61 protein-coding genes and 1 riboswitch (2 of these 62 only partly in view) are annotated in these 54,362 nt (G+C 64.4%); of the genes, 41 read left to right on the forward strand and 20 right to left on the reverse strand.

Annotated features, from left to right (window positions below; genetic code table 11):
* From ubiB to coaBC, 4 genes are all read left to right on the forward strand, one after another.
* On the forward strand, window positions 1-607 hold the 3' portion of the coding sequence (ubiB, locus tag AC1RT2_RS14060) for a 2-polyprenylphenol 6-hydroxylase (RefSeq protein ID WP_493102706.1). The gene continues 968 nt to the left of window position 1, outside the view; 607 of the gene's 1,575 nt are visible here — the last part of the coding sequence; its start codon lies beyond the left edge, outside the window; its stop codon occupies window positions 605-607.
* 50 nt (window positions 608-657) lie between these two features.
* A complete protein-coding gene (locus AC1RT2_RS14065) occupies window positions 658-1,461 on the forward strand; it encodes an ion channel (RefSeq protein ID WP_493102708.1) in 804 nt (267 codons plus the stop codon).
* 134 nt (window positions 1,462-1,595) lie between these two features.
* Window positions 1,596-1,823, forward strand: coding sequence for a hypothetical protein (locus AC1RT2_RS14070; RefSeq protein WP_493102710.1), 228 nt, complete (start codon window positions 1,596-1,598; stop codon window positions 1,821-1,823).
* Window positions 1,824-1,930: 107 nt separating this feature from the next.
* Entirely contained in the window at window positions 1,931-3,136 is a 1,206-nt protein-coding gene (coaBC, locus tag AC1RT2_RS14075; protein ID WP_493102712.1) for a bifunctional phosphopantothenoylcysteine decarboxylase/phosphopantothenate--cysteine ligase CoaBC, read from the forward strand.
* On the opposite strand, the gene AC1RT2_RS14080 is transcribed toward coaBC, so the two are convergent.
* On the reverse strand, window positions 3,129-3,950 hold the full coding sequence (locus tag AC1RT2_RS14080; protein WP_069060226.1) for a class II glutamine amidotransferase: 822 nt from the start codon (window positions 3,948-3,950) through the stop codon (window positions 3,129-3,131). The two genes, coaBC and AC1RT2_RS14080, sit on opposite strands and share 8 nt — an antisense overlap.
* Window positions 3,951-4,196: 246 nt before the next feature.
* Here AC1RT2_RS14080 and AC1RT2_RS14085 point away from each other — a divergent pair, with 246 nt between their 5' ends.
* The 3 genes from AC1RT2_RS14085 (at window position 4,197) to AC1RT2_RS14095 (ending at window position 6,095) form a co-directional block, all read left to right on the forward strand.
* Entirely contained in the window at window positions 4,197-4,601 is a 405-nt protein-coding gene (locus AC1RT2_RS14085) for a GFA family protein (RefSeq protein WP_493102715.1), read from the forward strand.
* 3 nt (window positions 4,602-4,604) lie between these two features.
* Window positions 4,605-5,405: an AraC family transcriptional regulator gene (locus AC1RT2_RS14090; RefSeq protein ID WP_493102717.1), complete on the forward strand. Its 801-nt coding sequence runs from the start codon at window positions 4,605-4,607 to the stop codon at window positions 5,403-5,405.
* Window positions 5,406-5,480: 75 nt separating this feature from the next.
* A complete protein-coding gene (locus AC1RT2_RS14095; RefSeq protein ID WP_493102719.1) occupies window positions 5,481-6,095 on the forward strand; it encodes a LysE family translocator in 615 nt (204 codons plus the stop codon).
* Between the two features lie 3 nt (window positions 6,096-6,098).
* Here the strand turns inward: AC1RT2_RS14095 and thiD are convergent, their stop codons facing one another.
* Both thiD and AC1RT2_RS14105 read right to left on the reverse strand, forming a co-directional pair.
* Window positions 6,099-6,908, reverse strand: a complete 810-nt coding sequence (gene thiD, locus AC1RT2_RS14100) for a bifunctional hydroxymethylpyrimidine kinase/phosphomethylpyrimidine kinase (protein WP_286157137.1) — start codon at window positions 6,906-6,908, stop codon at window positions 6,099-6,101.
* Between the two features lie 30 nt (window positions 6,909-6,938).
* Window positions 6,939-7,035, reverse strand: a riboswitch (TPP riboswitch).
* 72 nt (window positions 7,036-7,107) lie between these two features.
* A complete protein-coding gene (locus tag AC1RT2_RS14105) occupies window positions 7,108-8,688 on the reverse strand; it encodes a peptide chain release factor 3 (protein ID WP_069060230.1) in 1,581 nt (526 codons plus the stop codon).
* Window positions 8,689-8,782: 94 nt separating this feature from the next.
* Between AC1RT2_RS14105 and dut the strand changes: the two genes are divergently transcribed.
* The gene (gene dut, locus AC1RT2_RS14110; RefSeq protein ID WP_493102936.1) at window positions 8,783-9,256 is read left to right on the forward strand and encodes a dUTP diphosphatase; all 474 of its coding nucleotides are present in this window, start codon (window positions 8,783-8,785) and stop codon (window positions 9,254-9,256) included.
* A gap of 4 nt (window positions 9,257-9,260) precedes the next feature.
* Window positions 9,261-10,151 carry a GNAT family N-acetyltransferase gene (locus AC1RT2_RS14115; protein ID WP_493102722.1) on the forward strand — a complete coding sequence of 297 codons (891 nt, stop codon included), beginning with the start codon at window positions 9,261-9,263 and terminating at the stop codon, window positions 10,149-10,151.
* An 89-nt stretch (window positions 10,152-10,240) separates the two neighbouring features.
* On the opposite strand, the gene AC1RT2_RS14120 is transcribed toward AC1RT2_RS14115, so the two are convergent.
* Complete coding sequence (locus AC1RT2_RS14120) at window positions 10,241-10,825, reverse strand: LysE family translocator (RefSeq protein ID WP_493102938.1); 585 nt, start codon at window positions 10,823-10,825, stop codon at window positions 10,241-10,243.
* Between the two features lie 662 nt (window positions 10,826-11,487).
* Between AC1RT2_RS14120 and AC1RT2_RS14125 the strand changes: the two genes are divergently transcribed.
* The 3 genes from AC1RT2_RS14125 (at window position 11,488) to AC1RT2_RS14135 (ending at window position 13,820) form a co-directional block, all read left to right on the forward strand.
* Window positions 11,488-12,105: a LysE family translocator gene (locus AC1RT2_RS14125; RefSeq protein WP_493102724.1), complete on the forward strand. Its 618-nt coding sequence runs from the start codon at window positions 11,488-11,490 to the stop codon at window positions 12,103-12,105.
* A 188-nt stretch (window positions 12,106-12,293) separates the two neighbouring features.
* Window positions 12,294-13,262: a cysteine synthase A gene (cysK, locus tag AC1RT2_RS14130; protein WP_493102726.1), complete on the forward strand. Its 969-nt coding sequence runs from the start codon at window positions 12,294-12,296 to the stop codon at window positions 13,260-13,262.
* 159 nt (window positions 13,263-13,421) lie between these two features.
* Entirely contained in the window at window positions 13,422-13,820 is a 399-nt protein-coding gene (locus tag AC1RT2_RS14135) for a VOC family protein (RefSeq protein ID WP_493102728.1), read from the forward strand.
* Window positions 13,821-13,965: 145 nt separating this feature from the next.
* Here the strand turns inward: AC1RT2_RS14135 and AC1RT2_RS14140 are convergent, their stop codons facing one another.
* The 10 genes from AC1RT2_RS14140 to rsmI all read right to left on the reverse strand — a co-directional run bounded on the left by AC1RT2_RS14140 (window position 13,966) and on the right by rsmI (window position 24,058).
* Complete coding sequence (locus AC1RT2_RS14140; protein ID WP_493102730.1) at window positions 13,966-15,498, reverse strand: YifB family Mg chelatase-like AAA ATPase; 1,533 nt, start codon at window positions 15,496-15,498, stop codon at window positions 13,966-13,968.
* Between the two features lie 302 nt (window positions 15,499-15,800).
* Window positions 15,801-16,745, reverse strand: a complete 945-nt coding sequence (gene gshB / locus AC1RT2_RS14145; protein WP_493102732.1) for a glutathione synthase — start codon at window positions 16,743-16,745, stop codon at window positions 15,801-15,803.
* A gap of 107 nt (window positions 16,746-16,852) precedes the next feature.
* On the reverse strand, window positions 16,853-17,356 hold the full coding sequence (locus AC1RT2_RS14150; protein ID WP_069060238.1) for a cupin domain-containing protein: 504 nt from the start codon (window positions 17,354-17,356) through the stop codon (window positions 16,853-16,855).
* A gap of 99 nt (window positions 17,357-17,455) precedes the next feature.
* Complete coding sequence (locus AC1RT2_RS14155; protein ID WP_493102734.1) at window positions 17,456-18,448, reverse strand: endonuclease/exonuclease/phosphatase family protein; 993 nt, start codon at window positions 18,446-18,448, stop codon at window positions 17,456-17,458.
* A complete protein-coding gene (locus AC1RT2_RS14160) occupies window positions 18,445-19,554 on the reverse strand; it encodes a sn-glycerol-3-phosphate import ATP-binding protein UgpC (RefSeq protein WP_493102736.1) in 1,110 nt (369 codons plus the stop codon). Before AC1RT2_RS14160 ends, AC1RT2_RS14155 begins: the two co-directional genes overlap by 4 nt.
* An 11-nt stretch (window positions 19,555-19,565) precedes the next feature.
* Window positions 19,566-20,408 carry a sn-glycerol-3-phosphate ABC transporter permease UgpE gene (gene ugpE, locus AC1RT2_RS14165; protein ID WP_069060241.1) on the reverse strand — a complete coding sequence of 281 codons (843 nt, stop codon included), beginning with the start codon at window positions 20,406-20,408 and terminating at the stop codon, window positions 19,566-19,568.
* Window positions 20,409-20,421: 13 nt separating this feature from the next.
* The gene (locus AC1RT2_RS14170) at window positions 20,422-21,354 is read right to left on the reverse strand and encodes an ABC transporter permease subunit (protein WP_493102941.1); all 933 of its coding nucleotides are present in this window, start codon (window positions 21,352-21,354) and stop codon (window positions 20,422-20,424) included.
* A 17-nt stretch (window positions 21,355-21,371) separates the two neighbouring features.
* Entirely contained in the window at window positions 21,372-22,670 is a 1,299-nt protein-coding gene (locus tag AC1RT2_RS14175; protein WP_493102738.1) for an extracellular solute-binding protein, read from the reverse strand.
* 103 nt (window positions 22,671-22,773) lie between these two features.
* Window positions 22,774-23,142, reverse strand: a complete 369-nt coding sequence (locus AC1RT2_RS14180) for a YraN family protein (RefSeq protein ID WP_493102740.1) — start codon at window positions 23,140-23,142, stop codon at window positions 22,774-22,776.
* Window positions 23,132-24,058 (reverse strand): 16S rRNA (cytidine(1402)-2'-O)-methyltransferase, encoded by a 927-nt coding sequence (rsmI, locus tag AC1RT2_RS14185; protein ID WP_493102742.1) that lies wholly within the window; start codon window positions 24,056-24,058, stop codon window positions 23,132-23,134. Before rsmI ends, AC1RT2_RS14180 begins: the two co-directional genes overlap by 11 nt.
* 232 nt (window positions 24,059-24,290) lie before the next feature.
* Between rsmI and dnaN the strand changes: the two genes are divergently transcribed.
* The 6 genes from dnaN (at window position 24,291) to AC1RT2_RS14215 (ending at window position 29,090) form a co-directional block, all read left to right on the forward strand.
* Window positions 24,291-25,409, forward strand: coding sequence for a DNA polymerase III subunit beta (gene dnaN, locus AC1RT2_RS14190; RefSeq protein WP_069060246.1), 1,119 nt, complete (start codon window positions 24,291-24,293; stop codon window positions 25,407-25,409).
* 218 nt (window positions 25,410-25,627) lie between these two features.
* Window positions 25,628-26,230 carry a phospholipid N-methyltransferase PmtA gene (pmtA, locus tag AC1RT2_RS14195; protein WP_069060247.1) on the forward strand — a complete coding sequence of 201 codons (603 nt, stop codon included), beginning with the start codon at window positions 25,628-25,630 and terminating at the stop codon, window positions 26,228-26,230.
* Between the two features lie 9 nt (window positions 26,231-26,239).
* A complete protein-coding gene (locus AC1RT2_RS14200; RefSeq protein ID WP_493102746.1) occupies window positions 26,240-26,821 on the forward strand; it encodes a histidine phosphatase family protein in 582 nt (193 codons plus the stop codon).
* A 2-nt stretch (window positions 26,822-26,823) separates the two neighbouring features.
* Complete coding sequence (pyrF, locus tag AC1RT2_RS14205; protein WP_493102750.1) at window positions 26,824-27,522, forward strand: orotidine-5'-phosphate decarboxylase; 699 nt, start codon at window positions 26,824-26,826, stop codon at window positions 27,520-27,522.
* A 179-nt stretch (window positions 27,523-27,701) separates the two neighbouring features.
* Window positions 27,702-27,989 (forward strand): DUF1330 domain-containing protein, encoded by a 288-nt coding sequence (locus AC1RT2_RS14210; protein WP_493102752.1) that lies wholly within the window; start codon window positions 27,702-27,704, stop codon window positions 27,987-27,989.
* 120 nt (window positions 27,990-28,109) lie between these two features.
* A complete protein-coding gene (locus tag AC1RT2_RS14215; protein ID WP_493102754.1) occupies window positions 28,110-29,090 on the forward strand; it encodes a complex I NDUFA9 subunit family protein in 981 nt (326 codons plus the stop codon).
* A gap of 126 nt (window positions 29,091-29,216) precedes the next feature.
* On the opposite strand, the gene AC1RT2_RS14220 is transcribed toward AC1RT2_RS14215, so the two are convergent.
* Window positions 29,217-29,435, reverse strand: coding sequence for a hypothetical protein (locus tag AC1RT2_RS14220; protein WP_171902419.1), 219 nt, complete (start codon window positions 29,433-29,435; stop codon window positions 29,217-29,219).
* A gap of 150 nt (window positions 29,436-29,585) precedes the next feature.
* Complete coding sequence (locus tag AC1RT2_RS14225; RefSeq protein ID WP_493102756.1) at window positions 29,586-30,392, reverse strand: undecaprenyl-diphosphate phosphatase; 807 nt, start codon at window positions 30,390-30,392, stop codon at window positions 29,586-29,588.
* 30 nt (window positions 30,393-30,422) lie between these two features.
* Between AC1RT2_RS14225 and AC1RT2_RS14230 the strand changes: the two genes are divergently transcribed.
* The 17 genes from AC1RT2_RS14230 to AC1RT2_RS14310 all read left to right on the forward strand — a co-directional run bounded on the left by AC1RT2_RS14230 (window position 30,423) and on the right by AC1RT2_RS14310 (window position 46,080).
* Window positions 30,423-30,569 carry a hypothetical protein gene (locus tag AC1RT2_RS14230; protein ID WP_160857823.1) on the forward strand — a complete coding sequence of 49 codons (147 nt, stop codon included), beginning with the start codon at window positions 30,423-30,425 and terminating at the stop codon, window positions 30,567-30,569.
* An 11-nt stretch (window positions 30,570-30,580) separates the two neighbouring features.
* Entirely contained in the window at window positions 30,581-31,273 is a 693-nt protein-coding gene (locus tag AC1RT2_RS14235; protein WP_160857824.1) for a glutathione S-transferase family protein, read from the forward strand.
* A 10-nt stretch (window positions 31,274-31,283) separates the two neighbouring features.
* A complete protein-coding gene (queG, locus tag AC1RT2_RS14240) occupies window positions 31,284-32,429 on the forward strand; it encodes a tRNA epoxyqueuosine(34) reductase QueG (protein WP_493102759.1) in 1,146 nt (381 codons plus the stop codon).
* Window positions 32,426-33,301 (forward strand): SDR family oxidoreductase, encoded by an 876-nt coding sequence (locus AC1RT2_RS14245; protein WP_493102761.1) that lies wholly within the window; start codon window positions 32,426-32,428, stop codon window positions 33,299-33,301. The genes queG and AC1RT2_RS14245 overlap by 4 nt, the downstream gene beginning before the upstream one ends.
* Window positions 33,302-33,662: 361 nt before the next feature.
* Window positions 33,663-34,025 (forward strand): septal ring lytic transglycosylase RlpA family protein, encoded by a 363-nt coding sequence (locus tag AC1RT2_RS14250; RefSeq protein WP_493102763.1) that lies wholly within the window; start codon window positions 33,663-33,665, stop codon window positions 34,023-34,025.
* A gap of 77 nt (window positions 34,026-34,102) precedes the next feature.
* Window positions 34,103-35,392: an RsmB/NOP family class I SAM-dependent RNA methyltransferase gene (locus AC1RT2_RS14255; RefSeq protein WP_493102765.1), complete on the forward strand. Its 1,290-nt coding sequence runs from the start codon at window positions 34,103-34,105 to the stop codon at window positions 35,390-35,392.
* A 211-nt stretch (window positions 35,393-35,603) separates the two neighbouring features.
* Window positions 35,604-36,881, forward strand: coding sequence for an imelysin family protein (locus AC1RT2_RS14260; RefSeq protein WP_493102767.1), 1,278 nt, complete (start codon window positions 35,604-35,606; stop codon window positions 36,879-36,881).
* A 45-nt stretch (window positions 36,882-36,926) separates the two neighbouring features.
* Window positions 36,927-38,459 (forward strand): di-heme oxidoreductase family protein, encoded by a 1,533-nt coding sequence (locus AC1RT2_RS14265; protein WP_493102769.1) that lies wholly within the window; start codon window positions 36,927-36,929, stop codon window positions 38,457-38,459.
* A complete protein-coding gene (locus AC1RT2_RS14270; RefSeq protein ID WP_493102771.1) occupies window positions 38,459-39,589 on the forward strand; it encodes an imelysin family protein in 1,131 nt (376 codons plus the stop codon). The genes AC1RT2_RS14265 and AC1RT2_RS14270 overlap by 1 nt, the downstream gene beginning before the upstream one ends.
* Window positions 39,589-40,692: a DUF1513 domain-containing protein gene (locus AC1RT2_RS14275; RefSeq protein ID WP_493102773.1), complete on the forward strand. Its 1,104-nt coding sequence runs from the start codon at window positions 39,589-39,591 to the stop codon at window positions 40,690-40,692. Before AC1RT2_RS14270 ends, AC1RT2_RS14275 begins: the two co-directional genes overlap by 1 nt.
* A gap of 53 nt (window positions 40,693-40,745) precedes the next feature.
* The gene (locus AC1RT2_RS14280) at window positions 40,746-41,204 is read left to right on the forward strand and encodes a TspO/MBR family protein (RefSeq protein ID WP_493102775.1); all 459 of its coding nucleotides are present in this window, start codon (window positions 40,746-40,748) and stop codon (window positions 41,202-41,204) included.
* A gap of 83 nt (window positions 41,205-41,287) precedes the next feature.
* Window positions 41,288-41,737: a PaaI family thioesterase gene (locus AC1RT2_RS14285; RefSeq protein ID WP_069060263.1), complete on the forward strand. Its 450-nt coding sequence runs from the start codon at window positions 41,288-41,290 to the stop codon at window positions 41,735-41,737.
* Window positions 41,734-42,378: a 5'-methylthioadenosine/S-adenosylhomocysteine nucleosidase gene (locus AC1RT2_RS14290; protein ID WP_069060264.1), complete on the forward strand. Its 645-nt coding sequence runs from the start codon at window positions 41,734-41,736 to the stop codon at window positions 42,376-42,378. The genes AC1RT2_RS14285 and AC1RT2_RS14290 overlap by 4 nt, the downstream gene beginning before the upstream one ends.
* A gap of 53 nt (window positions 42,379-42,431) precedes the next feature.
* The gene (gene guaA / locus AC1RT2_RS14295) at window positions 42,432-43,994 is read left to right on the forward strand and encodes a glutamine-hydrolyzing GMP synthase (RefSeq protein ID WP_069060265.1); all 1,563 of its coding nucleotides are present in this window, start codon (window positions 42,432-42,434) and stop codon (window positions 43,992-43,994) included.
* A gap of 213 nt (window positions 43,995-44,207) precedes the next feature.
* Window positions 44,208-44,576, forward strand: a complete 369-nt coding sequence (locus AC1RT2_RS14300; protein WP_493102778.1) for a hypothetical protein — start codon at window positions 44,208-44,210, stop codon at window positions 44,574-44,576.
* Between the two features lie 165 nt (window positions 44,577-44,741).
* Entirely contained in the window at window positions 44,742-45,203 is a 462-nt protein-coding gene (locus AC1RT2_RS14305) for a carboxymuconolactone decarboxylase family protein (protein ID WP_493102780.1), read from the forward strand.
* Window positions 45,193-46,080 (forward strand): sigma-70 family RNA polymerase sigma factor, encoded by an 888-nt coding sequence (locus AC1RT2_RS14310; RefSeq protein ID WP_493102782.1) that lies wholly within the window; start codon window positions 45,193-45,195, stop codon window positions 46,078-46,080. Before AC1RT2_RS14305 ends, AC1RT2_RS14310 begins: the two co-directional genes overlap by 11 nt.
* Here AC1RT2_RS14310 and AC1RT2_RS14315 read toward each other — a convergent pair.
* Window positions 46,077-46,637, reverse strand: coding sequence for a methylated-DNA--[protein]-cysteine S-methyltransferase (locus AC1RT2_RS14315; RefSeq protein WP_493102784.1), 561 nt, complete (start codon window positions 46,635-46,637; stop codon window positions 46,077-46,079). The two genes, AC1RT2_RS14310 and AC1RT2_RS14315, sit on opposite strands and share 4 nt — an antisense overlap.
* A 134-nt stretch (window positions 46,638-46,771) precedes the next feature.
* Here AC1RT2_RS14315 and AC1RT2_RS14320 point away from each other — a divergent pair, with 134 nt between their 5' ends.
* Together AC1RT2_RS14320 and AC1RT2_RS14325 are read left to right on the forward strand one after the other, a co-directional pair.
* Window positions 46,772-47,830 (forward strand): M14 family metallopeptidase, encoded by a 1,059-nt coding sequence (locus AC1RT2_RS14320; protein WP_493102786.1) that lies wholly within the window; start codon window positions 46,772-46,774, stop codon window positions 47,828-47,830.
* A gap of 119 nt (window positions 47,831-47,949) precedes the next feature.
* Window positions 47,950-49,410, forward strand: a complete 1,461-nt coding sequence (locus AC1RT2_RS14325; RefSeq protein WP_444799822.1) for a phospholipase D-like domain-containing protein — start codon at window positions 47,950-47,952, stop codon at window positions 49,408-49,410.
* On the opposite strand, the gene AC1RT2_RS14330 is transcribed toward AC1RT2_RS14325, so the two are convergent.
* Window positions 49,382-50,203 carry an endonuclease/exonuclease/phosphatase family protein gene (locus AC1RT2_RS14330; RefSeq protein WP_493102943.1) on the reverse strand — a complete coding sequence of 274 codons (822 nt, stop codon included), beginning with the start codon at window positions 50,201-50,203 and terminating at the stop codon, window positions 49,382-49,384. The two genes, AC1RT2_RS14325 and AC1RT2_RS14330, sit on opposite strands and share 29 nt — an antisense overlap.
* A gap of 116 nt (window positions 50,204-50,319) precedes the next feature.
* Window positions 50,320-50,790, reverse strand: coding sequence for an Lrp/AsnC family transcriptional regulator (locus AC1RT2_RS14335; RefSeq protein WP_069061551.1), 471 nt, complete (start codon window positions 50,788-50,790; stop codon window positions 50,320-50,322).
* Between the two features lie 159 nt (window positions 50,791-50,949).
* Between AC1RT2_RS14335 and AC1RT2_RS14340 the strand changes: the two genes are divergently transcribed.
* From AC1RT2_RS14340 to AC1RT2_RS14350, 3 genes are read left to right on the forward strand one after another with little or no spacing between them, the layout of a single operon-like run.
* Window positions 50,950-52,119, forward strand: a complete 1,170-nt coding sequence (locus AC1RT2_RS14340) for an amino acid aminotransferase (RefSeq protein ID WP_493102789.1) — start codon at window positions 50,950-50,952, stop codon at window positions 52,117-52,119.
* Window positions 52,120-52,126: 7 nt separating this feature from the next.
* On the forward strand, window positions 52,127-52,744 hold the full coding sequence (locus tag AC1RT2_RS14345; protein WP_493102791.1) for a YitT family protein: 618 nt from the start codon (window positions 52,127-52,129) through the stop codon (window positions 52,742-52,744).
* Window positions 52,745-52,793: 49 nt separating this feature from the next.
* Window positions 52,794-53,138, forward strand: coding sequence for an ArsC family reductase (locus tag AC1RT2_RS14350; protein ID WP_493102793.1), 345 nt, complete (start codon window positions 52,794-52,796; stop codon window positions 53,136-53,138).
* Window positions 53,139-53,141: 3 nt separating this feature from the next.
* Here the strand turns inward: AC1RT2_RS14350 and AC1RT2_RS14355 are convergent, their stop codons facing one another.
* Complete coding sequence (locus tag AC1RT2_RS14355) at window positions 53,142-54,041, reverse strand: helix-turn-helix domain-containing protein (protein ID WP_493102795.1); 900 nt, start codon at window positions 54,039-54,041, stop codon at window positions 53,142-53,144.
* A 182-nt stretch (window positions 54,042-54,223) separates the two neighbouring features.
* Between AC1RT2_RS14355 and AC1RT2_RS14360 the strand changes: the two genes are divergently transcribed.
* Window positions 54,224-54,362, forward strand: the beginning of a protein-coding gene (locus AC1RT2_RS14360; protein WP_493102797.1) for an amino acid ABC transporter substrate-binding protein. Its footprint extends 1,088 nt past the window's final position; only the first 139 of its 1,227 coding nucleotides appear in the window; it begins with the start codon at window positions 54,224-54,226; the stop codon falls past the right edge of the window.

Below are 54,362 nucleotides of genomic sequence, written 5' to 3' on the forward strand. Positions count from 1 at the left end.
CGCCGAAATCCTCTTCGGCTTCATTACCCGCGACTACCAGCGCGTTGCCAATGTGCATTTCGAGGCGGGCTACGTGCCCTCCCACCACAATACGGCGAGCTTTGCACAGGCGATCCGCGCCATCGGTGAACCGATCCACGGCCAGCCGGCCGAGACCATCTCCATGGCGAAGCTTTTGACGCTGCTGTTCGAGGTAACGGAACTCTTCGACATGGAGACCCGCACCGAACTCGTCATGCTGCAGAAGACCATGGTGGTGGTCGAAGGCGTGTCGCGCACGCTCAACCCGCGCTTCAACATGTGGAAGGCCTCGGAAGGGGTCGTCGGCGACTGGATCCGCGACAATCTCGGCCCGAAGCGCCTTCTGACGGACCTGCGCGACGGCGCGCATGCCGCACTCCGGCTTGCCGAAGCCGCCCCGGAGATTGCCGCCAAGGCAGAGATGCTGTCGCAGGAATTCTCCTCCATGGCCGAAAAAGGCCTGCGTTTCGACCCTGAGACCGCCGAAGCGATCGGCCGTTCCGAAGCCCGCCACAGCCGCTCCGGCCGCCTGGCGCTCTGGGCGATCGCCGCGATACTCGCCTACATCGCCTGGCAGGTTAGCTAAAGGACAGCGGCCGGCTTGACCGGCACCGGGCGGACGCTAGTCTCTCCCGCATGGCCGATGAACCGCTCAGCATAACCGAACCGCCACCCTTCATCGAACGGTTGCGCCGGCAATTGCGCGGGCTCTATTTCGGGCGGGACCGCGAGGCCGTTCGTTTCCAGGTCGCGATGCTCCTTGTCGATATCGCGATCCTTTGCTTCTTCATCCTGGGGCCGTATCTTCGCAAAGGTCCCGCCTACATCATCGTCGACTACGCCATTGCGCTCGTCATCGCCTTCGAGCTCGGCGCACGCGCGCTGATTGCGCCGAATCTGCGCTACTGGGCGATGCGGCCGATGACCTGGGTGGACATCGTCGTGCTCGGCACGCTGCTGTTTCCCAACCAGCTGCACAATTTCGCGTTCCTGCGTGTGCTGCGGATCTGGGCGATCAGCCAGAGCAAGCTCGTCACGCTGACGCTGCGCCGGCTGGGGCATGGCGACAAGGAAGACGTCATCCAGGCCTGCGTGAATTTTCTGGTCTTCCTCTTCCTCGTTACCGGCTTCGTCTACAGCAACTTCTTCTACGGCGAAGACGGTTTTGCGGGCTTCGTCGATGCACTCTATTTCTCCGTCGCGACGGTCACGACCACCGGCTTCGGCGACATCGTGTTGCCGGGCACGCTCGGCAAGCTCACCTCCATCATCACCATGATCGTCGGCATTTCGCTTTTCGTGCGGCTCGCCCAGGCGATCGTGCGGCCCTACAAGGTGACATTCCCCTGCCCGCAATGCGGCCTGTCGCGCCATGATGCCGACGCGGTGCACTGCAAGGCCTGCGGCCACGTGCTGAACATTCCCGACGAAGGCGCCTGACGGAAGAACACCCCCTTGTTGGCCCGCGCCGGCAGTTCCCGTCGGCTCGCGATCGTGGTATTTTAGAAAAGCCGTAACAACCGGCGCTTTGCACTGCAAGACCGTATTCTCCAAGGGCCAAAGGGGAGCCGTCCATGCGCAAGATCATGATATCCGCCACCATCGCAGCCTTGTCCTTCGTCGCCTTCGCCGCGCCGGCCTTTCCCGGCCGGATGCCGGACGCCGCGACGATCCGGCCAGCCGGCCTCGTCGACCTCGCCACGCACTACTACGGCCACAAACCGAAGTGTTTCTGGAAGAAGATCAAGAAGTACGACTATTACGGCAATCTCATCATCAAGAAGGTCAAGGTCTGCCACTGAGGGGTTGCAGCCAGAGCCACGACTTGGAAATGCCACGGCAACGGGGTAGGACGGAATGACCGCCCTCCCGGAGGGCATCCATGTGCCTCACGCGTTCAGGACCCGCCATGCCGCTTGCAGGAAAACGCATCCTCCTCGTCATCTCCGGCGGCATCGCCGCCTATAAGAGCCTAGACCTGATCCGGCGCCTACGGGAACGTGGCGCGGAGGTGCGGCCCGTCATGACCGCAGGCGCGCAGCAGTTCGTGACGCCGCTTGCCGTCGGCGCGCTTTCCGCCGGTCATGTCTATACGGATCTCTTCTCGCGCGAGGACGAGCAGGATGTCGGGCACATCAGGCTGGCGCGCGACTGCGACCTCATCATCGTCGCCCCCGCTACGGCCGACCTGATGGCCAAGATGGCGAACGGCCTTGCCGACGACCTCGCCTCGACCCTGCTGCTCGCCACCGATCGCCCGGTGTTGCTGGCGCCCGCCATGAACCCGAAAATGTGGTCGCACCCCGCGACACGCCGCAATGTCGCGACACTGCGCAAGGATGGCCTTTCCTTCGTCGGCCCCAATGCCGGCGAGATGGCGGAAGGTGGCGAGGCGGGCCTCGGCCGCATGGCGGAGCCCTTGGAAATCGTTGCCGCCGCCGAAGACCTTCTCGACGGTGGAGCCAAGCCGCTTTCCGGCCGCACCGCCATCGTCACCTCAGGCCCGACGCATGAGCCGATCGACCCGGTGCGCTACATCGCCAACCGTTCTTCCGGCCGGCAGGGCCATGCCATCGCCGCCGCCCTTGCCCGGCTTGGTGCGCAGGTGACGCTCGTCTCCGGGCCTGTCACGCTCGCCGATCCGCCAGGCGTCACCGTCATCAAGGTGGAACGGGCGGACGAGATGCTGCAGGCCGTGCTTGGCGCATTGCCGGCGGACATCGCGGTGATGGTCGCGGCCGTCGCCGACTGGCGCGTCGCGACGCCGAACGCAGAAAAGATCAAGAAGCAGCCGGGCGAAGGTCCGCCGCCGCTGATGCTGGCGGAAAACCCTGACGTCCTGAAGACCGTCGGCCACCACGCGAAGCGCCCGAAGGTCGTCGTCGGCTTTGCCGCCGAGACGCAGGATGTCGAAAACAACGGCCGGGTGAAACTTCAGAAGAAGGGTGCCGATCTCATCGTCGCCAACGACGTGTCGCCGGAAACCGGCATCATGGGCGGCACGCGCAACAGCGTGAAGCTCATCACCGCCGCCGGCGTCGAGCAATGGCCGGACCTGTCGAAGGAAGACGTTGCCGGCCGCCTTGCCGGCTGGATCGCCGAGCGGCTTATTTGACGAGGGCGAGCTTCGCGTCCATCGTGCTCGCCGGCCGGCCGGCCGGCGTGAAGATGCGCACGTCGACACCGTTTTCGCCGAGCACCACGGCGCTGCCATCGGGGATTTCCACCCAGGCTTCCGTGTCGTCGTTCAGCGGTTCGGAAACGAGACAGTAGCCGCCGGTTTCCCCCATCGGTGCTGCATAGAGCGTCGGGGCGGCGTAGTCCGTCGCATAACGCACGGCATAGAGCTGGTCGCCATCGGTGAAGGCAGCGGTGAAACGCACGAGCACGCGGCGCTCCAGATGGGCAGCAAGGCGCTCGACGAAGGCGATGGTCTCCGCCATCGCGCCGAGCGGATCGCGAGCCAGGCCGAATTGCAGCGCCAGCAGGAAGAGCAGCTCCGAATCCGTCGAACCGGTGCGGGCATTGTAGAGGTCGTTGTCGAGCATGGTTTCGAGCGGCCGGCGCAGGTGCTCGAAATCCGCGATCTGGCCGTTGTGCATGAAGGACCAGATGCCGTTGACGAAGGGATGGCAATTGTCACGCCGCGTGCCGCCGCCTGTTGCGGCGCGAACATGGGCGAGGAAAAGCGGCGAGCGGACCTGGCGCGCGATGCTTCTGAGGTTGCAGTCGGACCAGGCGGGCAGGATATCGCGGTAGCGGCCGGGCTCCGGGCGCTCGCCATACCAGGCAATGCCGAAGCCATCGCCATTGGTGGACGTCTTGGCGCGCGTGGCGCAATGCGATTGTTCGATCAGCGAGTGAGCCGGCGAGGACACCAGTTCCTCGAGATAAAGCGGCTCTCCGCGATAGGCTGCCCAACGGCACATGACGCTATTCTCGCTTTCGAAGACCGGCGACGAACCGGTGTTTGACCAGACGCATTAACCATGGCACTGCCCTGATTTTCAACGCAAATGGGTAAAAATGCGTTAACGAATGTAAACGGGCCGAAACCATGCGTGTCATTCTGATGACAATGCGGCCTGCCGGCAGTTTCCGGCGGAACAGCGTGGTCATTCTGTTGACGGTGCGGCGTGAGGGCCTATCCTCTCGCAACAAGGGAAGGACGCACCATGCGCATCGACGGGCAATGCCATTGCGGCGACGTGACCTATACGGCCGAGATCGACCCGGACGCCGTGTCGATCTGCCATTGCACGGATTGCCAGCGGCTGACCGGCTCGCCCTATCGCGTGACCGTCAGCACGCCGCGCGAGGCCGTGACCCTCACCGGCAACCCGCCGAAACTTTATGTCAAGACGGCGGAAAGCGGCCGCAAGCGCCTGCAATATTTCTGCGCCCAATGCGGCTCGCCGCTTTTCGTTACCGGGACGGACGAGGATGCTGACACCTGGGGCATCCGCTGGGGCAGCATCAATCAGCGGGCCGTCCTGAAGCCGAAGCGCCAGAGCTGGTGTGCGTCCGCCATGGACTGGTTCGGTGAAACGGCAGCCCTGCCGCCCGAGCAGCGGGACTGAACCATGGCGACCGGGCACTTCCACATCTTGCGGACGGGTATAGACGGCATCGAGGCGGTGATCGCCGACAGCAGCCACGTCTTTGCACGCCACAGCCATGACGCCTATGGCGTCGGCATGATCGAGCGCGGCGCGCAGAAATCCGCAAGCGGGCGCGGCATGGTGGAGGCCGAAGCCGGCAACACCATCACCGTCAATCCCGGCGAGGTGCATGACGGCGCGCCGCTTGGTGACGCCCCGCGCGCCTGGCGCATGCTCTATATACAGCCGGCTGTCGTTGCCGCCGCTGCAGAGGACATTTTTGAAGGCCGGCCGCGCGAGGAGTTTTATGCGCCCGTGCTGGAGGATGGCCGTATCGCGGGCCTCGCCACCGCTGCCCTCACCGCGCTGCTGGATCGTCACACCACCTCCATCGGCCGTGACGAACGCCTGTTAATGCTGCTCGCAGCCGTGTTGCGGGAACGGGCACCGAACAGCAGCAGCGCTGCCGCATCGCGCGTCAGCCGTGCCCGTGACCGCCTCGATAGCGACCCCGCCTCCGTGATCACCCTCGAAGAGCTTGCCGCAGAAAGCGGGCTCGGCCGCTTCCGTCTGGTGCGCGACTTCGCCCGCATCACCGGCCTCACGCCGCATGCCTATCTGCTCCAGCGCCGCACCGAACTCGCCCGGCGGATGATTTCACGCGGCACCGCGCTTGCCGAGGTGGCGATTGCCGCGGGTTTTGCCGACCAGAGCCATATGACGCGCAATTTTACGCGCCGCTACGGCTACACGCCCGGCGCCTATCTCACCGCCAGCGCCTGAACCTGCAATTTCGTTCAAGACCAAGCATACCCTTCCGGTGTCCCCTGCAACCTCCTCCTCTGCACGGGACCTGCCATGACCACTGAATTCCTCATCACCTCGCTCGTCGTCATCCTGCTGCCGGGCACCGGCGTGATCTACACGCTGGCACTCGGCATCAGCGGCGGTTTTCGCGCCGGGCTGCTCGCCGCCTTCGGCTGCACGCTCGGCATCATTCCGCATATCCTCGCCAGCGTCGTCGGCCTTGCCGCGGTTCTGCATGCCAGTGCGCTGGCCTTCGAGGTGTTGCGCTACATCGGTGTCGCCTATCTGCTGTTCATCGCGTGGAGCCTGCTGAAGGATAGCAATGCGCTGGATATCGGAGACGAAAAGGCACCCGTCGAACGCGCGCTCCGCATCGTGCGAAAGGGCATTCTCACCAACATCTTCAACCCGAAGCTTTCGCTGTTCTTCCTGGCGTTCCTGCCGCAATTCGTGCCGGCAGACGCATCGGACGCCACGGCGCAGATGCTCTTTCTCGGCGGCGTCTTCATGCTGCTCACTTTCCTGGTCTTCGCCCTCTACGGCGCGCTTGCCGCAGGGTTTCGACACCAGGTCCTTAGCCGGCCAAGGATCATGGTCTGGACGCAGCGCAGCTTTGCCGCCGCCCTTGGCCTCATGGGCCTGCGGCTCGCACTGGCAGACCGCTGACGATCAGGTCCAGAGCGCGTGGAAGTGATGAAGCGGTCCGTGGCCGGAGCCAACAGCAAGGGCATCCGAGGTGCGCACCGCGCCGGCGATGAAGCTCTTCGCTGCGGCAACGGCATCCGCAAGCGGCTTGCCCTTGCCAAGTTCCGCCGCGATCGCGCTCGACAGCGAGCAACCGGTGCCGTGGGTGTTGCGCGTCAGTACGCGCACACCCTCGAACCAGCGTTGCCCGTCGGTCGTCGCAAGCACATCGGGGCTTTGCCCACCCGGCAGGTGGCCACCCTTCAAAAGCACGGCCTTCGGGCCGAGCGCCAGCAAGCGCATAGCCTGATCTTCCATTCCCGCGCGGTCGATCGCCTCCGGTTCACCGAGCAACGCGGCCGCTTCCGGCAGGTTGGGCGTCAGCACGGTCGCAAGCGGCAGCAGGCGCCGCGTCAGCGCCTCGACGGCCTGGCTCTCCAGCAGGGATGCCCCGCCCTTCGCAACCATCACCGGATCCACCACGATCGGCAGCCCGCGACGCGACGAAAGTGCCCTGGCGACAGCCTCGGCGATTTCCGCCGAGGCGATCATGCCGATCTTCACCGCATGCACGCGAATGTCGCCAAAAATATCCGCAATCTGCGCCGCAACGAAGGTAGGGGGCACGAGATGCACGCCGGAGACGCCCTGCGTGTTCTGTGCCGTCAACGCGGTCAGAACGGCCATGCCATAGGTGCCGCGGGCGGCGAAGGTCTTGAGGTCGGCCTGGATGCCGGCGCCGCCTGACGGGTCGGATCCCGCAATCGAGAGAATGTTTGCAATCGCCTCAGTCAACGCGCCTCCTCGCGACGAAGGCAGCAGACGGGCAGCACCCAGTCGACTCCCTCCGCCGGCATGATCCGGTTCAGGTTCAAAGGGTGCTTCTCAGCCCGCCTTCCGGCGGACGCCCCTGTCAGGGACGGGTTTTCGCAAATGCCGCCGCACCTGTCACGCCGAAAGTGACAGATGCGCTATTCGATCACACATTGGCCAATCACGCCTTGGTGACGTGATATTCCTTGATGGCCACCATCTTGATCGCCGGATAGCGCTCTGCCTCGTAGCGCAGCGAGAAGGCATCCTGCGCCAGGAACACCGGATCGCCATCGAGGTCGCGGGCGATATCGCCGCGGCGCTGGGTGACGAATTTGTCGAGTTCGGCCGGACTGTCGGACGAAATCCAGCGGCAGACGGAGAAGCGCGACATTTCGAAGGAGACTGGCAGGCCGTATTCCCCCTGAAGCCGCTCCTTCAAGACGTCGAGCTGCAGTGCACCGACGACGCCGACAATGGCGGGCGAGCCGTCTTCCGGCGAGAAGAGCTGCACAACGCCCTCTTCCGCCATCTGCTGGAGCGCTTCCTTCAGCTTCTTCGCCTTCATCGCGTCTTCCAGCCGCACGCGACGGAGAATTTCCGGCGCGAAGTTCGGCACGCCTTCGAAGACCAGCGCCTCGCCTTCGGTCAGCGTATCGCCGATGCGCAAGGTGCCGTGGTTCGGAATACCCACCACGTCGCCGGCATAGGCCGTGTCGGCCAGCTGGCGCTGCGAAGCGAAGAAGAACTGCGGCGCCGACAGGCCGATCTGCTTGCCGGTGCGGGCAAGGCGCACCTTCATGCCGCGCTCCAGCATGCCGGAGCAGACGCGGGCAAAGGCGATGCGGTCGCGGTGGTTCGGGTCCATGTTCGCCTGGATCTTGAAGACGAAGGCGGTCATCTTGTTTTCGGCCGCATGCACCTTGCGCACGTCGGCAACCTGGTCACGCGGCGGCGGGGCGATGGCGCCGAGCGCGTTGATCAGATCACGCACGCCGAAATTGCGCAACGCCGAGCCAAAGAAGACGGGCGTCATGTGGCCCTCGAGGAAGGCCTCGCGATCGAACGGCCGGCAAACCCCTTGGGCAAGCTCGAGTTCCTCGATGAAGGTCTCGCGCTCGTTTTCCGGCAGGTTCTTGGCGACGATCGCGGGGTCGTCGATCTTCGTCGGCTGCACCTGCTTGTCAGAACCGCGGAACGTGCCTTCGGCGAGATGGAAGGAGCCGCAGAAGGTCTTCGAGCGGCCGACCGGCCAGGTGATCGGCGCGGTATCAAGCGCCAGCTTCTCCTCGACTTCGTCGAGGATCTCGAAGGGATCACGGCTCTCGCGGTCCATCTTGTTGACGAACGTAATGATCGGGATGTCGCGCAGGCGGCAGACCTCGAACAGTTTGAGCGTACGCGGCTCGATACCCTTGGCGGCGTCGATGACCATGACGGCCGCATCCACCGCCGTCAGCGTGCGGTAGGTGTCGTCAGCGAAGTCTTCGTGGCCGGGCGTATCGAGAATGTTGAAGACGTTGCCGTCATATTCGAAGGTCATCACCGAGGTCACGACCGAGATGCCGCGCTCGCGCTCGATCTTCATCCAGTCCGAACGGGTCTGGATGCGGTCCTTCTTCGCCTTCACTTCGCCGGCGAGCTGAATGGCGCCGCCGAACAGGAGCAGCTTTTCGGTGAGGGTGGTTTTACCAGCGTCCGGGTGCGCGATGATCGCGAAGGTGCGGCGGCGGGAGACCGCCTCGGCAAGGGTTTCGGCCATTTTCTGCAATATCCTGTGAGTTGCCGCGGTCTTTACAGTCTCCGCCGGGAAGATGCAATTGACGGTGCAAGCGACGGCACGGCTTATGGGCGCCATGAACGCGCACGCCCCTTCGAAGCCCACCCTTTCCCTCGTCCGCCTGCCGCATGGCGCGGAAATCGAGCTCCCCGCCTACGAGACGGCAGGTGCTGCCGGCATGGACCTGCGCGCTGCCGTCGAGACCGACGCGCCGCTGACGCTGGCGCCCGGAAAACGCGCGCTCGTGCCGACAGGCTTCGTCTTCGAAATCCCGCTCGGCTACGAGGGCCAGGTCCGCCCCCGCTCCGGCCTCGCCTTCAAGAACGGCATCACCTGCCTCAACACACCCGGCACCGTCGACAGCGATTATCGCGGCGAAGTGAAGGTGCTGCTGGCCAATCTCGGCGAGGAGCCCTTCGTCATCGAGCGTGGCATGCGCATTGCCCAGATGGTGATCGCCCCCGTGACGCAGGTTGTTGTCCGCGAGGCGGCACAGACGAGCGAAACCACCCGCGGTGCGGGCGGCTTCGGCTCGACCGGCGTTCGCTGAGACCATGCCTGTCGACCGGCCGGGCCTTACCTTCCGCACGGACTACTTTGATGATGCGGCCGCCTGGCAGGCGGTCGCCGATCTGCTTGATGACACTTTTGGCATCGACGTGACGGGGCTCGACCGGTTCGGAGGACCGGATCCGACCTGCACGGCCTTTGCCTGGTTCGACGATGCCGGCGCCTGCGTCGCCAATCTCAGCGCCTTCGCCCTGCCCCTCGTCGTCGATGGCGTTTTCCTGCACGCCGCCGGACTGCAATCCGGCGCGGTGCGGCCGAGCCATCGCGGCCGCGGGCTCTACCGCGACGTGATGCAGACGGCACTGGACCATTGCGATGCGAAGGGCTTTGAGGCCGTCGCGCTCCTGACGGAATCGCCGGGGCTTTACGAACGCCACGGTTTTCGAACGCTGCCGCAACACCGCTTTTCCGGCCCGCCGCCGGAGGGTGGGCGCGCTTGCCCCGTCCGGCGGCTCCATATCCAAAGTGACGACGACGTCACGCTGCTTTGCCGACTGTTGGACGGGCGCAAGCCGGTTTCCGACCGTTTTTCACCGATGCGCCAGCGTGAAATGTTCCTTTTCAACGCCCTGCTGATGCCGGATGTGAAGCTCGACTTGCTCGAAGAGGACGATGCAGTGGTTGCCTGGCGACTAGACGAGCATGGTTGCTTTGAGCTGTTGGACATCGTCGGCGCGTCCATTCCAAGCCTTGCGGACATTCTCGCAAGCTTGGGGATTTCCCCTTCGGGCGTGATCGTCCGCTTCGCACCCGACCGGCTGGCGTGGAACGGCGCGGCCGTGCAGGATGAGGGCGACATGGTGCTCATGCTGCGTGGTGCAGAAAACCTGCGGCCGGAAAAACCCTTCGCGCTGCCGCCGATGGCGGAATTTTAGAGGTTTTCCGCGCGTCTTCGAATCGCGGAAACGCTCCATCTCTTTGGTGCGTGCAAAGCCGCTGCCCGCTTTTGCTGGAATGGCTCGAATCAGCGTCGGGCTTCCGTTGCCATGCGCAGGGCAAGGCCGGCCAGCACCGTGCCCATCAGCCAGCGCTGCATCAGCAGCCAGCGCGGGCGAGCGGCGAGCAGCCGGGCGATGGAGCCGGCCGACACGGCAATCAGTGCATTGACGCTGACACTGATCACGACCTGAATGCCGCCGAGCACGAGCGATTGCAGGAAGACGCTGCCTTTCGACGGATCGATGAACTGCGGCAGCAGCGAGAGATAGAGCACCGCGATCTTCGGATTCAGGAGGTTGGTCAAAAACCCCATGAAGAACAGTTTGCGGTTGCTGTCGCGCGGCAGCGCCCGCACCTCGAAGGCCGAGCGCCCGCCGGGACGCAGCGCCTGCCAGGCAAGCCACGCGAGATAAAGCGCACCGGCAAAACGCAAGGCATCATAGGCATAGGGCACCGCCATCAGGAGCGCGGTGATGCCGAGGGCCGCAGAGAACATGTAGAAGACGAAGCCGAGCGCCACGCCGCCGAGCGAGACGAGGCCCGCGGCCGGCCCCTGGCAGAGCGAGCGGGACACGAGATAGACCATGTTCGGGCCCGGCGTCAGCACCATGCCGAGGGCAATAAGGGCAAAGGCGACGAGACTGGCCGGTTCGGGCACGACAGTTCTCCGGGAAGATATACCGCATAGGATTACCGGGCAGTGCGTCTCGCGGCAAGTGCGTGTTCGGCAAGCCATTTGGAGCGGTCCGCTCAATCCCCGCACGGCTCATCTTCACCATCGTTTCGCTGCGTTTGCCCACGTCTGCCACCCGGCATGCAAGTGGCGAAGGCTGTGGTCGTATCCGTCAAACCCGTTTCACACCTATTTGACGCGCCGCTGTAGCGGACGCTTGTTGCCATCCCCGGTCCCGAGCGTTGTGGTTTATCGCCTGACACCGACCGTCGCCAATCGCTTCGCAATCTGCCTATCCGCGTCAGCGATTGCCCGGCGATACAATCCCGTCGGGGCTTGTGACGGGCCACCGGATTGGCCGATCGGCATTCCACCAGCACGGCCAGCCCCCCGCGACCGCTTTACAGCCCCTCTTTCCCCACTGGTCGCTCCCCGGCGCTCAGCGCGGATGCCCCAGCGTCGTCGGGCATTTTCGCTCCGGCCGAACGCGCGTCATTTCATCAGTCAGCGGATCGCCGAACGAACCCGCCGGCACGCCGCCGCAACCATTGCCGGGACGCGTCGATGCGCATAAAAGGAGCCGATCCAGGGAGCCTGCCATGAGCCTCGCCGTCCTTCTCGCCTACAGTGGTGCACTGTTCATTGCCGCCATCATTCCCGGCCCCGGCATCACGGCGATCGTCGCCCGTGCGCTCGGCTCCGGCTTCCGGCCGACCTTCTTCATGGGTCTCGGCCTGATCCTCGGCGACATGGCCTATCTGACGGCGGTCATTCTCGGCCTTGCCTTCATCGCGCAGACCTTCACCACGACCTTCATGCTGATCAAGATCGCCGGCGCGCTCTATCTCGGCTATATCGCCTGGAAACTCTGGACGAGCGGCCTGCTGCCGCAGAATATCGAAGCGCAGCGCTCGACCAGCATGACCGCATCCTTCCTGTCCGGCCTGTTCGTGACGCTCGGCAATCCCAAGACCATGCTGTTCTATGTGGCGCTGGTACCGACGCTCGTCGATCTCGAAGCGATCGGCCTCAGGGACTACGGCCTGCTGCTCGCCGCGACCTTCATCGTGCTGCTCGTCGTGCTCGTGCCCTATATTGCGCTCGCGTCGCACGCCCGGCTTCTCTTGAAACAGCCGAAGGCGCTGCAGCGGCTCAATCGCGTCGCGGCCGGCATTCTCGCCGGAACCGCCGCCTATATCGCGACCCGCGCCGCCTGAGGCGACCTGTCTTCGCAAGCCGGTACCCGCCGGCCGACATGCTGGGTGCCGGTTGAACGACCCGACCCGGCTTTTGCGGGATCGGCGCCCGATTATTCCGTCTTCGGCCCTTTTGTCGCGAAATTCAGACTCGTTTCTCGCCGCGTTCGCCCCTATCTTCACTCCAACGAGAACCGAGGGAGTACCCGATGACCGACACCCGCAAGCCCGGCCGCGGCCGCATCTACACCTCCATCACCGAGACGATCGGCGATACGCCGATCGTGCGGCTCGACAAGTTCGCCAAGGAAAAGGGCGTCGTCGCCAATCTCCTCGCCAAGCTCGAATTCTTCAATCCGATCGCCTCGGTCAAGGACCGTATCGGCGTGGCGATGATCGAAGCGCTCGAAGCGCAGGGCAAGATCACGCCCGGCCAGTCGACGCTGGTCGAGCCCACCTCGGGCAATACCGGCATTGCGCTTGCCTTCGCCGCCGCCGCGAAGGGATACCGTCTCATCCTCACCATGCCGGAAACCATGTCGGTCGAGCGGCGCAAGATGCTGGCGCTGCTCGGCGCGGAACTGGTGCTGACCGAAGGCCCGAAGGGCATGAAGGGCGCGATCGCCATGGCGGAAGAACTGGCCGCCACCATTCCCGGCGCCGTCATTCCCCAGCAGTTCGAAAACCCGGCCAACCCGGAAATCCACCGCAAGACGACCGCGGAAGAAATCTGGAACGACACCGAGGGTGCCGTCGACATCTTCGTTTCGGGCATCGGCACCGGCGGCACGATCACCGGCGTCGGCCAGGTACTGAAGGCCAGGAAACCCGGCCTGCAGGTCGTGGCGGTCGAGCCCGCCGACAGCCCGGTGCTTTCCGGCGGCAATCCCGGCCCGCACAAGATCCAGGGCATCGGCGCCGGTTTCGCACCGGCGATCCTCGACAAGTCGATCTATGACGAAGTCGTGACGGTCAGCAATGACGAAGCCTTCGAAAATGCCCGCCTCGTCGCGCGCCTCGAAGGCGTTCCGGTCGGCATCTCCTCGGGTGCCGCGCTCGCCGCCGCCGTCAAGGTCGGCAGCCGCCCGGAAAATGCCGGCAAGACCATCGTCGTCATTATCCCCTCCTTTGCCGAGCGTTATCTTTCGACGGTGCTCTTCGAAGGTCTCGGCGGCTGAACCGAACCGCCCGTCGCATGAAGGATCATGTGGCGGGCGTCCTCGCCGGGCGCATTTTCGCCGTTCCGCGAATTGCGGAAACACTCCAACGCTTTGTTTCACAGCAATCGGGCTGCAAGCCGCCTCGCACGCCCGCTGCCATTGCTCCGGTGTTCAAACATGCTGCACCACCTCTCCCTTGGCGTGGCCGACATAGTGCGCGCGGCAACCTTCTATGACGCGGCCCTGGCGCCGCTCGGCTATGTCCGTGTCTGGTCGGATATGCGGCCCGGCGAACCGGACCAGGCTGTCGGTTACGGGCTGCCCGGCGGCGGTGACAAGCTCGCGCTCAAGCACCATGGCAACGGCGCCCGCGCACCCGGCCCCGGCTTCCACATCGCCTTTGCTGCGCCGGAGCAGGCGGCCGTCGATGCCTTCCATCAAGCGGCCCTCGCCGCGGGTGGGATCGACAACGGCGCGCCCGGCCTGCGACTGCACTATGGCCCGACCTATTATGCCGCCTTCGTCATCGACCCGGACGGACACCGGATCGAAGCGGTTTTCAAGGCACCGGCATAATCGCATGCCTCTATAGGGGGGACCGATATGCTTCGTTGGCCCTGAGCAGGCCTCGCTCAAACCCTACCAGCCGAACCTGGGCAGCCACCCGCGCAACGACCACCCGGGCGCTTTCCGTTGCCCCCAACGTCACCGCATCGCAGGCTCACGCCGCAGCCACCAGCCGCTCGCCTGCGATGCGATAGGAAATCGCTTCCGCCAGATGGATGCGCCCGACGATGGCCGCCTGGTCGAGATCGGCAAGCGTGCGGGCGACCTTCAGAACGCGATGGTAGCCGCGGGCGGAAAACCGCATTTTCTCCGCGGCGTCGCGGAGCAGCTGGAGGCCGGCGGGATCGGGCTCCGCAACCTTTTCGACGAGTGACGTCGAGGCGCGGGCATTGCTCGTTACCGAGGCCATGCCGAGACGGGCGAAACGATCGACCTGCAAGGCCCGGGCATGGGCGACGCGGCGGGCGACGGTCTCGCTGGGCTCGGCGGCCATCGGGCGGATGAGATCCGAGGCGGAGACGGCCGGCACGTCGATGCGGATGTCGATGCGGTCCATCAGCGGGCCGGAGACGCGGGCCTGATAATCGCTCATGCAGCGCGGTCCGCGAACACAGCTGCGGCCCGGCTCGCCCGCCATGCCGCAGCGGCAAGGGTTCATCGCAGCGACGAGCTGGACGGCAGCGGGATAGCTCACGCGGTGGTTGGCGCGGGCGATGATGCATTCCCCGGTCTCGAGCGGCTGGCGCAGCGCATCGAGCGCCTGGGGCGAAAATTCGGGCAGTTCGTCAAGGAAGAGCACGCCATTATGGGCGAGGGAAACTTCGCCGGGCCGGGCACGCGCGCCGCCACCGACGAGCGCCGCCATGGTGGCCGAATGGTGCGGCGTGCGGAACGGGCGGCGATCCGACAGACGGCCGCCGGACAGTTGGCCGGCAATAGAGTGGATCATCGAGACTTCAAGCAGCTCGCTCGGCGTGAGCGGCGGCAGGATGGCGGCAAGCCGTGCGGCCAGCATGGACTTTCCCGAACCTGGCGGGCCGACCATCAGGAGATTGTGGCTGCCGGCCGCCGCGACCTCCAAGGCCCGCTTGGCGCTTTCCTGCCCCCGGATATCCGCGAGATCAGGCAGGTCCGCCGCCGACGCGCGGATCGCCGGTGTGGGGCGTGACAGGACCTGGGTGCCCTTGAAATGGTTGGCGAGCGCAATGAGGCTCCTTGGCGCGAGAATATCAAGGCCACCGCCGGCCCAGGCGGCTTCCGCACCGTTTTCCGCCGGGCAGATCAGCCCCTTGCCGAGCGCATTCGCCCCCATCGCGGCGGGCAAGGCTCCGGCAACCGGCGCGATCGTGCCGTCGAGATTGAGTTCACCGATGACGACATAGCCTTCCACCGCATCGCCCGGCACGGCGCCGAGCGCCATCATCAGGCCGAGCGCAATGGCGAGATCGTAGTGGCTGCCTTCCTTGGGAAGATCGGCGGGCGCGAGATTGACAGTCACCCGCTTCGGCGGCAGCGACAGGCCGGAGGCGTGCAGGGCGGCCTGTACCCGCTCGCGGCTTTCGGCGACCGCCTTGTCGGCCAGGCCGACGATCTGCATGCCCACCTTGCCGGGCGCCACCATGACCTGAACATCGACGGGCACGCCCTCGATGCCCTGAAACGCAATCGTACTGACCCGTGCGACCATGACTGCCCCCGCTCCTCCCACAGTGCCGCGCGCCGGTCATGACGCGCAAAGAGCACCGCAACACGTTTTTGCCGAAAACGATCCCTGCAACCGCCCCTGGGTTGCAGGTGTAAATCTGGCATGAAATGCGGAATGAAACAAGAACAATCGTAGAACTTACGGGAGGATTTTCCGCGTGCCGGTTGTGGCCGGTTGCCTTTGCGGAACGAAGGTGGGACGTTCGCGAACGGACCGTCCCGGAGAGGCCGTTCTACCCGGAAAACGCGGCGGATTTCCCGCCACGCTCCCGCGGGGAAGAGGCCTTAGCGCTTCTTCTCGATGGCATCCCAGAGCAGGGCTGCAATGTCGGCGCCGCCGAATTTCTTGACCTCGCGGATGCCGGTGGGCGACGTCACGTTGATCTCGGTCATATAGTCACCGATGACGTCGATGCCGACGAGCAGGAAGCCGCGTTCGCGCAGCGACGGGCCGATGCGGGCGCAGATTTCCTTTTCGCGCGCCGTCAGTTCCGTCGGCTCCGGGCGGCCGCCGGCATGCATGTTGGACCGGGCATCATGCTCGGCCGGCACACGGTTGATCGCACCGACCGGCTCGCCGTCGACGAGGATGATGCGCTTGTCGCCCTTGCGCACGTCCGGCAGGTATTGCTGCGCGATGAAGGGCTCGCGGAACATCTGGCCGAACATTTCGAGCAGCGACGAGAGGTTGCGGTCGTCCTTGGTCGAATGGAAGACGCCGGCGCCGCCATTGCCGTAGAGCGGCTTCAGGATCATGTCGCCCATCTCGTCCCGGAAGCGGCGGATTTCGCCGGCATCGCGGGTGATCAGCGTTGCCGGCATCAGGTCGGCGAATTCGGTGACAAAAATCTTTTCCGGCGAGTTGCGCACCCAGGCCGGATCGTTGACGACCAGCGTCTTCGGGTGGATGCGCTCCAGAAGGTGCGTGGACGTGATGTAGGACATGTCGAAGGGCGGATCCTGGCGCAACAGCACCACGTCCATCGTGGAGAGATCGACGCGCTCGGGCGTGCCCAGCGTATAGTGGTCGCCCTTGACGTCGCGCAGCTCCATCGGCTCGACGGTGGCATAGACCGTACCGTCGCGCAGCGAGAGACGGTCCGGTGTGTAGTGGAAAAGCTTGCAGCCGCGGCTTTGTGCCTCGAGGCTCATGGCGAAGGTGGAATCGCCGGCGATGTTGATGGTCGAAACGTGGTCCATCTGGACCGCGACGTTCGTGATCTTTGCCATGAAAAGTCCCCTCAGGAATGCCCGACACATGTAGGATGCGGCAGGCACAATGGCAACGGGCGCAGCACTTTCCCAGCACGACGCCCGTCGATCATTCGGGGTGTTTTTTAAGCGGCCAGTCCGCCGGAGGCCTGCCGGCCGCCGCGCAGGCGATCACGCAGCTTCAGGGCGAGATTGATCGGGGCCGGGAATTCCTTGCGGCAGAAGGCGATCTTGCGCACGTAGGTGTCGATGTGCCAGGTCGCCCAGCTTTTGCCGGGGAAATAGGCAATGTCGCCGGCCTTCAGCGTGCGTTCGCTGCCGTCTTCGCCGGTGATGTGGACTTCGCCGTCGAGGATCATGACGGTCTCGTCCCAGCCGAAATACCAGCGGAAGGTGCCGGCCGTGCAATCCCAGATCGCCGTCGTCGCCTGCTCGTCATAGGCGCGCGAATGCAGCGAAAGCCGCGCTTGCGGGTCGCCTGCGATCACCCAGGAGGGTTCGATCGGCTTCGGCTCCATTTCGAGCTTGTCGAGCGAAGACGCGATCAAAGGCCTCGGCGCGTTCATTTCAGCCTGCCGATTGCGCACGGCGACACCGACCATGGCGGCAAGCATCAGTTTCAGTACCATTTCATCCCCCTTGGAAGTCGTGCCGGGAGATTAGTCGATAGCGGTAACGGTGCCGTTCAAACAATCGGTTGCATTTTAAATATCCGTAACATTGCCGCTTCAGGCGAAACCGTCGATCCGGCAGGTGATGAGATCGTGGTCAGACAGCGGCCGGCCGGAGGGGCAGAGCGACGAGACGATGCGGGTCTGCGAGACGGCAAGGCCGCGGGTCAGGAACCAATCGAGCTTCATCGCCCGCTCGGGCCAGCGGGTGATCAGGCTCGGACGCGTCGTCATCATGTCGAGCGGGCCGCCGTGGCGCGTGAAGCCACGCTCGGCAGCGCGGGCGAAAAGGCCTTCAGCCTCGAAATCACCACCGGCATGGTTGCCGGTGTTGAGATCACCACCGATGATGAGCGGGCGGCCCGGAAAGGCGGCATCCAGCGCATCCATCAGGCCGACCATCTGGCGCTCGCGATAGGCCGCCATCGTCGCGCTTTCGAAATGCGTGGAGGCCAGCACGAGCGGACCGGATTCCGTGTTGATGACGGCGCCGATCGCCATGCGTTCGCCCAGGCGCGGCTGGTCGACCGCGTCCATGAACCAAAGGCGTTCACCTTCCAGGCGCAGCAGGAAGGGCTCGTGCAATGGCACGGTCGACATCAGGCCGTTGCCATGCAGGCCGCGACGGTTGAATTTGTCCTTGCAGAATTCGAGTTCCGTCTCCGAGCCGAGGCCGAGCTCGATGAATTCGACACCGTAAAGATAGGCCATGCCGAGCTCGTCGGCGACCTCTGCCGTGGTGTGGCGCTGGCGCGTGCGGGCCATGCCGTCGTCCATCTCGGAGAGCAGCACGATCTCGGCACCGGTGGCACCCAGATGTTCGGCGCTCTGCAGCGGAAACAGGCAGCGCTCCAGGTTCCAGGCGGCAACGGTGAAGGGAAAGGGCAGCGGCTCGGCGCGCTCGGCCCGGCCACCAGCCTCCACCGCGTTCATGCAGGCGAGGTCCGCCATATGGGCGTCGTGCGCGGCGATGGACTTTTCGAGACCTGCAATGGCGGCGCGCTCCTCCGGGGAGGGCGCGGACAGCCTGCCGACGGTCGTGCGGATCATGATATCACGAACTCCACCGTGGAAGCGCTTGTCGTAACCGTTCTTTCGCCCACCCAATCGATGCGGCGACCGCTGGCCGTGTCGAAGAAATGCAGCCGGGAGGGCGAAATCGACAGCGAGGCGGTTTCCGGAAGCGAGATTTCCGCCGAGAGCGCCGCGACCATCGGCTGGTCGCCGACGAGCCCGTGCACGAGGCGCTGGGCACCCAGTTCCTCGACATAGTCGATGCGGAACGGCATGCTGCCATCCAGGCCCTGATGCAGGCGCAGGTCCTCTGCGCGCAGACCCACGGTGACGGCGCCCTGTGCCGGCACCGTCGAACCGAGGTCGATGAGCGCCGGGCCAAGCGCCAGCTTCGTGCCATGCACTTCACCGCTGACGAGGTTCATGGCCGGCGAGCCGATGAAGCTTGCGACAAAGGTGGTGGCCGGGCGGTGATAGACCTCCAGCGGGCGGCCGATCTGCTCGATCTTGCCGCCTGACAGGACGACGAGCCGGTCGGCGAGCGTCATCGCTTCCAGCTGGTCGTGCGTGACATAGATCGACGTGGTGCCGACGCGGCGTTGCAGGCGCTTGATCTCGCCGCGCATGGAGACGCGTAGCTTCGCATCGAGATTGGACAGCGGCTCATCGAACAGGAAGGCCGACGGCTTGCGCACGATGGCACGGCCCATGGCGACACGCTGCCGCTGGCCGCCGGACAGCGCGCGGGGCTTGCGTTCCAGATAGGGCTGGAGTTCCAGCATGCGGGCGGCCTCCGCCACGCGTGCATCGATCTCCGCCTTCGGCGTGCGACGGTTCTTCAGGCCATAGGCAAGGTTTTCGTAAACCGACATGTGCGGGTAGAGCGCGTAGTTCTGGAAGACCATGGCGATATCGCGGTCGGCCGGATCAACGGCGTTGACCACGCGGTCGCCGATCGTCACGCTGCCCTCGCTGATCGTCTCCAGCCCGGCGATCATGCGCAGCAGCGTCGACTTTCCGCAGCCCGACGGGCCGACGAGCACGATGAACTCGCCGTCGGCGATGTCGATGTTGACGGCGCTGACCGCGGTCACCCCGCCATTGTAGATCTTCGATACGTCCTTGATGCCGATCGATGCCATGGGGAGGTTCCTTACTTGTCGCTTTCGGTGAGGCCCTTGATGAACCAGCGCTGGAAGATCAGCACGATCATCACGGGCGGCAGCATGGCGAGGATCGCCAGCGCAAAGGCCTCGTTGTAATCGGGGATGTTGGAGCCGACCCAGACGAGCAGGATCTGCTTGATGCCGCGCACCAGCGTGAAGAAGCGCTCATCTGTGGTCATCAGCGTCGGCCAGAGATACTGGTTCCAGCCATAGACGAACATGATGATGAAGATCGCCGCGATCATGGTGCGCGAGAGCGGCACCAGAATGTCGAAGAAGAACTTGATCGGCCCGGCGCCATCGATGCGCGCAGCCTCCAGCAGTTCCTCGGGTACCGACTTGAAGAACTGGCGGAAGAAGAAGGTGCCGGTGGCGGATGCGAGCAGCGGGACGATGAGACCGGTATAGGTGTTGGTCAGCCCAAGCTTGGTCATCACCTCGTAAGACGGCACGATGCGCACTTCGAGCGGCAGGAGCAGCGTCGTAAAAATCATCCAGAAGAACAGCGTGCCGAACTTGAAGCGGAAATAGACGATCGCATAGGCCGCCAGCATCGACAGCACGATCTTGCCCGCGGCAAAACCGATGCCAAGGATCAGCGAATTGAGGATCATGCGGGTGCCAGTGATTTCGCCGGTGAAGCCACCCTTGCGCGTCAACACGGTGTTGTAGGTCTCGGTGAAATGGTCGCCCCAGGAGAGGAAGACGCCGTTGCGGTGGATGTCGACCGCGTCGTGGGTCGAGGTCATGAAGGCGACCACGACCGGCGCCACCATGATGAAGACGCCGAGCATGAGGACGAAGTGATCGAAGAAACGGATGCGGTTCATGGCGGGCGCCCTCTCAATTGTAATGGACGCGCCGCTCGATGAAGCGGAACTGGAAGATGGTGAGCACGAAGACGACGATCATCAGGATGACGGACTGGGCCGAGGAGCCACCGAGGTCGTTGCCGCGGAAGCCGTCCATATAGACCTTGTAGACGAGCGTGATCGGGTTGTTGGCCGCCTTGTCCTTCACCATCACGTCGATGACGCCGAACGTGTCGAACAGCGAATAGGTCATGTTGATGATGAGCAGGAAGAAGGCGGTGGGGGCAAGCAGCGGCAGCGTCATCGTCCAGAAGCGGCGGACGCCGGAGCGGCAGTCGATGGCGGCGGCTTCGCGCACGGAGACGGGGATGCTCTGGAGCCCTGAGAGAATGAAAATGAAATTGTAGGGGATCTGCTTCCAGACCGACACGATGATCATGGCGATCGCGGTGTCGTTGTAGTTGAGGCCGACCTTCATGTCCCAGCCGAAGAAGCCGGCGAGCTTCACCAGCGGGCCGATATGCTGGTCGAAGAACATCATGCCCATCAGGCCGGCGACCGGCGGGGCGATGGCGTAGACCCAGATCAGCAGCGTCTTGTAGGTCGAACTTCCCTTCAACACCGCGTCGGCCTTGACGGCGAGCAGCATGCCGATGCCCAGCGACAGGAAGGTCACCAGCACCGTGAAGACGACGGTGAAGCGGGCGATTGCCTGGTACTGCACGGAGCCCAGCGCATCGGCATAGTTGGAAAGGCCCACGAAGGTGGAGCCGAAACCGAACGGGTCTTCGAGATAGAAGGACGACTGGATCGCCTGCACGGAGGGCCAGTAGAAGAACACGAAGATGATCGCCATCTGCGGCGCGATAAAGAGATAGGGCAGATAGGGCGAGGAGAATTGCACGCGCTTCATGGAGCCACCTTCATAGCGGCGTGCCGGGAGCAGGACGCCCCCGGCACGAATTTCAGCGGATGGCAGTATCAGCCGGCGGTCTTGGCGAAGCGGGCGAGCAGTTCGTTCGCTTCGGTCTCGATCGTCTTCAGGGCTTCTTCGACAGTCGTTTCACCGGCGAAGATGCGGCCGTATTCGCGTTCCATGATTTCGCGGATCTGCGGGTAGAAGCCGAGGCGGTAACCCTTCGACCAGTCGCCCGACTTCAGCATGAGCTGCTGGATGCCGACTTCGGCTGCCGGCTTCTCCTTGTAGTAGCCTTCGGACTTGGCGAGTTCATAGGCAGCCTTGGTGACGGCGACGTAGCCGGTTGCCTGGTGGTAGAACTTCTGGATTTCCGGCGAGGTCAGGAACTGGAAGAAGTCGGCCGTGCACTTGTTTTCAGCTTCCGGCTTGCCGGACATGGCGAAGAGAGCAGCGCCGCCGATGAAGGTGTTGGTGCCGGCACCCTCGATGCTGTTCCAGTAGGGCAGGAAGGTTGCCGAGAACGGCTTCTGTGCGGTCTTCTGGAGGCCGCCGAACGAACCCGAGGAGCCGATCCAGAAGGCGGCCTTGCCTTCTTCGAAGAGCTTCTGGTTGTCGTTCCAGCCGGCGCCGTAATAGCCGAAGTAGCCTTCGTCAGCCCAGGCCTTGAGCTTGGTGAACATCATGACGAGGTTCGGGTCCGTCATGTTGATCTTGGTGTCGACGACCGAGTCGTAACCGTTGTTGTTCGTCGCGAACTGGATGTTGTGGCGCGAGAAGAAGTTTTCGGTGAACTGCCAGGTCAGCTGCGACTGGACGAGCGGCAGGTAGCCGGCTTCCTTGAGCTTCGGCGCGACAGCCTCGAACTCTTCCCAGGTCTTCGGGGCTTCGACACCGGCTTTTTCGAGGGCTTCGGTGTTGACGTACATGATCGGCGCCGAGGAGTTGAACGGCATGCCGACGAACTTGCCATCCGGGGCGGCGTAGAAGTAGCGCACGCCTTCGATGAAGGCTTCGCGGTCGAAGGTGTAGCCGGCCTGGGTGATCAGGTCTTCAGCGGGGATGACGGCGCCCGGCGCGTTGATGATCGTCGCCGCACCGGCGTCGAACACCTGCAGGATGTTCGGCTGCTCGCCCGAACGGAAAGCCGCGATGCCCGAAGCCAACGCTTCCTCGTAGGTGCCCTTGGAAACCGGCGTGATGGCGCAGGTCGACTGGGCGGCGTTGAACTTCTGCGCGACTTCGTTGATCACTTCGCCGTTGCGGCCGGCCATGCCGTGCCACCAGGTGATGTTGGTGGCGGCCATCGACGTCGTGGCGGAGATGGCGAGTGCGAAACCTGCGAGGGAAAGCGGCTTGAACATGGGTTGCTCCTCTTCACCGGATTTGGTGTGAGGGGTGCACTAAGGGGCGACCATGACGGGCGCGTTACGCTTTCATGTCAGTTTCGTTACATTTTCCTTTTGATCAAAACGCATCCACAAGGTGTTTTGGAAGCCGCCAGGGCCGCACCGCGACAATATCATACCGTAACGACAGGCGATGACCGTCCGGCTGGCGCGAAAGCCAGAGTTCGCTGGCCGCGCGAATGCGGTTCTGGGTCGTTCCTGTGACGGCGAAGACGGCGCTGTCGACATCGCGGCGGGCTTTCACTTCCACGCAGACGATGAGATCACCGCGCCGGGCGATGATGTCGATCTCGCCAAGCTTGGTGCGATAGCGGATGGCGCGGATGCGGTAGCCCTTGGTCATCAGATACAGTGCAGCGATGTATTCGGAAACGTGTCCGCGGCGGAAGGCCTTGAGCCGGTTCGGATCCGCCGCCCTATCCCGCATCGCCGCCCTTCAGGTCGATGAGGCGCTGGTAGAGGTCGCGGCGCGGCAGGCCGGTCTGGCGTGCCGCCTCCGTCGCGGCCTTGCCCGCCGACATGTCTTTGACGAGCGCCGAAAGCAGCCGGTCGACATCCGCCGCCTCGGGGGCTGCCGCCTCGCCCGGCGGGGCGATGACGAAGACGATCTCGCCCTTCACCGTGTGACCGTCACCATAAAAGACGGCGAGATCACCGAGCGGGCCGCGGCGGAATTCCTCGAATGTCTTGGTCAGTTCGCGGCAGACACAGGCGACGCGCCCCTCGCCCAGCACGTCCGCTGCGGCGGCAACCGTTGCCGCAATGCGGTGAGGCGATTCAAAGAACAGCAGCGTTGCCGGAACACTCGCAAGTTCTGCGAGGCGGTCGCGCTTCGCCTTGTCCTTGGTCGGCAGGAACCCTGCAAAAAAGAAGGCGTCGTTCGGCAAGCCGGAACCGACGAGGGCGGCAAGCGGCGCGGAGGCGCCGGGGATCGGCACCACGCGGTGGCCGGCCGCGATGGCGAGCAGCGCAAGGCGATAACCGGGGTCGGAGACGAGCGGCGTGCCGGCATCCGACACGAGCGCCACGGATTTCCCCGCTTCGAGCGCCGCGATGAGGCGGGGACCGGCCTCGTCAGCATTGTGCTCATGATAGGCATAGGGCCGGTTGACGATGCCGTAGCGGTCGAGCAGCACGCGGGTGACGCGGGTATCCTCGCAGGCAAGCACATCGGCGCCGGCCAGCGTTTCCAGCGCGCGCAGCGTGATGTCGGAGAGATTGCCGATGGGGGTGGCGACCAGGTAGAGCGCCGGCTCCATCGGGCGGGCCGGGATCACGGCATTGTGCAGGCGAAAGCTTTTCGCGTTTTCGCCAGCTCCGCTCGCCACAGCCTCGTCCCGCATATCCGTCACCTTTCCGGCCGTTGAAGGGCCGCACTTTTCTCTCCTTATGGGCGAGCAGGCATGCCCTCGCAAGGTGCGACCAGTGAGTATCGCGCGTCCAGCGCCGTTAGCACTTGCAATGTTCGACCAGTTTCTGCCATTTTGCCCGTCCACATCCTTCCGGCACAACCGGAATTCCAAGGCAATGCCGCGCCGGTCTCCGGCGCACTAGCGGTCGAAAGCGGTACAGTTCATGCGCATTACTCTCGAGCGGTCCAATCTTCTGAAGTCGCTGAACCACGTTCATCGCGTGGTCGAACGGCGCAACACGATCCCGATCCTCTCGAACGTGCTGCTGCGCTCGGATGGCGCAAGCCTCGACATGAAGGCGACCGACCTCGACCTCGAGATCACGGAAGCGACGCCCGCACAGGTCGAACAGGCCGGCGCGACCACCGTTCCAGCGCATCTCCTCTACGACATCGTCCGCAAGCTTTCCGACGGCTCGGAGGTGGCGCTCGCCACCAATGCCGACGGCTCGGCGATGACGGTGACGTCCGGCCGCTCGAAATTCTCGCTGCAATGCCTGCCGCAGTCCGACTTCCCGGACCTCACCGCCGGCAGTTTTTCGCACACGTTCCGCCTCAAGGCGACGGATCTGAAAATGTTGATCGATCGCACGCAGTTCGCGATCTCGACGGAAGAGACCCGCTATTACCTCAACGGCATCTTCATCCACACGATCGAGAGCAATGGCCAGCTGAAGCTGCGCGCCGTCGCCACCGATGGCCACCGCCTCGCGCGCGCCGATGTCGAGGCCCCGTCGGGCTCCGAGGGCATGCCGGGCATCATCATTCCGCGGAAGACGGTCGGCGAGCTCCAGAAGCTGGTCGACAATCCGGACCTCGTCGTCACCGTCGAAGTGTCGGACGCCAAGATCCGTTTCACCATCGGCTCGATCGTTCTGACCTCCAAGCTGATCGACGGTACCTTCCCGGATTACCAGCGCGTGATCCCGACCGGCAACGACAAGGAACTGAAGATCGATTGCCAGTCCTTCGCACAGGCCGTCGACCGCGTTTCCACCATTTCCTCCGAACGCGGCCGTGCCGTGAAGCTGGCGCTGGGCGAAGGCCAGCTGACGCTGACCGTCAACAACCCGGATTCGGGCAGCGCCACGGAAGAACTGGCCGTCGGCTACGACAGCGATCCGCTGGAAATCGGCTTTAACGCCAAATACCTGCTCGACATCACCTCACAGCTCTCCGGCACGGAAGCCGTCTTCATGCTGGCCGATCCGGGTTCGCCGACGCTGGTGCGCGATCTCGCCGGCGACGACGCCCTCTACGTGCTCATGCCGATGCGCGTCTAGGCCTGCGGTCTCGACATCGGGAAACCGTTGTGGAACCCGCCGGCCATCCGGCGGGTTCTTTTTTGCGTAAGCGCCGCCGCCCGAGGAAACTTGGGGCGACGGCGCAATCAGACTTGCTTTTGACGCAAACCGCGTCACATATTTGCCCATGGCCGGACGAACTGGACGGGAATGAACCCCGCTGCCGACCTAGCGAATGCACCATGAAGGGGAATGGCATGACGTTGCGTGTGAAGGTCAAGGAACGGCTGGGCAAAAAGTTCGACGACGAAATCCGCTTCTTCAAGGGCTGGATGAGCAACACGCGGGCCGTCGGCTCGATCATTCCCACGTCCTCGATCACCGCGCGCCGCATGGCGAGCGTCGTCAACCCCAACTCCGGCCTTCCGGTGCTGGAACTCGGCCCGGGCACCGGCGTCATCACCAAGGCGATCCTCGCGACCGGCCTTGCCCCGGAAAAACTGACCTCGATCGAATTCTCGACGGACTTTTATAACCACCTCGTCGAGCGCTTCGATGGCGTGAACTTCATCAATGGCGATGCCTTCGACCTCGACAAGACGCTTGGCGCGATGCGCGATGCGACGTTCGACAGCGTTGTTTCCGCCGTGCCACTCCTCAATTTCCCGATGCACAGGCGCGTGTCGCTGATCGAGGACCTGCTGTCGCGCATTCCCGTCGGCCGCCCGGTCGTGCAAATCTCCTACGGCCCGCTCTCCCCCGTCGTCGCCATGCCGGATCGCTACCAGATCACGCATCTCGACTTCGTCGTGCGTAATATTCCGCCGGCGCAGCTCTGGACCTACCGCCGCACCCACTGAGGCACGGCCATGTTCGCGCTCTACATCACCCATCCGCAGGTGCTGATCGACCCGGCCGTTCCCGTGCCCGACTGGGGCCTGTCAGAGCGCGGGCGCGAGCGCGCCCTGCTTGCCGCTTCATCCGACTGGTCCCGCCAGATCGGCCGCTTCGTGGCGAGCACCGAGCGCAAGGCGATCGAGACGGCGGACATCCTGGCCGCCGGCCGTCTCGCCATCGAAACCGACCATGCCATGGGCGAGAACGACCGCTCCGCCACCGGCTTCCTGCGGCCAGACGCCTTCGAGGAGGCGGCCGACTGGTTTTTCGCCCATCCGGAACAGAGTTTTCGCGGCTGGGAGCGGGCCGTGGATGCGCAGGCGCGCATCGTCTCGGCGGTCGAGCGGGCATTGGCCGACCACGATCCCAAAATCCCCATCGCCTTTGTCGGCCATGGCGGCGTCGGCACATTGCTGAAATGCCACCTCAAGGGCAAACCGGTCCACAGGGATGGCGACCAGCCGGCGGGCGGCGGCAATCTTTTCGCTTTCCGGCTTGCAGACCGCGCTGTCACATGCGACTGGACGCCAATGGAGTTTTGGAAAGGGTTTTGACCATGTCCGCGCGCGACCGCCTGATCGTTGGCCTCGATGTTCCAACCATCGCGGAGGCGGAAAAGGTGGTCCGGACGCTCGGCAGTACCGCCCTCTTCTACAAGATCGGCTACCAGCTGGTCTTCGCCGGCGGCCTGGAGTTCGCCCGCGACCTTGCCAAGGACGGCAAGAAAGTCTTCCTCGACATGAAGCTGCTCGACATCGACAACACGGTGGCGAAGGGCGTGGAAAACATCGTCAAGATGGGCATGTCCATGCTGACGCTGCACGCTTACCCCAAGGCCATGGCCGCCGCCGTGTCCGCTGCCAAGGGCTCCGACCTCTGCCTGCTCGGCGTGACGGTTCTCACCTCCATGGATGCCAAGGACGTCATCGACGCCGGCTACGAATATGACCCGCATACGCTCGTGCTGCGCCGCGCCGAACAGGCGCGCATCGCCGGCATGGGCGGCGTCGTCTGCTCCGCCGAAGAAGCCAAGGCCGTCCGGAAGATCGTCGGTGCGGACATGGCGATCGTCACCCCCGGCATCCGCCCTGCCGGCGCGGAACTCGGCGACCAGAAGCGCGTGATGACACCGTCCGACGCCTTGAAGGCCGGCTCCAGCCATCTCGTCGTCGCCCGCCCCATCGTGAACGCCGCCGATCCGCTTGCCGCGACCAAGGCCATCCTCGCCGAGATGGACGGCGCGCTGACGGCGTGAAATAACAGCCCGTTACAGGGGATACCCCCTCATCCGGCCTTCGGCCACCTTCTCCCCGCTGGGGAGAAGGGAAACGAGACGTCTGCGATGTCCCCTTCTCCCCAACGGGGAGAAGGTGCCGGCAGGCGGATGAGGGGGAAATCTCGACGGCGCTTTGACAACAAAAGACGGAGAGAGACATGCCGAAGGGCTACTGGATTGCACAGGTCGACGTGCGCGACCCCGAGCGCTACAAGGACTATGTCGCCGCCGCCAAGCCGGCCTTCGAGAAGTTCGGCGCGAACTTCGTCGCCCGCGGCGGTGCCTATGCACAGCTGGAAGGCCGCGTGCGCGCCCGCAACGTGATCATCGAATTCCCCTCCTTGCAGGCCGCCGTCGACTGTTACAACTCGCCGGAATACCAGATCGCCGCCGCCATCCGCCAGGAAGTGGCGGATGCGGAAATGGTGGTCGTCGAAGGCCTCTGATCGCCGGGCTCAAAACCTTCATAAAACCCGGCCGGAGAGACGCTTCGCCGCGCTTCACCTTGTCAGCACTTTGGGCTATGTAGGCCCTACCTACCTTTCCTACTCTCCAGGAGCAGCCACATGACCTTGTCCAACCTTCCGCCGCTCGTCACCGTCTTCGGTGGCTCGGGCTTCGTCGGGCGTCATGTGGTGCGCGCGCTGGCGCGCCGCGGCTATCGCATCCGCGTTGCCGTGCGCCGCCCGGATCTCGCCGGTTTCCTCCAGCCGATCGGCGGCGTCGGCCAGATCTCTTTTGTCCAGGCGAACCTGCGCTACCGCCAGTCGGTCGACCGCGCCGTCGAAGGCTCCGACCATGTCATCAACTGTGTCGGCGTGCTCTTCGAGAGCGGCCGCAACAGCTTTGATGCCGTTCAGGATTTTGGCGCTCGTGCAGTCGCCGAGGCTGCCCGTGCAGTCGGTGCCAAGCTCACGCACATTTCCGCGATCGGCGCCGACGAAAAGTCGCAGTCCTCCTACGCCCGCACCAAGGGCCGCGGCGAGGCGGCCGTGCTGCGCACGGTGCCGGACGCCGTCATCCTGCGCCCCTCCGTCGTCTTCGGTCCGGAGGACGGCTTCTTCAACAAGTTCGCCACCATGGCCCGCTATGCGCCGGCTTTGCCGCTGATCGGCGGCGGCCACACCAAGTTCCAGCCGGTCTATGTCGCCGACGTCGCGGAAGCGGTTGCCCGTTCTGTGGATGGCACCATCGAACGCGGCCGCATCTACGAACTCGGCGGCCCGGAAGTGCTGACCTTCCGCCAGTGTCTCGAGCTGATGCTGCGCGTGGTCGACCGCAAGAAGCCGCTTGTGTCCCTGCCCTTCGGCATTGCTTCGCTGATCGGCTCCATCGCCTCGCTGGTGCCGTTCATCGCGCCGCCGCTCACCTCCGATCAGGTGACGCTGCTGCGCTCGGACAATGTGGTTTCCGATGCTGCCCGCAGCGAAGGCCGCACGCTCGAAGCCATCGGCATCGAACCGATCCTCGTTGAAGCGATCCTGCCGAGCTACCTCGTGCGCTACCGCCAGCAGGGCCAGTTCACCCGCATCGACAAGACGGCCTGACAGGCGTTTTTCGGGAATCGGAACGGCCGCCGCAGGGGTATTTCCCGCGGCGGCCGCTTTGTTTTCTGAAAGCGCTTTGAGCGCTCTGTTGCACTTATGCAGCGGTTAAAAAATGCGTTGCGGCATTTACCCGAGATTCAGCATGTCGCGATATTGCTTGTCTTCGGGCCAGCGAATAAACACCGCCCCCGTCGCGTTGTACTGAATGACAGTTCTGCGGCGTATTTTCAGGACTTTGAGAGGCTTCCCGCCCATGGGCAAGGCAATTGCAATCTTCTTCGGATTTTCGGCTCTGATCATCGTGGCCGGATCCTTTGCCGCGCCCTCGACGGTCTCCGCCGGCAAGCACGGCTGCTCGCCGGCCTACGGCGTCGACCCGTGCACGACCGCATCGGTCAAGTAAGCGCCGGCCGGTCCTGAGACCGGCCGAATTGATTCTTTGTTTGACGCAATTCCGAACGGAAAACCGCTACGCACTTTTCCTGGAATTGCTTCTCAACCAAAGACCAGCAGGCCGATCAGGCCCAGCGTTCCCACAACGATTCGCCAGATCGCAAACAGCGTGAAGCCGCGGCGCGACACGAAGTCGAGCAGCTTGCGCACGACGAACAGACCAGCCACGAAGGCAGCGGCAAAGCCGACGCCGATCACCAGCAGGTCGTCCGACGAGAGTGCATCGCGGTTCTTGTAGAGATCGAGCGTGAAGGCGCCGACCATGGTCGGCATGGCGAGGAAGAACGAGAATTCCGCCGCCGAACGCTTGTCGGTGCCCATCAGCAGGGCGCCGGCGATGGTGGCACCCGAGCGGGAGGTGCCGGGAATCATCGCCAGGCACTGGCACAGGCCGATCTTGAAGGCGAGTGAGGGCGGATAGGTCATCGCATCTGTATAACGCGGCGTCAGCGGCAGCTGATCGATCACGTAGAGAATGACGCCGCCGATGATCAGCACGATGCAGATGAGCATCGGCGTCTCGAACAGCACCGTCTTGATGAAATCATGCGCGATCGCGCCGATGACCGCCGCCGGCATGAAGGCGATGAGCACGCTCAGCACGAAACGCCGTGCTTCGGGACTCGACGGCAGCGCGAAGGCGATGCGCAGCAGCTTTGCCGCATAGACGGAGAGGATCGCCAGGATGGCGCCGAGCTGGATCAGCACGGCAAAGGTATTGCCCGGCGATTTGAAGCCGAGAAAGTGCCCGGCAAGCAGGATGTGTCCGGTGGAGGACACTGGTATGAATTCGGTCAGGCCCTCGATGAGACCGAGAATGAGGGCACTGACAATCGATTGATCTGCCATGAAAGTTCCTTGAGACTGGGAAAGGAAGGCATGAAAGTGAAGCAGGCTTACGGCAAAAAGCCCGATTCGCTTGTGTTTGTACCACCAAATTTCTATAGGTTCGTCAAATCAGCCGTCGCCAAATCAGTTCCGCATGAAGCGGCAGGCCCGGCATCGCCCCTTCCGCAAGACGAGTAAAAGCAGCGTTCATGCCCACACTCTATCATCATCCGATGTCGTCCGCGTCACGCTTCGTCCGCCTGATCCTTTCGGAATACGGCTTCCAGACGGAGCTTGCCGAGGAGGCGCCGTGGGAAAACCGCCGCGATTTCCTGGCCCTCAATCCGGCTGGCACGCTGCCCGTCTATGTCGACGACAGCATGCGCGCGCTCTGTGGTGCGAGCATCATCTCGGAATATCTCGACGAGACCCACGGTGTGCTGAAGCGCGATCGCCGGCTGCTCGCCGAGGACCCGTTTCAACGGGCGGAGATTCGCCGCCTGACGGAATGGTTCCTGCAGAAGATGGAACAGGACGTCACGCGCCCATTGGTGCGCGAGCGTATCTTCAAGCTGCAGATGACGCCGGACCAGGGCGGCGGCCCGCCGGACAGCAAGATCCTGCGCAACTCGCGCGCCAATATCCGCCAGCACATGAAGTATCTCTCCTGGCTTGCCGGCTCGCGTACCTATCTCGCCGGCGACCGGCTGAGCTATGCCGACCTTGCCGCCGCCGCGATGATCTCGGTGCTCGACTATATGGGCGAGATCAACTGGGCGGACGCGCCGCAGGCCAAGGACTGGTACCAGCGGCTGAAGTCCCGCCCCTCCTTCCGTCCGCTGCTTGCCGAGCGCGTGCGCGGCGTCACCCCGGTCTCGCATTACGCGGACCTGGATTTCTGAGGACAGACACATGTCGGGCGACGAGAGGCTCCGGCGCCGCCTGACCGATTTCGTCAAGGCGGAAGCGGCGGACAAGGGGTTCGACCTCTGTCGCATCACCGGCCCCGACTCGATTCCCGAAGCGCCGCCGCGTCTCGCCGACTTCCTCGCCGCCGGCTATCACGGCACGATGGACTGGATGGCCGAGACGGAAGCCCGTCGCGCCGATCCTCGGGTGCTGTGGAGCGACGTGCGCTCCGTCGTGCTGTTCGGCATGAACTATGGCCCGGAGCACGATCCGCGCGCCGTGCTCGCCATGCCGGACCGAGCCGCAATTTCCATCTATGCGCAGAACCGCGATTATCACGACATCATCAAGGGCAAGCTCAAGGAAGTGGCGACACGTTTTGCCGCGCGCGGCGGAGCGGACGTCAAGGTCTTCGTCGATACGGCGCCGGTGATGGAAAAGCCGCTTGCGGCCGCGGCAGGCCTCGGCTGGCAGGGCAAACACACCAATCTCGTCAGCCGCACGCATGGTTCCTGGCTCTTCCTCGGCAGCCTCTTCACAACCGCCGATCTCTTCCGCGACGAGTCGGAGCGCGATCATTGCGGCTCGTGCCGCGCCTGTCTCGACGCCTGCCCGACACAGGCTTTCCCGGCGCCCTACAAGCTCGATGCCCGGCGCTGCATCTCCTACCTCACCATCGAGCACAAGGGGCCGATCGAGCCGGAATTTCGGACAAAAATCGGCAACCGCATCTATGGCTGCGACGACTGCCTCGCCGCCTGCCCCTGGAACAAGTTCGCCGCCAGCGCCTCCGAAATGAAGCTCATCGCCCGCGAAGAGCTGAAGGCGCCGGCCATTGCCGACCTTTTGACGCTCGACGATCCCGGCTTCCGCGCCCATTTCTCCGGCTCGCCCGTCAAGCGCATCGGCCGCGACCGCTTCGTGCGCAACACGCTGATCGCCGCCGGCAATTCCGGCGACCGCAGCCTGATTACGCAATGTACGCGCCTTGCCGACGACACCGCGCCCGTGGTGCGGGGCATGGCCGCATGGGCGCTTTCCCGCCTGATGACACCTTCCGAATTCCGGCAATTTGCGGCAGGAAGGGTGGAGGACGCCGACGACGACGTGCGTGCGGAATATGAGAGAGCGAAGGCAGACTGTCTATGAAACACCTCCTGATCCTCGGTGCCGGCTTTTCCGGCAAGGCCATCGGCGAAACCTTTCGGGATGCCGGCTTTTCCGTCTCCGGCACCACACGGTCCGCCGAGAAAGCCGAGGCACTCCGCGCCCTCGGCGTCGAACCGATCCTCTATGACGGCGGCGCCATCCCCGAGACCCTTGCTGCCGACATGGCGCGTGCCACCCATCTCGTTCAGTCGATCGCGCCCGGCAAGGACGGCGATCCGCTCTTCCGCACCGAAAGCCCCGCGCTCTCCACCCTGATGCCGAAGCTCGAATGGGCCGGTTATCTCTCCACCGTCGGCGTCTATGGCGACCACAAGGGTGGATGGGTGACGGAGGACACGGTGCTGAACCCGGTCTCCGCCCGCTCCGTCGAGCGGGTCGAAGCGGAAAACCATTGGCTCGCCTTCGGAGAGGCATCAGGCCTGCCCGTCGCCGTACTGCGCCTTGCAGGCATTTATGGTCCGGGGCGCAATGCGCTGCGCAACATGGCGGACGGCACGGCGCGCCGCCTCATCAAGCCGGACCAGGTGTTCAACCGCATCCGCGTCGAGGATATCGGCGACTCGGCGCTGTTCCTTGCACAAAAGCATCTCGGCGGCGTCTGGAACATCACCGACGACGAGCCCGGCCCGCCGCAGGATGTGGTGGCGGAAGCCGCCCGCCTGATGGGCCTGCCGACCCCTCCGGACATTGCTTTCGAGACGGCGGAACTTTCTCCCATGGCCAGGTCTTTCTATGGCGAGAACAAACGCGTCTCGAACGCGAAACTGCGTGCGGCGGGCTTTGACTTCCGCTTTCCGAACTACCGCCAGTCGCTCGCAGAATTGCACGCGTCCGGGCGGTGGCGGGGCTGACGGGGCGGGGCAGGCAACGGCCCCTTTTGTTGTTTAATACAACCTGAAATTTATCTGCCCTATTTTTGCCGCCGAATTCCTGCGCAGTAATTGCTAATATTGGAAGTTTTTTCTGAAAATTTGCACGAATGCCTCATCGGCATTCCAGTTCGACAGTCGATACAGTTTAGCGACTGATTCAGAAGACCTTTTCCTGTCATCTTAACAAAGATTAAAAATCCATCGTGCGCGATGGACTGTATATCGGAACGCCGTTCGACAGAATTGTGGCGGGTTGAGGCACGCTTTTGCCACTTTTGCTTCATCATAGGGCAAGCATCAAAGGGGATTTTCACAACTCGCCGTAAGGGTCATCCTAGACATGCTGTCCAAGCTCTCCAGCCTCGCGCTCGCTTCTCTCGTCGTCACCTCCTCCACCTTCGTTACTTTTTCTGATGCTCAAGCCGCTGGTTGCGGTCGCGCCTCGTGGTATGCGCTGCATTCGCGCACGGCCTCCGGCGAGCGGATGAATCCGAACCTGATGACGGCCGCCCATCGCAGCCTGCGCTTCGGCACCAAGGTGAAGGTCACCAACGCCAACAACGGCAAGAGCGTCGTGGTGCGCATCAACGATCGCGGCCCCTTCATCCGCGGCCGCGTGCTCGATCTTTCCAAGGCCGCCGCTTCCAACATCGGCATGATCCGCTCCGGCCACGCCAAGATCTGTTTCGAAGTCATCGGCTGATCAAACCTTGAATCTGCGCACTCCCGCTTGCCCTCGGCGCGTTCCGCCGCTACCACGACGCAAAATGGAGTAAGCGGATGCGATTGGGTGGGCGGCTCTCGGGAGCCATCGAGGTTCTGACGGATATCGAGACGCGGCGGCGTCCCGTCGCCGATGCGCTCAAGGACTGGGGCCTGTCCCATCGCTTCGCCGGGTCCGGCGACCGCGCCGCGATCGGCAATATCGTCTACGACGCGTTGCGCATGAAACTGTCGCACGCCTTCCTGATGGACGATGACAGCCCTACCGCCCTCGGCTACGCGGTGCTGCTGCGCCAGTGGGACCTCGCCCCCGAGGCACTGGCTGCGGAATTCGACGGTGATCGCTTCGCCCCGGAAACGCTTTCCGAAGAAAAGCTCGCGGCCTTCCGCACCCGCAGCCTCGATGAGGCGGCCCCGCATGTGCAGGGCGATATCCCGGAATGGATCCAGTCTGCCTTCGAGACGAATTTTGCCGATGCGTGGCTGGCCGAAGCCAAGGCGCTGGCCGGACGGCCGACGCTGGACCTCAGGGCCAACACGCTGAAGGCCGGCCGCGACAAGGTGCTGAAGGCACTGGAACGCAACGCCGCCGTCGCCTCCCCCATCGCCCGCCAGGGCGTGCGCATTCCCGCCGGCGAAGGCCCGTCGCGCCTGCCGAACGTCACCGCCGATCTCGCCTTCCAGAAGGGCTGGTTCGAGGTGCAGGACGAAGGCTCGCAGATCGTCGCCGATCTCGTCTTCCCGCAGGATGGCGACCAGGTTCTCGACTTCTGTGCCGGCGGCGGCGGCAAGACGCTCGCCATGGCGGCCGCAATGCACAACAAGGGCCAGGTGCACGCCTACGACACCGACCGCAAGCGCCTCGCCCCGATCATCGAGCGGCTGAAGCGTGCGGGTACCCGCAACGTCCAGGTCCACGAGGACATTTCCAGCCTGTCGTCGCTCAAGGGCCGGTTCGACCGCGTGCTGGTCGACGCGCCCTGCACGGGTACCGGCACCTGGCGCCGACGCCCGGACACCAAGTGGCGCCTCACCGAGAAGAACCTCGAGGAACGCATCGTCCAGCAGCAGGAAGCGCTCGCCAATGCCAGCGCCTTCGTGCGGCCGGGCGGTTCCCTGCTCTACGTGACCTGTTCCATCCTGCCGCAGGAGAACGAAGACCAGGTGCACGGCTTCTGTGCGGCCAATCCGGAATTCGAGATCCTGCCCGTCACCGATACGTGGCAGAAGCTGTTCGGCGCGGACAAGCCGCAGCCTTGGTCGCGCGATGGAAAGACCGTCACGCTGACCCCGGCATCCACCGATACGGACGGTTTCTTCTTCTGCGCCATGGGCCGCAAGGCCTGAGGCGTTTGCGCTCTGTCAAAACGGGCAGAACAGCTTGAAATCGTTCTAAACTATACACTTTGACACCAGTTTTTATTTGGTCCATGACAGTAACGCCTGAATAATCCCGAGCCCGGCGGCCTGCCGGGCCATCCGGGCAACGGCCTGCTGTCGAGCAAGCCGCGACGTCCGGTGTCGGGGGGACACGCCAAACAGGACACCAGGAGACGTCATGACCACTTCCACTCTTCGCGCGGTCGCCTTTGCGCTTGCTGCGGCGGCGTCAAGCCTCGCCATCGGCTCCGCCCATGCGGCGGCCGATCCGGCTGCGATCGTCAAGCACTATGCCGAAATCGCCCATGCCAAATTCTCCGACTCGCTCGATGCCGCCAAGGCGCTCGATGCGGCGGTCGATGCCCTCATTGCCAAGCCGAGCGACGAAACGCTGAAGGCAGCGCGCGAGGCGTGGCTGAAGTCGCGCGTGCCCTACCAGCAGACGGAAGCCTATCGCTTCGGCAACCCGCTCGTCGACGACTGGGAAGGCAAGGTTAACGCCTGGCCGCTCGACGAAGGCCTGATCGACTATGTCGACCCGAGCTACGGCACGGAAAGCGACGAGAACGCACTGTTCGTCGGCAATGTCATCGCCAACCCGAAGCTGGAGATCGCCGGCAAGACGATCGACGCGACGACGATCACGCCGGCTGTTCTGCAGGAGCTGCATGAGGCCGGCGAAGTCGAGGCGAACGTCGCCACCGGCTACCATGCTATCGAATTCCTGCTGTGGGGCCAGGACCTGAACGGCACCGGCAAAGGCGCCGGCAACCGCCAGGCTTCCGACTACGACAAGGCCAATTGCACCAACGGCAATTGCGACCGCCGCGGCGCCTATCTGAAGGCCGCCTCCTCGCTGCTCGTCACCGATCTCGAAGAGATGGTGAAGGCCTGGGCCGCGGATGGCGACGCGACCAAGAACGTCACCGCCGATCCGAAGGCCGGCATCACCGCCATGCTGACCGGCATGGGCTCGCTCTCCTACGGCGAACTGGCCGGCGAGCGCATGAAGCTCGGCCTGCTGCTGCACGATCCGGAAGAAGAGCACGACTGCTTCTCCGACAACACGCACAACTCGCACTACTACGACGTCGTCGGCATCCAGACCGTCTATACGGGCGAATATACCCGCCCGGACGGTTCGAAGCTGACCGGCCCGTCGCTCTCTGAGCTGGTTGCGGAAAAGGACGCCGCACTCGACACCGAGATGAAGGGCAAGCTCGACGCCAGCCATGCCGCCTTCAAGGCGCTGGTCGACCGGGCGGAAGGCGGCGAAGCCTATGACCAGATGATCGGTGAAGGCAATGCGGAAGGCAACAAGGTGGTACAGACTGCCGTCGACAGCCTGATCGACCAGACGAAGACCATCGAACGCGTCATCGGGTCGCTGGACATCGGCAAGATCGAGCTTGAAGGCTCCGACAGCCTGGATAATCCTAACGCTGTCTTCCAATGATAGAAGGCGGGCCGCCTCTCCCAAGATGGCGGCCCGATTTCACGCATGACAGAACGCCCTGCCCGTCGCCTGCTCGCGGTTTCTGCCGCGGTCCTCGTCGCGGCGGGCGTTTTTGTTATTGGCGCCCATTCCGCTGATGGCGGGCGCGATGATCTTTCGGAAAAGGACCGCAAACGCGTCGCTACGGTGACACGGCTAACGACGGACTTTTCTGCGGCAGAGCAATACGAGGCCATGTCCGGCGGGGCCGCGACCTCGCTTGCGTCGACCGACGTGAACAGTTTTTCGCATTTTCCGGACAACATCACCTTCGCCGAGGAAGAGACGTTCAAGCTCGGCAACGCGCTGTTCCAGAAGCTCTGGGTCTCTTCGCCCTCCTCCACGCAGGCCTCGGACGGCTTGGGGCCGCTTTATAACGCACGCTCCTGCCAGACCTGCCACATCAAGGACGGCCGCGGTCATCCGCCGGAGGGGGCGGCCGAGGCAAGCTCCATGTTCCTGCGTCTGGCGCGGCCCGCGACGACGCCGGAGGAAGAGACGGCACTGAAGACGTTTGGCGAGATGAGCCTGCCGGACCCCGTCTACGGCCGCCAGCTTCAGGATCTCGCCGTGCCTGGCCTCAAGGCCGAGGGCCGCATGGTCATCACCTACACGGAAGAGCAGGTAGCGCTTGCCGGCGGCGAGGTCGTCAGCCTGCGCCGGCCGAGTTACTCCGTTGCCGATCTCGCCTATGGCGACCTCGATGCGGCGACAACGCTCTCGCCGCGCGTTACCCAGCCGATGCTCGGCCTCGGCCTCATCCAGGCGATCCACGCGGCGGATATCCTGGCGCTCGCCGACCCGGACGATGCGGATGAAGACGGGATCAGCGGCAAGGCCGCGGTCGCCATAGACCCGAAAACCGGCAAGCAGACGCTGGGCCGGTTCGGCTGGAAGGCGCAGTCCGCGACCGTGCGCCAGCAGAGCGCCGACGCCTTCGCTTTCGACATCGGCATCTCGACACCGGAGGTACCGCTGCACCAGGGCGACTGCATGCCCGCACAGGTCGCCTGCCTGGAGCGGCCGGACGGCGTGCAGAAACGGCTCGGCGACGTGGAGGCGCCACCGCCGATCATGGATCTCGTAACCTTCTACGCGGAAAACCTCGCCGTGCCGGCGCGCCGCAAGGCGAGTTTTGCCGAGACGCTGGCGGGCAAGCGCGTCTTCTACGAGACAGGCTGTGTCAGCTGTCACCAACCGAAATTCGTGACCCGGCGTGATGCCGAAAACAAGGCCCATGCCTTCCAGCTCATCTGGCCCTATTCCGATTTCCTGCTGCACGACATGGGCGAAGGCCTTGCCGACGGGCAGGCGGTCGGCGTGGCGAGCGGCCGGGAGTGGCGCACGCCGCCGCTCTGGGGCATCGGCCTTACAAAAACCGTCAACGGCCATACGTTCTTCCTGCATGACGGACGCGCCCGCAACCTCACCGAGGCCATCCTCTGGCACGGCGGCGAGGCCAAGGCTGCGCGCGACCGCTTCACTGCCCTGGAAAAACAAGACCGCGACGCCCTTCTGACCTTCCTGGAGAGTCTCTGATGCTGACCCGGCACCCAACCTTCCACCGTTTCGGAACTCTCCTCGCAGCCGGTCTGCTGCTCACGGCCAGCCTCCCGGCCGCTGCGCAGGAGGGTGGCGCACCGGTGCTGCCGGAGCTGACGGACGAGATCGTCACCGGCATCATGACGCGCGCCGTGGACGACGTCATCCGCCCCGGCTACCGCGCCTTCCAGGCCTCCGCAGGCGCGCTTGCCGAGACGACCGCCGCCTTCTGCAAGGCGCCATCCGAGGATGGCCGGAAAGCGGTCGATGACGCCTTCCGCCAGGCGGTGACCGACTGGGGTCACATCGAGATCGTGCGCATCGGTCCTGTCATCGAGGACAACCGCTTCGAGCGCATCCTGTTTTACCCCGACCGCAAGGGCACCGGTCTGAAACAGGTGCAGGCGCTGCTCCAGAAGCAGGACGAAGCGGATACGAAGGCCGAAACGATGGGTGGCAAGAGCGTCGCCATCCAGGGCTTTGGCGCCATCGAATTCGCCCTCTACGGCACGGGCTCCGAAACGCTTATGAATACCCCGGACGGTTTCCGCTGCCGCTATGCCGCCGCCGTCGCCACCCATATCGAGACGACGGCCGGCCAGCTCGTCGCGGCCTGGGACGCGCCGGACGGCGTGCAGCGGGACTGGAAACATCCCGGCCCGCAGAACCCGGTGTTCCGCACCGCCAAGGAAGCAATGACCGCGCTGCTCGGCATTCTCGTGCACGGCGCGGAGGCGGTGCGTGACCAGCGCATCGAAACCTTCTATCGCAATGGCGGCATCGCCCGCCCGAAATCGGCGGTGTTCTGGCGCTCCGGCAACACCTGGACATCGATCACCGCCAATATCGACGGCCTGAAAACGCTGTTCGACAAGTCCGGCATGGCGGACCTCGTCGATCCCAACGTCGCGTCGATCAACGGCAATATTGAGTTCGTGCTGAACTCGCTCCACCGCATCGCCCCGACGATCGACCCCGACATGGAGAAGGCCGTCTCCACGCCGGCGGAACAGCAAAAGATCAATTTTCTTCTCGTCAACACGCGCGACCTGATCGTCAGTCTCGACGGCGGCTATGGCGGCGCCATCGGGCTCGGCTCCGGCTTCTCCTTCTCGGACGGCGACTGATGACGGCGACGGGCGGCCATAGCGCGCTTGTCGACCGGCGCGCCTTCCTGCGCATGGCGGGTGCGGCCTGGGTCGCGACGCTTGGCGCGCGCCAGGCCTTTGCGCTCACCCGCACGGATGCCGTCTTCGCTTCCGGCTACCGGGACAGCAATGGCCGTTTCGGCATCGCGGTTCTTGCCGAAGACGGCACGATCATCGACCGCACCGCCTTGCCCGCGCGAAGCCACGGCATGGCCTTTTCGCCGGCAACCGGCCACCTCGTCGCCTTCGCCCGGCGCCCCGGCACTTTCGCGCTGGTGATCGACCGCAGCGGCAAGGCGGAGCCCATGACGATCGCCGCAGCCGACGACCGGCACTTCTTCGGCCACGGCTGCTTTTCGCCGGATGGAAGACTGCTCTATGCCAGCGAGAACGATTTCGACGCCAACCAGGGCGTGATCGGCCTCTATGATGCCCGCGACGGCTACCGCCGCATCGGCGAATATCCCACCTACGGCATCGGCACGCACGACCTCTCCGTCAGTGATGACGGAAGCCTGCTGATCGCCGCCAATGGCGGCATCGAAACCCACCCGGATTTCGGCCGCACCAAGCTCAACCTCGACCATATGGAGCCGTCGCTCGCGCTCATTGATGCTGCAACCGGCGCGCTGATCGAGCGCCACACGCTGCCTGAGAAACTTCGCCAGCTTTCCACCCGCCATATCGATCTCGACGACAAGGGCCGTATCTGGTTTGCCTGCCAGTACGAGGGGCCGCGCAACGACCTGCCGCCGCTCGTCGGCCATTTCGGAAAGGGCGAGGACCTGACCTTTCTCTCCCTGCCGGAGGAGACCACCATCGGCCTCGCCAACTATGTCGGCGCCATCGCCGTCAACCGGCGCGAGGGTCTTGTCGGCCTCACCTCGCCGAATGGCGGACGCTTCGTCGTGCTCGATGCAGGAACCGGCAGCGTGCTGCACGAGGAAGGCGTCACGGACGCCGCCGGCATCGCCGCCGCGCCGCAGGGCTTCGCCGTCTCCTCCTATGACGGGCGTTTCGCCGGCCACCGCGAGGGCGTCTCCTGGGACCAGCATATTGCCGGTCTGATACCGCGCCGCTGATTACGGCCCCTCCGCCTCTGGACGGCCGTCTGTCGCGCACTACCTCCCGGCGCATGAACAACAAACCCCTCGTCTATCTGCTCTTCATCATCCTTGTCCTCGGTGGCGGTCTCGTGATCGGTGCCAACAACGTGCCGGGCGACTGGTACCAGTCGCTGGCAAAACCGTCCTTCAACCCGCCGAACTGGGTGTTCGCGCCGGCCTGGAGCCTTCTCTACGTCATCATCGGCGTGGTGGGCGCCCGCACATGGCTTTCCCCGCTCCGCCGGTCGATCGCGATGCGCCTCTGGTTCGCCCAGCTCGTCTTCAACTTCGCGTGGTCACCGGCCTTCTTCGGCCTGCAGGATCCGATGTCGGCGATGATCATCATCCTCGGCCTTCTCACCTCGGTCGCAGGCTTCATCGTGGTCTCCTGGCGGCAGGACCGGACGGCAGCCCTGCTCTTCCTGCCCTATCTCGCCTGGGTGCTCTTCGCGACGGCCCTCAATGCGGCAATTCTTACGTTGAACTGAAAGACGCTTGCGATGCAGCATGGGCCGTGCAAACGTCGATCAACTCCGTTCCAGGCCGGCGCGCCGGCAGACATGTGTGCACCATGACCGATTTTCCGCCCGCCGATTTTGCCGGCCGCATCACCCGAAGCTTCGACCGCCAGCCGGCGCTGCGGCTGATCGGCGCCGAGCTGACCCGCGTCGAGCACGGCACGGTGGAAATCGAGCTGCCCTTCGACGAGAAGCTGACGCAGCAGCACGGTTTTCTGCATGCCGGCATCATTTCCGCCGCCCTCGATGCCGCCTGCGGCTACGCTGCCTATTCGGTGATCGATGCGGATGCTTCGATCCTCACCATCGAGTTCAAGGTCAACCTCATGTCACCCGGACGCGGCGACCGCTTCCTGTTCCGCGGCGAGGTCACCAAGCCGGGCTCCAACATCATCGTCGCCGACGGGCGCGGTTATGCCATCTCGGACGGCCCGGCAAAGCTCATCGCCTCCATGACCGGCACGATGATGGTGGTACGCGGCCGCGAGGACGTCGCCGAATGAGCGTCGTCCTGAAGACGGTCGGCGCGCACCGCATCCTCTATGTCATGGCGGCGGACGCCGAATACGGGCCGCACCTCAAGGCCCGCATCACGCCGTTCATGACGGGCGTCGGCCCGGTCGAGGCCGCGGTACAGCTGACGCTGGCGCTTTGCCACCTCGAAGCCGAGGCCCAGTTGCCTGATTTCGTCGTCTCGCTCGGCTCCGCCGGCTCCGCCACGCTGGAGCAGACCGGCGTCTATCAGGCGACCGCCGTCTCCTATCGCGACATGGACGCCTCGGCGCTCGGCTTCACCAAGGGCGCCACGCCCTTCCTCGACCTACCCGTGGAAGTAATACTTCCCGTCCGCATTCCCGGCATCCCCGAAGCCCGCCTTTCGACCGGCGCCAACATCGTCTCCGGTCCCGCCTACAGGGGCATCGACGCCGACATGGTGGAGATGGAAACCTACGCCGAACTGCGCGCCTGCCAGGCCTTCGGTGTGCGCCTCATCGGCCTGCGCGGCATTTCCGACGGCAAGACCGAACTCACCCATATCGGCGACTGGACGGAATACCTTGGTGTCATCGACGAGAAGCTCGCCGCCGCCGTCGACCGGCTGGAAGCGGCCGTTCTCGACGGCACGATCGTGTTGAAGGGCTGAAAATCCAGCCTTCCCCCGTTGCGCGGCGCGCGGTTTTTCATTAAAGGCTCGCCATGACCCAGACAGCCACTCCCGACAGCGTTCTCATCATCGATTTCGGCAGCCAGGTGACCCAGCTCATCGGGCGACGCGTGCGTGAAGCAGGCGTCTATTGCGAGATCATCCCCTTCCAGTCGGCGGAAGAAGCCTTCCACCGCATGCAGCCGAAGGCGATCATCTTCTCCGGCGGCCCCGCCTCGGTTCTCGACCAGGGCAGCCCCCGCGCACCTCAGGTGGTCTTCGATTCGGGTCTGCCGATCCTCGGCATCTGCTACGGCCAGCAGACACTCAGCCTGCAGCTCGGCGGCAATGTCGAAGGCGGCCATGCCCGCGAATTCGGCCGCGCTGACGTGGAAATCCTCAAGGACAGCCCGCTCTTCGACGGTTTCTGGGAAGTCGGCAAGAAATACCCCGTCTGGATGAGCCACGGCGACCGCGTCACCGAGGCACCCGAAGGCTTCGAGATCATCGGCACGTCTGAAAACGCGCCCTTCGCGATCTGCGTCAACGAGGCGAAGCGCTACTACACCACCATGTTTCACCCGGAAGTGGTGCACACGCCGGATGGCGCCAAGCTGCTGTCGAACTTCGTGCACAAGATCGCCGGCATCAAGGGCGACTGGTCGATGTCGGCCTACCGCGCCCGCGCCGTGGAAGCGATCCGTGAACAGGTCGGCGACAAGCGGGTCATCTGCGCGCTGTCGGGCGGCGTCGACAGTTCCGTTGCGGCCCTCCTCATTCATGAAGCCGTCGGCGCGCAGCTCACCTGCATCCTCGTCGACCACGGCCTGATGCGCAAGAACGAGGCGGCCGACGTCGTCGCCATGTTCCGCGAGCACTACAACCTGCACCTCATCCATGTGGATGCCGTCGACCGCTTCGTCGGCGAGCTGGAGGGCGTTTCCGACCCGGAAACCAAGCGCAAGATCATCGGCCGCCTGTTCATCGAAGTGTTCGAAGAGGAAGCCAAGAAGCTCGGCGGCGCGGAATTCCTCGCCCAGGGCACGCTCTATCCGGATGTCATCGAAAGCGTCTCGTTCACCGGCGGCCCCTCGGTCACCATCAAGTCGCACCACAATGTCGGCGGCCTGCCCGATCGCATGAACATGAAGCTGGTCGAGCCGCTGCGCGAACTCTTCAAGGACGAAGTGCGCGTGCTCGGCCGCGAACTCGGCCTGCCGGACAGCTTCATCGGCCGCCACCCCTTCCCCGGTCCTGGCCTCGCCATCCGCTGCCCGGGCGGCATCACCCGCGACAAGCTGGAAATCCTCCGCGACGCCGACGCCATCTATCTCGACGAGATCCGCAAGGCCGGCCTCTACGACAAGATCTGGCAGGCCTTCGCCGTGCTGCTCCCCGTCCAGACCGTCGGTGTCATGGGTGACGGGCGCACCTACGAATTCGTCTGCGCTCTGCGCGCCGTCACCTCCGTCGACGGCATGACCGCCGATTTCTACCACTACGACATGAACTTCCTCGGCCGCGCCGCCACCCGCATCATCAACGAAGTCCGCGGCATCAACCGCGTCGTTTATGACGTGACGTCGAAGCCGCCGGGCACGATCGAGTGGGAATGACTCGGAAACCAGCTACGGACTGATCCGCGGCTGAATAACCACGGTGTATCGCTCCGGCCCCCGCACATCAGGGCCGGGGGTCGGGCGCGCTGCTGCCACCACAAGGCTGATGCAGGCATCCTGCCGGCTTCGCAAAATCCGCGTCAACGCCCTTGACCTCAACCATGGTTGAGATCCTATCTCATTCTCCGTTGTCAAAAACGGAGATGAGCAATGACCGGCCAAATACTCATGCGCAACGTTATGAAGATCAGCGAAGGCAGGCTGGACCTGTTCTGCGCGGCCGTGCTTGAAGCAGTGGAATTCGCACAACAGCACGGCCCACAGATGATGGTGCAAACCTTCGTCGATCCCGACGCCATGCGGATGACCAGCTTCCAGCTTTACAGGAACTCGCAGGACATATTGCGCCACTGGGAACTGTCGGATCCTCATATCAAAAGGGTCTCGCAGCATGGCACCGTCGAGACGCTCGAGGTCTATGGCGCGCCCAATGAGCAGGTCATGGCTGGCTTGGCCGGCTTTATCGATGACGGCCGTGGACGGATTATCCCACCGCTGACCGGTTTCAGCCGCTTCTGACGACAAAATGCGCCCGCCCCGTACGAGGCGCCACGACGATCTCTTTTGCCCCCGTGTTCATGCGGGCTTGCCTCAAAACGGCCTTCGCTTAAAAAATTCGGCAGCCATGTCACATTCGGTCACGCTGCCTCGTCATGACCATGTGTGAACGAAAAGGAGAGTGGAATGTCACCGCGCATGACCGACTATTTCAAACGTGCAGAGCCGGCCTTCAAGGCGATGTTTTCCCTGGAAGCGGCAATAAAGGCGAGCCCGCTCGATGCGACGCTCGTGCACCTGGTCAAAATACGCGCCTCCCAGATCAACGGCTGCGCCTATTGCATCCACATGCATGTGGGAGAGGCGCTGAAAGACGGCGAGGACGCGATGCGCCTGCATCTACTTGCCGGCTGGCGCGACTCGTCATTCTACTCGCCGCGCGAGCGGGCCGCCCTTGCCTGGACCGAAGCCCTGACGCTGGTGGCTGAAACGCATGCGCCCGATGCGGACTGGGCAGCCGTCGAGGCCGCCTTCACGCCCGACGAGCAGGCCTGGCTGACGGTCGCCATCGGTGCGATCAATGTCTGGAACCGCGTGCAGGTCGGGTTCCGCGCACAACATCCGACCGATCAGCGCCATGCCGCTTGACCCGTCCACGGATGTCTTCGAGATGCAGCGGCCCCGGCTGCTGCGTCTCGCCTATCGAATGCTGGGATCGCATTCGGAGGCGGAGGACATCGTACAGGAGGCCTGGCTGCGCTGGCACCGCAGCGATCGCGAGGCGGTGGCCGAGCTCGCCGCCTGGCTGACCCGCATCGTCTCGCGCCTCTGCCTCGACGCCATGAAATCCGCCCGCTCCCGCCGCGAGACCTATCCAGGAACCTGGCTGCCCGAACCGCTGATCGAACCGGCGGACGACGAGCTGCGGGCCGACAACATCACGCTCACCCTGATGGTGGCGCTGGAGCGCCTTTCGCCCCTGGAGCGCGCGGCGTTTCTGCTGCACGACGTCTTCAACCAGCCGATGGATGAAGTGGCGGCTACGCTGCAAAGAAGCGCGGCCGCCACCCGGCAACTGGCCGCCCGGGCACGGGCGCATGTGCAGATCGACCGGCCGCGCTACGAGATCGCACGGGAGGACGGAGAAGCGCTTGTCCGCGCCTTCTTCGAGGCCTGCCGCCTGGGCGATGCGTCAGCGCTCGGTTCCATGCTGGCGGCCGATGTGGCGCTCCGCTCGGACGGCGGCGGCAAGGTGCTGGCCTTTCCGAACGCGATCCATGGTGCCGACCGTCTGGTGCGCCTCTATCTCGGGCTTGCGCGCAAACTGGGGCCGCGCATGGAGTTCATCGGCCATGCCGTCATCGATGGCCTGCCGGGCTTTCTCAGCCGTATCGACGGCTACTTGCAGACCACGGCCGTGGAAATCGTGCAAGGCCGCATCACGGCAATCTATATTACGCGCAATCCGGACAAGCTGGCCGGCCTGATCAGCCCGGCACTGCCCGGACCACCGCAAGCCCACTAAAACCCGAACGACGACTGCGCCGGTTCCGGCGGCGTGAAGGAAATGCCTTCGAGCGCCAGCATCTTCAGCTTGGAGGAGGCGCCGCCGGGCGCGGAGAAGCCACCGACCTTGCCGCCGGCCGCGAGCACACGGTGGCAGGGGATGATGAGGGCGACGGGGTTTTTCGCCATCGCCTGGCCGACCTCGCGGGCCATTTCCGGGCCAGCACCGAGATCGCGGGCGAGCGTGCCGTAGGTCGTCGTCTCGCCCCAGTGCACGCGGCGCGCCGCATCGTAGATCGCGCGAAAAAAGTCGCTCTGGCCGGCAAGGTCGAGCGGTACCTCGGAAAAATCCGCCGGCTCGCCGGCAAAATAGCGTCTCACGCCTTCGATGGCCTCGGCAACCGCCGGCGACGGCTCGGCGGCTTCCGCCTCGGGTAGGTGGCGCAGCAGCAGGCGGCGCGTCGTCGCCCCATCATCGCCCGGTAGCTGGAAGCGCAAAACGCCCGCCACCGTCCAGGCGATGCCGCAGGGGCCGCCGTCGGTGTCGAAGATCCGATAATAGGTTTTGCCGGTCATGGTTCGGCTCCTTCCCGTTTCATCGAAAGATCGGGCTTTGCCCGGTCGCTTTCAACCCGTTTCTTGCCGGGGCTTGCGCCAGAGGCCGCCAATTCGCATAAACCGTCGCAAAAACGTGTCAGCGAGGAAACGACGTGGAGACTTCGGAGATCATCATCAGCGGCGATACGGCGGGCATCGAATGGCGCGTGCCCGTCTTCCGCTTCAAGGGCAGCAACGCAAAAGCGCCGTCCACCTATCTCCAGGCGGCGCTGCATGCCAACGAGCTGCCGGGCACCGCCCTCCTGCACTTCCTGCTGGAAAGGCTGCGCAAGGCGGATGCGGAGGGCGCGATCCTTGGCGACATCATCGTCATCCCGCAGGCGAACCCGATCGGCCTTGCGCAATCGCATTTCGGCGAGATGCAGGGTCGGTTCGATCTCGGCTCGCGCACCAATTTCAACCGCGACTTCCCGCTGGTTGCCCTCTCCGAGCGTGAAACGCTTCTGAAAGATCTCGATCGCCGCAGCGCCGCCGACCGACTGAAGCGCAGGCTGCTGCACGCGGCACTTGGCGCCGACCTGGTGATCGACCTGCACTGCGACGACGAATCTCTGCAATATGCCTATATCGACGATGCCTTCTGGGCGGAAGCGGCCGATCTCGCGGGCGCGCTCGACATGCAGGCCGTATTCCTCTCGGACGGCGAAAGCACCGCCTTCGAGGAGGCCGTCGGCCACGCTTTCAAGCATCAGGGCGGCGAGAAACTCAAATCCGTACCGGGCCGCCTTGCGGTCACCGTCGAGCTGCGCGGCCGGCGTGATGTCTATCCGGACATGGCGAAGCGCGATGCGGATGGCCTGTGGGCCTTCCTCGCCGGCCGCGGCGTCCTGGCAGACCCGGCACATGTGGTCAAGCCCTACACCGGCCCAGCCCTGCCACTCGACAATATCGAGATGGTGCGTGCGCCTGAGCCCGGCACGATCCTCTTCCACCGCAATATCGGCGAACAGGTCAAGGCCGGTGATCTTCTGGCGACGCTGATCACCCGGCCCGGCGCAGCCGATGGCACGCTGGAGGTCAAGGCTGGGCATGACGGCCTGATCGCCACCCGCAGCTCCGCCCGCTATGCGCGGCGCGGCGACGACCTGATGAAGATCGCCTGCCATGAGGTGACGCGCAAGGACCGCAAGCCGGGTACGCTGGAGGACTGAACATCCTCCGGTAGAGAATTTTCCCGGCGCATGCACTTGGCCCTCGCCTTCGGCTCGTCCGGCACAATATATAGGGGCGGCAGCATCGACTGCCGCACTTTGGATGATCCGCAAGCATCATGTTTGAAACGCTTTCCGCCTATTGGCCGCATATCCTCGTCGCCCTGTCGATCATCCTCGGCGTGCCGGCGGCCATTCATGCGACCATGACGAAGGAAGAGGTGCGCGCGGCCATCGGCTGGGTCGGCGTTATCATGCTCTCGCCGGTCGTCGGTCCGCTGATCTATGCCATCGGCGGGGTGAACCGCATCCGCCGCAAGACACTTAACCTCAGCCGTGAGGGACTGCTCGCCGCCGGCTGGCATCACATGGCCGAGTACGACGTCTCCAACGCGCACATGCAGGTGGCCTATGGCGGGGCGCTTGCCGCCATGCAGCGCCTCGGCGACACGGTCGGGCGCTGCAAGCTCACCTCGGGCAACCGCATCGCGGTGCTCTCGACTGGCGACGAGGCCTATGCCGCGATGCTCGCTGCCATCGACGCTGCCGAACGCTCCATCCTGCTCGAAACCTATATTTTCGACCGTGACAAGGCCGGCGAGCGCTTCGTGCGCGCGCTGTCGGCGGCGGTCGCGCGCGGTGTCGAGGTGCGCGTGCTGATCGATGCGGTCGGCGCGCGCTACTCCATCCCCTCGATCGTCTCGGAACTGCAGCGGGCGAACGTGCCGACGGATGTCTTCAACGGCAACATCGTCATGGGCCTGCGCCTGCCCTATGCGAACCTGCGCACCCACCGCAAGATCCTCATCGTCGATGGCAGCATCGCCTTCACCGGCGGGCTCAACATCCGCGCCGGTTTCTGCACAGAATTTTCCGGCGAGGCGGCGGCGCTCGACACGCATTTTCGCATCACCGGTCCCATTGTCAGCGACCTCTTCCGCATCGCCTACGAGGACTGGCGTTTTTCCGGTGGCGACGAGCTTTCCCACGAAGCCTGGCAGATCGCGCCACCGCCGGATGCGCCGGGCGACGGCATGCTCGCCCGTATCGTGCCCTCGGGGCCGGACAAGAGCCTGGAGACCAATCATCGGGTGCTGATGGGTGCCGTTTCCGTCGCCAAGAAACACATCCACATTATGTCGCCCTATTTCCTGCCCGACCGCGAGCTGATCAGCGCCATCGTCACGGCGGCGCGGCGCGGTGTGGAGATCGACATCGTCGTGCCGTCGGCCAACAACCTGAAGCTCGTCGATCTCGCGATGACCGCACAGTTCGACCAGATGCTGAAACATGGCTGCCGCATCTGGCGCGCCTCCGGCGCTTTCAACCATTCCAAGCTGACCGTCGTCGACGGCGTCTGGTCCTATGTCGGCTCGTCGAACATCGATCCGCGCTCGCTGCGGCTGAATTTCGAGGTGGACATAGAGGTTGTGGATGCGGATTTCGCCGATCTTATCGGCCGCCGCATCGGTGCCGCGCTTTCGGAGGCGGTAGAAGTGAAGCTCGACGAGCTCCGGGCCCGCCCCTTCGCACAGCGCCTCGTGGAGCGCGTCACATGGCTTGGCTCACCGTATCTGTGAGCCCGAGCGAGCGTTCCCAGATAACTTTCAGATCGATATGCGCCTTGATCGGCAGGTGATCGGACGCGATGCGGGCGAGCGGCGAATCATGCACCTCGACCGAAGTGACGAGATCGTGCGGATGGCCGAGCGCCCGGTCGAGCGCCAGCACCGGAAACCGCGACGGAAAACTCGGCACCGCGCCGGAGGCCGGATCGAAGGTCGGCTGGAGGCGGGAGAGCGACGAGCGCCGGCCGACGCGCCATTCGTTGAGATCACCGACGAGCAGCGTCGGCATCTGCTCCTCTTCGGCGACCGACGCGAGGATCGCCATCGCCTGTTGCTCGCGCGAACGCTTCAACAGGCCGAAATGCGCGGCAACGAGGCGAAGTTTCCCGACCGGCAGATCGAGCGTCACCACCAGCGCGCCGCGCGGCTCCACGCCCGGCAGCTTCAACTGCCGCACGGCGCCGACCGCACCCTTGCGGATCATGATCATGTTGCCGTGCCAGCCATGGCCGGTGGAGGAGAGCGAGGTGATCGGCACCGGCACGAGGCCGCAATCGCGCTCCAGGATTTCGAGGTTGAGCAGCCCCGAGCGTTCGCCGAAGCGTTTGTCCGCCTCCTGGATGGCGATGATGTCCGCGTCGATCTCGGCGATCACGCTTGCGGTACGTTCCGGATCGAAACGCCGGTCAACGCCGATGCATTTGTGCACATTGTAGGACGCGATCACGGTATCGCCCGGGCGATTGGCTTCCGGCGGCCGATGGCCGCGGCGGTTGCGGATGGCCGACAGCAGCGCGGCCGACATGACCTTGTCGTTCGACTTTCTGTCCACGAGCCCTTCCTTGGTGACGCAGTCCATCATATGGGCGCTTTCCCTCCATCGGCAACCTCCGCGGACCGAGAAAGGTTCCGCGCCAGGCGTCAGGGAAGTGCGCTCACCTGCATCTTCGGGCTGTCGAGCAGGATGGTCGAGCGCAGCGTCTTGATCTCGCTGATGCGCTCGAACTCGCTCCACAGCAGCCGACGGTAATCGGCAACATCCTTTACCGCGATCTTCAGCAGGAAATCGAAATCGCCGGCGACCGTGTGGCATTCCACCACCTCCGGCATGCGCCGCACGAGATCGATGAAGCGCTCGCCGACCTTCGGCGCCGTACGCTCCAGCGTCACCTCCAGGAAAGCCTGGAAACCGATGCCGGCCGCGCGCGGATCGACGATCACGGTATGGCGGATCACGCCGCTCGCCTCCAGACGCGCCAGCCGGCGCGACAGCGGCGCTGGGGACAGGCCGACCTTCTCCGCGAGCTGGTTGTTGGAGAGCCCGGCATCCTCGACGAGCAGGCGGATGATGCGCCGGTCCGTCTGGTCCAGCACGACCTCGTCACCCGCCATTTTGTCCATCTTCGTCCCTCACGCAAAAACCTGCATAAATCTAGCGGGCAGCGGCAAGAATACAAAAGCTTCTTGCGTCCTTCCCGCAATATCATGGTCGATTTTGCGGAGGCTTTGTCCTACACCCGTTTGACACCCCACACGCACAGGAAACCGGCCATGTTCGACGCCCTCACCCGCCAGCCCGATGATCCGTTGCTTGCCCTGATCGGCCTTTTCCGGGCCGATGAGCGGGCCGGCAAGGTCGACCTCGGCGTCGGCGTCTATCGCGACGAGACGGGTGCGACCCCGATCTTCCGCGCCGTGAAGGAGGCCGAACGCCGCCTCGTCGAAACGCAGCCGACCAAGGCCTATATCGGGCCGGAAGGCGACGCGCTCTTCCTCGAACGCCTCTGGGCGCTGACGACGGGCGAGGCGGGCCGCGGCCGCGCCACTGCAGCCCTCCAGACGCCGGGCGGCTCCGGGGCCCTGCGCCTTGCCGCCGACCTGATGGCCCGCATGGGCACCAAGGGCGTCTGGCTCGGCCTGCCGAGCTGGCCGAACCATGCCAGCATCTTCAAGGCTGCCGGTCTCGACGTGATCACCTACCCGTTCTTCGACATCCCCTCCCAGGCCGTGCAATTCGACCGCATGATGGAGGCGCTGTCGGGCGCTGCCGCCGGTGATGCCGTGCTGCTGCATGCCAGCTGCCATAACCCGACCGGCGCGAACCTTTCCGCCGACCAGTGGCGCGCCGTCTCCGACCTTATCGCCGCGCGTGGCCTGCTGCCGCTCGTCGATATCGCCTACCAGGGCTACGGCCGCGGCCTCGACGAGGATACCGCCGGCCTGCGCACGCTGCTTGCCGCCGTTCCGGAAGCACTGGTCGCCATCTCCTGCTCGAAATCCTTCGGCCTCTACCGCGAGCGCACCGGCGCGATCTATGCCGCCTGCAGCAACCCCGAGACCGCGCTTTCCGTGCGCACCAACCTCGCTGCGCTCGCCCGCACCAGCTATTCCATGCCGCCGGACCACGGTGCCGCCATCGTCAGCATGATCCTCGGCGACGAGGCGCTGAAAGCCGACTGGATGGAGGAAATCGAAACCATGCGGCTGCGCATCACCTCGATCCGCGAGCGGCTGGCTGCCGGCCTGTCCCGCCGCTGGCAGGTGCTGACGGCCGTGCGCGAGCAGGAGGGCATGTTCTCGCTTTTGCCGCTCGAAGAGGCGGATGTGCTCAAACTGCGTGCCGAGCACGCCATCTACATGCCGACCTCCGGCCGCATCAACATTGCCGGCCTCAAGTCGGCGGAAGTCGATGCCGTCATCGAGAAATTCCTGAGCCTCTGAGGTCGCCATGTCGGTCGAGATCGCAACGCCCGAGCGTCATTCCGCCTACGAGGATGCCATCGCCATCGTCGTCGGCACGCTGTTCATGGCGCTCGGCGTGTTGATCTACACCAAGGCGGTGCTGCTTGCCGGCAGCACCGCAGGCCTGGCACTCCTCGTGCAATATGCGACCGGCATAAGCTTCTGGTGGCTGTTCTTCGCCATCAACCTGCCGTTCTACATCCTCGCCGTCAAAAAGCTCGGCTGGGCCTTCACGCTGCGCACCTTCGCCGCCGTCACGCTTGTATCGATCTTTACCCGGCTAACATCGGAGCTTGTTTCCTTCGCCCATCTCGACCCCCTCTACGCGGCCGTCATGGGCGGAGCACTGTCCGGTGCCGGCCTGCTCATCCTCTTCCGCCACCGCACAGGGCTCGGCGGCATCAATGTGCTGGCGATCTACCTTCAGGACCGTTTCGGTATCCGCGCCGGCTATTTCCAGCTCGCCGTCGATCTTGCCATCCTCGCTGCCGCGTTCTTCGTCATTCCGCTCGATCGCCTCGCCCTTTCCGTTCTGGCCGCCGTCGTCGTCAACATGACGCTCGCGATCAATCACCGCCCCGGACGTTATCTCGGGGTGACGTGACGGCCTCGTCGCTCTAAGAAGACCCGACTGACACAATCGGGAGAGACGCGTGACCGTCACGATCTACGGCATCAAGAACTGCGACACGATGAAGAAGGCGCGGACCTGGCTCGACGCCAAGGGCGTGGCCTATGACTTCCACGACTACAAGGCCGAAGGCATCGACGACGCGAGCCTCAAGCGCTTCGTCGACGCACTTGGCTGGGAAACCGTGCTGAACCGCGCCGGCACCACGTTCCGCGCGCTTCCCGATGCCGACAAGCAGGATCTCGATGCGAAGAAGGCGATTGCCCTGATGCGCGCGCAGCCCTCGATGATCAAGCGCCCGATCCTCGACCGCGATGGCCAGCTTACCGCCGGTTTCAAGCCGGATATCTACGAAACGCTATTCTGAGCCTCAGGGCCAGGCGGCATAGGACGTCTCCTCGCGCACCTGCCGGCTGACGAGGCCCGCCCGGCGGGCGCGCGGCGACACGCCGGCAAGCCGCTTAAAGAACCGGCTGAAATAGGCGGCGTCACGAAAACCGAGGGCTTCCGCCACCTCGGCGATCTGCAGGCTCGATCCGTCGAGCAGCATTTCCGCCTCCATCATCAGCCGGGCATGGATCAGCTCCATCGGAGAACGGCCCGTCGCGCGGCGCACCGCGGTGTTGAGCCGGTCCGGCGTGACACCCAGAACGTTGGCATAGTCGGCCAACGACCATTGTTCGCGCATGTGCAGCTCCACCAGATGCAGGAAGCTGCGCACGGTGGCGCGCGGCGAAGGTTTCGGCTTTTCCGTCGACGGGTTGGCGCGGCGCCAGATGGCAATCAGCAGCAGCGCCAGGTGATGACGCACCACCTCCTGCATGCCCGCCGCGTTCTCGCGCAGTTCCGCCTCGATCGTCTCCACCGTCTGCAACATTTTTCTGGCATCGGTGAGCGCCAGCCGGGCGCCGAGGATCGGCCGGGCGACGGCATCGCGCACCTCGGCAAAAATGGCGCCCGTCGGCATGGCGGGACCGAGCGCCAGTTCCGGGATGGCCAATGCTGCCCCCTCCGCCCCCGCATCGAAGGTCACGGAGCCGCGCGCACCGGCCGGCGCCCAGACGAGCGAGGGACCGGAAAGGCCGAGATCGGTGCCGCCGAGCGACACGCGCCCGCTTCCCGAGAGCAGCAGGAAGACACGGTTGCGCCCGCCGCGAAACGTCCAGCCGGATTGGGAAAGGGCGCCGCGGAAAAGCCGCGCCTCTGTCGGCAGGGGCGGCGCATTGGCGAGAGGGCGATGCTGCGGTGCAAGACCGTCCTGGAACGGCATGGCCAAAACTCCTTACCCGTGAAAAGTACAAGTATCTCTTGTAAAAGTCTATTCCGCAAACCCTTGCCGGCCGCTAACCTTCCATTTGTCAGGAAGCGACAGAAGGCCCGGAGGAGAACAGGGCCGCTGCCAGCGTGACGCGCCGCCTGCCGGAAGAGCAGGCCTTTTGGGAGGAATCGACAATGAAATCTGTTCAACGCAGGCACGTCCTGCGCGTGATGGCGGCTGCCTCGATCTTGCTGGCCGCGAGCGCTGCACCAGGCGCTTTCGCCCAGGACCGCACATCCGTGAAGATCGGTTACGCCATTTCCAAGACCGGCC

This window comes from Shinella sp. GW821-FHT11G07 (assembly GCF_058808115.1).

Bases quoted from the DNA above. Each gene is read 5' to 3' on its own strand.
- AC1RT2_RS14065 (WP_493102708.1), top strand. From the start codon at position 658: ATGGCCGATGAACCGCTCAGCATAACCGAACCGCCACCCTTCATCGAA.
- AC1RT2_RS14070 (WP_493102710.1), top strand. From the start codon at position 1,596: ATGCGCAAGATCATGATATCCGCCACCATCGCAGCCTTGTCCTTCGTC.
- coaBC (WP_493102712.1), top strand. From the start codon at position 1,931: ATGCCGCTTGCAGGAAAACGCATCCTCCTCGTCATCTCCGGCGGCATC.
- AC1RT2_RS14080 (WP_069060226.1), bottom strand. From the start codon at position 3,950: ATGTGCCGTTGGGCAGCCTATCGCGGAGAGCCGCTTTATCTCGAGGAA.
- AC1RT2_RS14085 (WP_493102715.1), top strand. From the start codon at position 4,197: ATGCGCATCGACGGGCAATGCCATTGCGGCGACGTGACCTATACGGCC.
- AC1RT2_RS14090 (WP_493102717.1), top strand. From the start codon at position 4,605: ATGGCGACCGGGCACTTCCACATCTTGCGGACGGGTATAGACGGCATC.
- AC1RT2_RS14095 (WP_493102719.1), top strand. From the start codon at position 5,481: ATGACCACTGAATTCCTCATCACCTCGCTCGTCGTCATCCTGCTGCCG.
- AC1RT2_RS14105 (WP_069060230.1), bottom strand. From the start codon at position 8,688: ATGGCCGAAACCCTTGCCGAGGCGGTCTCCCGCCGCCGCACCTTCGCG.
- dut (WP_493102936.1), top strand. From the start codon at position 8,783: ATGAACGCGCACGCCCCTTCGAAGCCCACCCTTTCCCTCGTCCGCCTG.
- AC1RT2_RS14115 (WP_493102722.1), top strand. From the start codon at position 9,261: ATGCCTGTCGACCGGCCGGGCCTTACCTTCCGCACGGACTACTTTGAT.
- AC1RT2_RS14120 (WP_493102938.1), bottom strand. From the start codon at position 10,825: ATGGTGCTGACGCCGGGCCCGAACATGGTCTATCTCGTGTCCCGCTCG.
- AC1RT2_RS14125 (WP_493102724.1), top strand. From the start codon at position 11,488: ATGAGCCTCGCCGTCCTTCTCGCCTACAGTGGTGCACTGTTCATTGCC.
- cysK (WP_493102726.1), top strand. From the start codon at position 12,294: ATGACCGACACCCGCAAGCCCGGCCGCGGCCGCATCTACACCTCCATC.
- AC1RT2_RS14135 (WP_493102728.1), top strand. From the start codon at position 13,422: ATGCTGCACCACCTCTCCCTTGGCGTGGCCGACATAGTGCGCGCGGCA.
- AC1RT2_RS14140 (WP_493102730.1), bottom strand. From the start codon at position 15,498: ATGGTCGCACGGGTCAGTACGATTGCGTTTCAGGGCATCGAGGGCGTG.
- gshB (WP_493102732.1), bottom strand. From the start codon at position 16,745: ATGGCAAAGATCACGAACGTCGCGGTCCAGATGGACCACGTTTCGACC.
- AC1RT2_RS14150 (WP_069060238.1), bottom strand. From the start codon at position 17,356: ATGGTACTGAAACTGATGCTTGCCGCCATGGTCGGTGTCGCCGTGCGC.
- AC1RT2_RS14155 (WP_493102734.1), bottom strand. From the start codon at position 18,448: ATGATCCGCACGACCGTCGGCAGGCTGTCCGCGCCCTCCCCGGAGGAG.
- AC1RT2_RS14160 (WP_493102736.1), bottom strand. From the start codon at position 19,554: ATGGCATCGATCGGCATCAAGGACGTATCGAAGATCTACAATGGCGGG.
- ugpE (WP_069060241.1), bottom strand. From the start codon at position 20,408: ATGAACCGCATCCGTTTCTTCGATCACTTCGTCCTCATGCTCGGCGTC.
- AC1RT2_RS14175 (WP_493102738.1), bottom strand. From the start codon at position 22,670: ATGTTCAAGCCGCTTTCCCTCGCAGGTTTCGCACTCGCCATCTCCGCC.
- AC1RT2_RS14180 (WP_493102740.1), bottom strand. From the start codon at position 23,142: ATGCGGGATAGGGCGGCGGATCCGAACCGGCTCAAGGCCTTCCGCCGC.
- rsmI (WP_493102742.1), bottom strand. From the start codon at position 24,058: ATGCGGGACGAGGCTGTGGCGAGCGGAGCTGGCGAAAACGCGAAAAGC.
- dnaN (WP_069060246.1), top strand. From the start codon at position 24,291: ATGCGCATTACTCTCGAGCGGTCCAATCTTCTGAAGTCGCTGAACCAC.
- pmtA (WP_069060247.1), top strand. From the start codon at position 25,628: ATGACGTTGCGTGTGAAGGTCAAGGAACGGCTGGGCAAAAAGTTCGAC.
- AC1RT2_RS14200 (WP_493102746.1), top strand. From the start codon at position 26,240: ATGTTCGCGCTCTACATCACCCATCCGCAGGTGCTGATCGACCCGGCC.
- pyrF (WP_493102750.1), top strand. From the start codon at position 26,824: ATGTCCGCGCGCGACCGCCTGATCGTTGGCCTCGATGTTCCAACCATC.
- AC1RT2_RS14210 (WP_493102752.1), top strand. From the start codon at position 27,702: ATGCCGAAGGGCTACTGGATTGCACAGGTCGACGTGCGCGACCCCGAG.
- AC1RT2_RS14215 (WP_493102754.1), top strand. From the start codon at position 28,110: ATGACCTTGTCCAACCTTCCGCCGCTCGTCACCGTCTTCGGTGGCTCG.
- AC1RT2_RS14225 (WP_493102756.1), bottom strand. From the start codon at position 30,392: ATGGCAGATCAATCGATTGTCAGTGCCCTCATTCTCGGTCTCATCGAG.
- AC1RT2_RS14230 (WP_160857823.1), top strand. From the start codon at position 30,423: ATGAAAGTGAAGCAGGCTTACGGCAAAAAGCCCGATTCGCTTGTGTTT.
- AC1RT2_RS14235 (WP_160857824.1), top strand. From the start codon at position 30,581: ATGCCCACACTCTATCATCATCCGATGTCGTCCGCGTCACGCTTCGTC.
- queG (WP_493102759.1), top strand. From the start codon at position 31,284: ATGTCGGGCGACGAGAGGCTCCGGCGCCGCCTGACCGATTTCGTCAAG.
- AC1RT2_RS14245 (WP_493102761.1), top strand. From the start codon at position 32,426: ATGAAACACCTCCTGATCCTCGGTGCCGGCTTTTCCGGCAAGGCCATC.
- AC1RT2_RS14250 (WP_493102763.1), top strand. From the start codon at position 33,663: ATGCTGTCCAAGCTCTCCAGCCTCGCGCTCGCTTCTCTCGTCGTCACC.
- AC1RT2_RS14255 (WP_493102765.1), top strand. From the start codon at position 34,103: ATGCGATTGGGTGGGCGGCTCTCGGGAGCCATCGAGGTTCTGACGGAT.
- AC1RT2_RS14260 (WP_493102767.1), top strand. From the start codon at position 35,604: ATGACCACTTCCACTCTTCGCGCGGTCGCCTTTGCGCTTGCTGCGGCG.
- AC1RT2_RS14265 (WP_493102769.1), top strand. From the start codon at position 36,927: ATGACAGAACGCCCTGCCCGTCGCCTGCTCGCGGTTTCTGCCGCGGTC.
- AC1RT2_RS14270 (WP_493102771.1), top strand. From the start codon at position 38,459: ATGCTGACCCGGCACCCAACCTTCCACCGTTTCGGAACTCTCCTCGCA.
- AC1RT2_RS14275 (WP_493102773.1), top strand. From the start codon at position 39,589: ATGACGGCGACGGGCGGCCATAGCGCGCTTGTCGACCGGCGCGCCTTC.
- AC1RT2_RS14280 (WP_493102775.1), top strand. From the start codon at position 40,746: ATGAACAACAAACCCCTCGTCTATCTGCTCTTCATCATCCTTGTCCTC.
- AC1RT2_RS14285 (WP_069060263.1), top strand. From the start codon at position 41,288: ATGACCGATTTTCCGCCCGCCGATTTTGCCGGCCGCATCACCCGAAGC.
- AC1RT2_RS14290 (WP_069060264.1), top strand. From the start codon at position 41,734: ATGAGCGTCGTCCTGAAGACGGTCGGCGCGCACCGCATCCTCTATGTC.
- guaA (WP_069060265.1), top strand. From the start codon at position 42,432: ATGACCCAGACAGCCACTCCCGACAGCGTTCTCATCATCGATTTCGGC.
- AC1RT2_RS14300 (WP_493102778.1), top strand. From the start codon at position 44,208: ATGACCGGCCAAATACTCATGCGCAACGTTATGAAGATCAGCGAAGGC.
- AC1RT2_RS14305 (WP_493102780.1), top strand. From the start codon at position 44,742: ATGTCACCGCGCATGACCGACTATTTCAAACGTGCAGAGCCGGCCTTC.
- AC1RT2_RS14310 (WP_493102782.1), top strand. From the start codon at position 45,193: ATGCCGCTTGACCCGTCCACGGATGTCTTCGAGATGCAGCGGCCCCGG.
- AC1RT2_RS14315 (WP_493102784.1), bottom strand. From the start codon at position 46,637: ATGACCGGCAAAACCTATTATCGGATCTTCGACACCGACGGCGGCCCC.
- AC1RT2_RS14325 (WP_444799822.1), top strand. From the start codon at position 47,950: ATGTTTGAAACGCTTTCCGCCTATTGGCCGCATATCCTCGTCGCCCTG.
- AC1RT2_RS14330 (WP_493102943.1), bottom strand. From the start codon at position 50,203: ATGTCGGCCGCGCTGCTGTCGGCCATCCGCAACCGCCGCGGCCATCGG.
- AC1RT2_RS14335 (WP_069061551.1), bottom strand. From the start codon at position 50,790: ATGGCGGGTGACGAGGTCGTGCTGGACCAGACGGACCGGCGCATCATC.
- AC1RT2_RS14340 (WP_493102789.1), top strand. From the start codon at position 50,950: ATGTTCGACGCCCTCACCCGCCAGCCCGATGATCCGTTGCTTGCCCTG.
- AC1RT2_RS14345 (WP_493102791.1), top strand. From the start codon at position 52,127: ATGTCGGTCGAGATCGCAACGCCCGAGCGTCATTCCGCCTACGAGGAT.
- AC1RT2_RS14355 (WP_493102795.1), bottom strand. From the start codon at position 54,041: ATGCCGTTCCAGGACGGTCTTGCACCGCAGCATCGCCCTCTCGCCAAT.